This window comes from Undibacterium sp. Tian12W (assembly GCF_049339405.1).
Classification (GTDB): Bacteria; Pseudomonadota; Gammaproteobacteria; order Burkholderiales; family Burkholderiaceae_D; genus Undibacterium.
This window is the reverse complement of sequence record NZ_JBMPPK010000015.1, coordinates 115,344-173,014: the sequence shown is the minus strand read 5'-3', so window position 1 is coordinate 173,014 and position 57,671 is coordinate 115,344. Positions and strand designations below refer to the sequence as shown.

The following is a 57,671-nucleotide window of genomic DNA, read 5'->3' as shown; positions in this document are numbered from 1 at the left end:
AACAACAATCATCAATTCGATCAACGTAAAACCACGTTGCACGGTTTTCATATTTAATTTCATTTGTTGCCTCATTATAAAATTGAATCTTTAAAAAAAATTGTCCAGAGGTTCATAACAAAAAAAGCCCACAACAATGAAGTGGGCTTTTTTGACAATCAAACCAGCTATTATGGGCAGCCGCCTTGACCAGCTTTCAAACCACGGATTGGATCGCATACTGTGCCAGATGCTGTCCAGATCATGTTTGCTTGACCAGAAGAGATTGTTGGTGTCAATGTCAGTGTCAAAGGAACACCAGCAGTTGTAGTTGCACCAGTTTGTGTTGCAGTGATGATACCCAGACCAGCTGCAGTTGGGATTACTGGCAGGAATTTAGTTGTAACTGGGAAAGATGGGATACCGTTAGAACCTGTAGTTGCACAGTTAGTCCATGCACCTTCATTTTGGTAGCAAATTGCCATTGCAGATTTCAGACTATCCAGTTCCGAAACCGCGCCAGCTGCACGAGTACGGGATGTGTAATCAGAATACTGAGGGATAGCGATCGCTGCCAAGATACCGATAATTGCAACAACAATCATCAATTCGATCAGTGTAAAGCCGCGTTGCAGCTGTTTAGGGATAGCTTTCATTATGAACTCCAGGAAAAGTTGAAATCAGGGACTACGGTTCACATGTAGCAATCACCGTGCCAGTTTGTGTTTACTGCGCAACTTCGCATTTTCTTATGCATAAATCAGCGATTCCATAAGCCATTGATTAACTAGTGACGAAATGCGTCAACAATTGCAATTTAATCAATGCAAATATTTGTCAATGTTTGTGTAAGATCACAAAGACGACTGACAAGTCTGTCAGTCATGTAAAAAATTGTTTCAACACTTGATGAAAATATGAAAATTTTTTTACTTGGCAACTGCCTGACATATGTAGCGTAAGCGCAAGCACATGCGCAGTGGATGTGCAGCCAGGTCATCTGGCCCATCAAATGAAGCAAGGGAAGTTTTTCCAGGCAATTTCAAAGTCTGGCTTGTCCCTGCCCTGGTGGCTCAGGCAGGGACGAAATGAGTTCTAGTAGAAAATCACTGCCATTTTTGTCCCTGACAGCTCTATCATGTCAGCATGCTTGAGGGTATGAGGTTTGTCTTTGATGGACTGGGTATTGACGGTCGCAGCAGCATTACCCTCGACCTGTGCAATGACATATTCCTTGCCTTGCTGGGTAATCGCAATGACCTGGGTGCCAGGGCTGCCTATTGTAGTGACGGGCTTTACAAGATTGAGTTCCTTACCTGCATTAGGGCCAGTCATGACCTTGATCTTGGCTCTTGGCTTTTCAACTGCGGCCGGTTGCGCCTGGCCTGGCTCAGGCACAAAAGTCTGCTTGCCTGACTCTTCTACCTGGAAACGCAATTTGTATTTACCGATGTCGATGACATCATCGTGCTGCAACAAATGTTTTTTGACAGGCTGCGCATTGACCATGGTGCCATTGGTGCTACCAAGATCAAGTACAAAAGAGCCACTGGAAGAAGTATCAATTGCGGCATGCTGACCACTGACAGTCAGGTGATCAATGACGATATCATTACTGGGGCGCCGGCCTACGGTAAGGCGTGATTTGCTGATAGTGATTTCTTGCTGAACCAAACCATTAAAGGTGACGATAATTTTCGCCATAAATCTCTCATCAATTCATAATCCCCGACCTACCGGGTAAATGTTCTTTGTAACCAGGACTTGTTTTCTTCACTCACCAGCCTGAACAGGACTACGGAAATATTATCCAGCCCGCCCCTGTCCTTGGCAGCATCGATCAAGGCTTCGGCACAAGACTGAAGCTCAGACCCGTGCTGCCTGATCAAGGATTGGATTTCATCATGCCCGAGCATATCGGTCAATCCATCTGAACACATCAGATACAAATCTTCTTCTTCAGTATGGTGTGTATGCAACTCTGTATGCACTTCTTCCAGAGTCCCCACCGCCCTGGTGATCAGGTTCTTAATAGAAGAATAACGTGCTTCTTCTTCAGTCACCAGGCCTGCATTGATCTGTTCCTGCAATACCGAATGATCCTGCGTCAGACGTGTCAGCTCGCCCGCACGATAACGATAGGCGCGCGAATCACCGACGTGTGCTAGCAAAAGCTTGTCTTGCAAACAGCATGCCACCACCACGGTAGTGCCCATGCCTGCGCATTCTGGATTGGTCAGCGCTGTATACAAGACATTGCGATTGGCCTGCTCGATTGACTCTGTCATCCAGCGTGCCATCGCCAGCGGCCTTGGCCCCATGGACGGGAACCAGATGGCATCCATCTTGCTACATAAATATTCAGCAATGATTTGGGCGGTCATGGCGCTGGCGACTTCGCCCGCGTTATATCCCCCCATGCCATCGGCCAGGACCGCACAGCCATAGTCGGCACAAACGACGATGGCATCTTCGTTATGCGACCTGACCAAGCCCGTATCAGACAGGGCAGCAAATTCTAGTACACGCTGGTATGACATCAATAAATGTTGGGATACATCCTGAGGTGAATAAATTTATATGAAACAGATAATATTTTAGAATTATTTTTAAATTATTTTAATCAGGGCTTAAGCAAATATTCTCCTGACTTTGCCCGCACCGCCAGTAAACAGCTTACCTGGACACGACGCGTAACATATCATCATGTAGCGTCGATGGCATGACGCAGCCTGAAATTTTGCGTAAACCCTCTGTTTCTAGTGTGCAGAATTGCGTTCTTGCTCGCCCCTTCACTGATTATCGACGCAATACGCCGCATCATCAGGTAAGCAAATCAACTAAGCAAATCAGCTAAACAAAACATACCAAAACATACTGAATTCAATAGAGATTAACCACTGATGTTCAAGCTTAACATTAAGGAAATCTATTTGCACGGATATCCACCATAAACCCGGCCATAAATAAAAAAAGAGTCGCAAAATTTGCGACTCTTTTTCATCTACGACAGCTTTACAGCATTGAGCTTACAGCATGGCTTTCAACAAACGCGCCATCTCTGACGGGTTTTTAGTGGCCTTGATGCCGCATTCTTCCATGATGTCGAGCTTGGCTTGTGCAGTATCGGCACCACCAGAGATCAGCGCGCCAGCATGGCCCATGCGCTTGCCCGGAGGCGCAGTAACACCAGCGATGAAGCCAACAACCGGCTTCTTCATGTTGTCGCGTACCCAGTAAGAAGCATTCGCTTCATCAGGGCCGCCGATTTCACCGATCATGATGACAGCATCAGTATCTGGATCATCATTGAACATCTTCATGATGTCGATGTGTTTCAGACCATTGATAGGATCACCACCGATACCAACAGCAGAAGACTGACCCAGACCCAGTGCAGTCAATTGACCCACTGCTTCATAAGTCAGAGTACCGGAACGGGAAACCACGCCGATACGACCTTTACGGTGGATATGGCCTGGCATGATGCCGATTTTGATTTCGTCTGGAGTGATCAGACCTGGGCAGTTAGGGCCGAGCAATTTTGTTTTGCTGCCGGACTTAGCCATGCGGTCTTTCAACATCATCATGTCACGGACAGGGATGCCTTCAGTAATGCAAATTGCCAGATCCAGGTCAGCTTCAACGGCTTCCCAGATGGCAGCTGCTGCGCCTGCTGGTGGAACGTAGATGACGGATACTGTCGCGCCAGTTGCTGCTTTAGCTTCAGATACGTTAGCAAAAATCGGGATGCCTTCGAAATCTTCGCCAGCTTTTTTCGGGTTCACGCCAGCGACGAAACAGTTTTTACCGTTTGCGTAATCGCGGCACATGCGAGTATGGAACTGGCCAGTTTTGCCAGTGATACCTTGGGTGATGACTTTAGTGTCTTTATTGATCAGGATGGACATATCTGTTCCTTGCGATTATTAAGCTTGAGCTGCAGCAGCTGCAACAACCTTCTGTGCTGCTTCTTCCATCGTGTCAGCCGCGATGATAGGAAGGCCAGAGTCAGCCAGCATCTTCTTGCCGATGTCTTCGTTAGTACCCTTCATACGCACAACCAGTGGTACTTGCAGGGAAACTGCCTTGGATGCAGTGATCACGCCTTCAGCGATCACGTCACAACGCATGATGCCGCCGAAAATGTTGACCAGGATGGCTTTCAGGCCTGGATTTTTCAACATGATCTTGAAGGCTTCAGTGACTTTTTCTGCTGTTGCACCACCACCTACGTCGAGGAAGTTGGCTGGTTCGCCGCCGAACAGTTTGATAGTATCCATGGTTGCCATCGCCAAACCGGCACCATTCACCAGGCAGCCGATATTGCCGTCAAGGGAGATGTAAGCCAGGTCAAATTTAGACGCTTCGATTTCAGCTGGATCTTCTTCATCCAGATCGCGGTAAGCCACGATTTCTGGTTGACGGAACAATGCATTCGCGTCGAAGTTGAATTTTGCATCCAGTGCGATAACCTTGCCGGAGCCAGTCAGGATCAAAGGATTGATCTCAGCCAGGGAGCAGTCAGTTTCCATGAAGGCTTTGTACAAACCTTGCAACTGTACGCGTGCGTCAGCGATGGAGCCTTCTGGCACACCGATTTTGCGGGAGATGTCATCCGCTTCAGCATCTTGCAAGCCAGCAGTCGGGTCGATTGCCAGGTTGTGGATCAATTCTGGATGTTTTTCTGCCACTTCTTCAATATCCATACCGCCTTCGCTGGAGGCCATCAAGACCACGCGCTGGCTGATACGGTCAGTGACCATACTGACATACAGTTCTTTTTTGATATCTGCGCCTTCTTCGATCAACAGGCGACGAACCTTTTGACCTTCAGCACTGGTCTGATGCGTGACCAGTTGCATGCCCAGAATCGCGTCAGCGTATTCACGCACTTGTTCTAGGGATTTAGCGACTTTCACGCCACCACCCTTACCACGGCCACCGGCGTGTATCTGTGCTTTAACAACCCAGACTGGTCCGCCCAGCGTTTCAGCCGCTTTGACAGCTTCGTCAACAGACAGGCATGGAATACCGCGTGGTACTGTCACTCCGAATTTGCGGAGGATTTCTTTACCCTGATACTCATGAATTTTCATACGACTTCCCTTCAGACACTGAGGTATAAATAATTAAACAAACAAACTAGCTGGGTGATTTCACGTCAGGCGATACTTTTGCCCAACGTGGGTAATATTGAACAACCGCCGGCCCGTCAGTACGAAGGGCGTGACAGCGATCAAGTTGAAAAGGTTGCTGCGCCTGCTGGCCGTGATCAGTCGCCCCGTCGCGGGTATCGATCACATCGCCGGCAAAAGCCTGGACAGCAGCAGTGGGTAGAATTTGTGCCATTTCCGTCAGATGGGTGCAACCCTGCACACCAGCCATGCGCTCTTTCACGCCCTGGCGGAACTGCCTTAACAAATTCAAACCGATGAGTTTTTTATAATCTGGAGTAATGACTTCGCAATAACCCGGATAAGGTACGGCATCCGAAGACGCTTCCACATCAACGATGGTCAATTGCAAATCAATAGTTATGCGCAGGCTGAGGTCATGCAGCGCGCTGCCATTCGGGCGCACGCCTGATGCGAGGGTGATATCGCGAGGCTTATAGTCAGTGATACGGGCGTCAAGATCCCACAATCCGTCATCGCGCGCGAACGCTTCGATCTGGATAGTACGCGTATGCTTCAGGGCGCGTCTGTTGATTGACGAAGATAAGGGCATCATGCCTGCTGGCGGCTAAACCGGAATTACTGAATAAATAGCCACAATTGCGTGTCGTTACCGCAGCTTCTACGATAACAGCCGCTCCTGCGGCCCTGCAAAAAAACCAGCAGAGTGTAGCACAGACCAGCCGCGAACTCATCATACGACTACAATTTAAGCAGTTTTCTGAGTATGCTTATGCAGAAATCTAAGCAGAAAATTAAGTTTTTTGTGGTTTGGCAAAAGAAAACCGGGCGATTATCAGGTAAATGTCTGTTCTTGCAATACCTGAATCCCATTGAAAGGTGTGCTTATTTATGCCGCAACCCAATACCTGTTATTTCAAAGTTCAGGCCGAAGTTTTACTTTGCAGGTAAGGAACGGGTTCATCAGGATGCTTTTATCAGTTTCTTATCAGCCCTGTAGATTAATGCGGAGTCTCGCCAGATTAAGCCCCATCAACCCACCACTGGGCGTTTATAAACGTATACGTAGTTTCGGTGTCAAGTACCGGACTGATAAAAGCAAAGTTTTCGCAGATCGAATTGAACTCACCAAGTTGCGGCTTATCAACCCAATGTCTGTGCTTCAATCAATGCCAGGGCTTCAATTAATGTCCCGGCTTCAATAATAAGAATATTCTCCACTTCGTCATTCCTGCGCAGGCTCACTGCTGTCCGGAATAATGTCCTTGACAAACAATAACGAGTAAATTCCCTCCCTTTCAAGGGGAGGGTTAGGGTGGGGATGGGTTTCAGTCGATTGGCTGTAAATGATTTTGCTACAGAAACCCATCCCCATCCCAACCTTCCCCTTGAAGGGGAAGGAGCTTCAAGCATGATCGCTGACAAAAATTATTCAATTGCAGAATTAAGTCTTCGACGTAGAAGAATCGCCGAGACGCTGTTCGTACTTGACTCTCCGAATGAGTCAAGATAATTATTCCGGACAGCAGTGTGCGCAGGCAGGAATCCATCTTGTTACCACCCTTAGAGCTAAATCTGTCGGGGTCTTATTCAGGATTTTTAAGTTTATACAAATAATTGATCCGCAATCAAGATGAACAAACGCCGCTGGACCCCAGTCTAGGCTGGGGCGACATTATTGACATTGTGAGCATATTGAATTGTGAGTACTATTCATCATCCTCATCCCGCGGCGCTCGCATCGCCGCCTGCGTCGCCCTGCCGGAAAACCCCCTCTGCTGCAAAAACGCCGCCTGTTTCATCTTCTCCTGATGATCTTGCGGCGCATGTCGAAATTTCCTGTGCAAGACCTGAACAGCCCGCTCTACCTCAGACTCTTTTAAATCTTCTTTAACGTTTTCTATATCCTGCGCATCCAGGCCGTGGCTTTGCAGCTCCGCCAAAATGCGGTTATTGCCAAACCTCGCCTGCCGCCGGTTAACCAAAGATTCAGAAAACCGCTCGCCAGATAAATACTTGGCCGCCTCCAAAAAATCCAGCACGGCAGCCACGTCATCACCCTCTTCCGCATAGCGTGCCAGCTTGCGTTCCAGTTCCATGCGGCTATGTTCACGCATGGATAAATAACGCAGGGCACGGGCTTTCAGGCTAATGGTAGGTTTCTTCATACTTTAAAAGCGAAAATGCCGGTTGGTAGCTACCAACCGGCATGATACAAAACTATAGTGCTGACAGCGCTGCAGCTCAGTGTTACAACTTAGCGCTAAAACTTAGGCTTCAGCTTAGTGAATCAACTTACTCAGCCGTTGCCGCCGACGGCATCAACAAAGGCACGCCCAGATGCAAGCGCACTTTGTTTTCAATTTCAAATGACAGTTCAGGACGCTCTTTCAGATAAGTACGTGCATTGTCCTTACCCTGGCCGATACGCTCACCGTTATAGCTATACCAGGCACCGGCTTTTTCTATGATCTTGGCATCGGCTGCCAGATCCAGAATCTCACCTTCGCGTGAAGTACCTTCGCCATACATGATATCAAAGTGCGCTTCCTTAAATGGTGGCGCCACCTTGTTCTTGACTACCTTGACCTTGGTTTCATTACCCACCACTTCATCACCCGACTTGATGGAGCCAGTGCGGCGGATATCCAGACGTACGGAAGCATAAAACTTCAGCGCATTACCACCTGTTGTCGTTTCTGGGCTACCAAACATGACGCCAATTTTCATACGGATCTGATTAATAAAGATCACCAGCGTATTAGTACGTTTGATACTGCCAGTCAGCTTACGTAAAGCCTGGGACATCAGACGTGCTTGCAGACCAGGCAAAGAATCACCCATGTCGCCTTCAATCTCGGCACGTGGCGTCAAGGCTGCTACCGAGTCAATAACCACCAGATCAACACTACCTGAGCGCACCAGCGCATCGGTAATTTCCAGTGCTTGCTCACCTGTATCAGGCTGGGAAATCAGTAAATCAGACAGATTCACACCGAGTTTTTGAGCGTAGCCTACGTCCAAAGCATGTTCAGCATCGATAAATGCACAAGTACCGCCCAGCTTTTGCATTTCAGCAATTGCCTGCAGCGTCAATGTGGTTTTACCAGAGGATTCAGGGCCATAAATCTCAACTACGCGACCACGTGGCAAGCCACCGACGCCCAGCGCGATATCCAGGCCCAGGGAGCCAGTAGAAACAACCTGCACCTCTTCCACCACTTCACCATCGGCCATACGCATGACCGAACCTTTACCAAACTGCTTTTCTATCTGTGCCAGCGCTGCTGCAAGTGCCTTTGCTTTTTCTGAGGCATTTTCTGGTTTCTTATCGTCCATACATTCTTTCATTCAATAAGCGGCGGGTGGAAAAAGGAATACAGGCTTAATTTCCTGCGATTTGCAGTACTGTATAAAAAAACAGTGATTTATGCAAGCGACTTTTTGCATTGATTTCTGAATGGGGGATTTTACAGTCAAGCATTAGTAGCAAATTAACATTTGTTACTTGATTGTAATTTCGACAGAAGGAGAATTAGTACAAGAAAACTCATTGTCGATTTTCATTTAACTTTGAACTTTTCTCATTTAACTTTGAATTTTGCCTCATCTGGCACATTGTGCTGTATTAGGGGGATGGACAAAAATCGGGCAAAGTTAATCTCGGCTGGTTTCCTCTTTGTAGCTGGCCGCTGGTGCTGCCCTTCGAATCGGAAGCTAGTAAAGTGCGGCACGGCTAGTAAAGTGCGGCACGTTATACACTGACGTTACACAGAAAATCTAGAAAAGGTTTGCAATGTGTCACTGAAATGCCATATACAAGACCTTGCTCTTCATCCCCTTTGCACACCAACGCTACAATTCGTTTTTTCATGTCGACAATAGGCGCGCCGCTGCAGCCTTTAAATTCGCTATGTCCAGGATGTTCAACAGGCAATTTGAAGACATGCATTTCGTTTTCGGTGCGGAGGTATTTCAAACCGGGGAAAATAACCATGTCAGTGCAAAAAATATTTGAACCAAGATGTGCTGGATTTACTTCGCCCGCAAAAGCGTAAACATCTTCGACGTTCGGTAAGGTCGAAAGGTCTGATCGAAATACATGACGCAGACGCCTTTTACCTGAAGCGACTAGGGATCGATATTGATAAAACGACTTTAGACTCGATGGGAGTTCGGCATAACAGAAATCGAGTAAGCCAGTGACTTCAGTTCCGTGGTTTGCTTCGCCAGCGTATACAAAAGAACGCGGCCGCCAGGTTTCTTGGCCCGGGCCGATTTTCGGATCATGTCCAATATCCATGACCCAATCAGATTCGTCATTATTTACTACATGGGCTACTGAAAGTAAAAACCTTCGCCCAGCATATTCGACGATAGCAGCAGAGCCAAACCCTATCGGGAACGCGTTTGCGTCGTAGCGGCGAAGTGGTTGGCTTGTTATGACCACCCAGTTGAGCCAATTCGTGATTGCTGGAGTGATGATCATGGAGATTTACTCAGGATTATTGAGAGAATGAGAAATCACGCTATTTTAGGCCGGTTTGACCAGCGTGCGGGGTAGGCTGCCAGTGGCGTCTTCTTCAAACAGAGCTCCAGGCCTTGATTGTGTGACCAAGCACCAAGGAATCTTGAGCACAGACGCTGCTGACATAAATTTTGCAATTAGGGGGTCTGTGCATTCAAATGCGCGAATCTATTGTTGCGAGACCTTATTCTAGATTTATACGGCCACTCAAAAATGAATTGGTTCGCTTTCCACAAAATGACTTCATCAAGATCAGCTATACCGAAATTTCCAGAATTCACCGTTATGGATTTATGAATATATATAAATTCGGCGTTCACCCACGAAATCATTCTTTTTGCATCAATTAACTTGATCGACTTTGGTGTTGAAATTCGACTGTTAACATCAATGATTTTGCTTCCTCTCCCTAACCCAACGTACACCGCGCTTTGCTTCTTTCGCTCTAGTTGACCAGATTTTATGAATTTGACCAACTCCGGTGTAAATTCGAACAAATCATAGCTAATGAAAGCGAATTGTTTCTCGCTGTGTAGATATAACAGTTTCAACCAACTCTGTTCAAATTCAGCGTCAGGAAATCCATCATTGGTTACCGAGGAATAATAATAGTGATCAACCCATTTTGCTTTCGCGAATTCTTCCAGTGCCAATACAGAGATTTGATAAGCAGAAGGATATGAACCAGCTTCAAAAAGTAACACGGCATCCTTGTGTAAACGAAGTGCGTTGATAAGCGCCTCTTTGGCCAGTCGTTTCCATTTATAAACAGAAAGAGTGTTTTGTTTTATCGTCTTAACCTTTGCCATCGCCGTCCCTGAAAAAACTTCTACACTAGCTTGTACATTCATGACAGAATAATTTATTTTAGTTTCACTATCCAAAAATTGATTTAAGCTGCATCTTCCGAATCGTTAGTGCAATTCACTCGCCATTGAACGTCATCAGTAAAATCCAGCGACATATTGATCGGGGACTGTTGATTTGCACTGAAAATTGACCCACTTTGCTGGATAAATTGCATCTAAAATTGACCCACGTTTAGCACACAATCCTACTTATCTTGATGAGTAGGGAGCAGGAGTGATTGACGTGGCATTACTAGGTATTATTCGACGCTGGCACATTCGTGACCAGATTCCATTACGCGAGATCGCCAGACGACTGGGCATCTCGCGAAATACTGTCCGGCGCTATCTGCGCTCTGAAGTCACAGAGCCAGCCTATGCGGATCGACAAACAACAAGCGCCATCGATAAATATGCATTACAGCTTTCAAGCTGGCTTAAAACCGAAGCGGGTAAAAATCGTAAGCAGCGACGAAGCTTAAAACAACTTCATCTCGATCTGAAAGAACTGGGATTTGAAGGGTCGTATGACCGGGTGGCAGCCTTCGCCAGGAAGTGGAAGGTGGATCAAACTGACAGGGTCAATTCAGCTAGCAAACGCACAAGACTTAAATTGCATAGCGTTTTGTAAGTGCTTGATTTAGCTGTTTCGGAAGTTCAAAGTTAAATGAACATCGACACTCATTGATAAAAAATACACAATATTGTACCCTCGGATTTAGCTTTTCTTGTACGTTAGATGTCGATTTTCATTTACGGCCAAGCTCAACGGGGTCGATCCCGAAGCTTGGTTGCGCCACGTGCTAGCCCACATCGCCGATCATCCCGTCAATCGTGTTGACGAATTACTGCCCTGGCATTGCGCCGGGTAGTTGGCCCCTGCCTGAACAACACGCCGCTTCCCAGCGGTGTGATGCCATCATCTAGTAATTCGACGCAGCCATCAATACGGCCCTGGGCAGACGCTTACTTCCCAGCCGTGTCACTGCATCATTTAACAAATCCAGGTCCAGCTCAGACGGCGCTGGGCAGTCGCTTACAATAGACCTCCTACCGGCGTCCTAGCCTTTTCATTCATATGTTGCTTCCAAAAAACAAGAATCCGGCGTAATATAGATTTTTTCACAACAGGCTGACGGCCGGCGGCTCAATGATATGGTATATTTTATAACGCGCGCATTCCTCGGTGTTGCAGGTTGCCTAGTATTGACGGCCTGTGGGACCTCGAAAATGTACGAGGGCCCCAAGCTCGAGCGCAAGGACGCTGCCTTGCTGTTTCTGCATACCCGCCCCAACATGAAGTATCGCCAAGTCGACGGCGTTCCCGTAAATTTCGTCTATGACGGAGACATTAAGGAATTCAAGCCGGGCTTGCATCGCTTCACGGTCGAGGTGAGCACCTACCAGGCTCGAGGTGGGCCCTCATTGATGTACTTCACGACGGAATACGATATCGCCACGTTTGAGCTCGAGGTGAACATGCGCGTCGGCTACACCTATGTGCTGGACTACCGGGATGTCAATGTCCCAACGTTGCCCAAGATACTCTGCATGGAGGGAGAGGCCCACGATGCACCTGGCAGCAGGGTCAACGTAACAGGCGAGGTTAGGATTATGAGCCCGACGGTGCAGAAATTCGGCTGTCGCGAGGCGACGTCAATTCGTCACCACAAGAGCAGTTGACCGGCTCGCCATGTAGCAGTGGACTGTGTCACCCCGCCGGTGTTTGCGCGACGGATCCATCACTGCGCCCACGGCGCCGATTACTCCGCTAACCGAGTTGACGAGTACCTGCCCTGGCATTGCGCCGGGCAATTGGCCTCTGCCGGAAATCACTCCACTTCTTAGCGGTGTGATGCCATCATCGTCGAACTAGGCACCCCGTTCAAGACGTAGCTGAGTTGACGCTTACATAAATTCAAAGGCTAATCTTTTAATGATTTGGGGCGTGTGAGTTCATTTTTCCAATCCGTTTTTGCAAATTTCTTAAAGTTCAAACTTAGATGAAAAAAACCCCTAGGAATTCAGAGTTAAATGAAAACTTGGTTCAGACTTAAGTTGTTGGTGGTTTTGTAAGTGCTTGATTTAGCAGTTTTGGCTGTTCAAAGTTAAATGAACATCGACATTAGATGCGTCATGTTGGTCGGATATGTTCGCGTTTCTAAAAGCAATGGTAGCCAGACACTAATGCCTTAACGCGATGTGCTGATTTCCGCTGACATCGATCCAAGCCAGATTTACGAAGACCGTACCATTGTCCACAAGGACGACGGGCCTGGGTTGAATGCTTGCCTCAAAGCACTCGAGCCTGGCAATACGCTGGTGGTGTGGAAACCAGATCGACTTGGTCGCGACTTGAAGCACTTGGTAACGACAGTGGAGGAATTGCGCTCTAGAAACGTCGGCTTAAAAATATTGACCGGTGCTGGCGCGCAGATCGACACAACAACTGCGACTACCCCTAAAACCAATCCCGCCGAAGTGGCACGCCGTTTGGACATTACGACCACGACCCTTTATGCATGTGTGAATGGTGACGGTACGTTGAAGCAAATGGAACAGAAGATTTTGATTAAAACCTAGCTGGATCGGCAGGGGATGGCCAAAAGCGGACCGTCGGCGTAGCAATCAATGTACATTTTCATGTTAATCCCGCTGTTAAATTCTTTGGAGTGCCTATGTCAACTACCAACAAATTTTGGATGTCTTCCGGCTGCAAAAGTATTGCAGGCATATTAGTCGCATTCAAATTAATCATCGCAAGCACTCCTGCCTGGGCCCAGGCCACATCCCGTCATTGTGAAGATGTGAACGTCAACGAAGAAAAAGCTGGCCCCGCATGTCTGCTTTCACATGAGAGTTTGGGCAGCTTTAACGCAGATACCGTCTATTGGAACCTGGATAAATATTCCAGCGTCGAAGCAGCGCAGCGGGATGTAGTCCGCAGCACTTCGGTTATCAAAGCGTTTGGCAGCTTCTGGTTGTTCAATGTCGGACCGGTGGCATCGCGCCCGCTCAACGGAGAGCACGTAGCGCAAGTGGGACCTATTTCAATAGATAGAAATACTTCGTATGATGCGGAGTTTCTCAAATCTACCTTTAGCCCGGGTATGACAGCACCAATCCATATCCATTCTGGGCCCGAAGCTTTTTATGCCGTCAGCGGGGATTCTTGTCTGGAAACGCCAGAAGGCATACAAGTGGGGCGTGGACCAGGGAATAGCATGGTAATACGTGGCGGCCCGCCAATGCTGCTTATGGCATTAGGACGCGAACCGAGAAAAGGTTTCGCACTTATCCTCCATGCTCCCTCTCTTCCGCCAACGACATTAGTTCATGACTGGACGCCAAAGGGGCTATGCCAAGCGGAGATGCGTTGATTTTAGTTGCGCATTGTTCCGTATGAGCTGTCATAAGCAAATGATAAGCAATTTAGGGTTATTATCGGCCAAGAGCCGCCTCCGACGCTGCCGAACCATTAGACGTAGATTTACCTGCGTCAAAGTAGCAGCATACGGGCGCGCAGTTCACGAAACGAAAATAACTGTAGAGAAGACATCTCAAGAACGCTTAAGACGCTTAAAAGGGAGACTCAATGAAACTCGTTCATGTTCTTTGGCAGGCAATATTTGCCACTTTTTGTATGCTGACCGCCATTGATGGCTTCGCCGCGGACTATCCGGCGCCAAAGGAAGGTGACTGGATCGTGCGCGATTTTCGGTTTCACTCTGGAGAAATTTTGCCTGAGCTGAGGCTCCACTATACAACCGTTGGTGCTCCAACCGGCGAGCCTGTACTGATCCTTCACGGCACTACTCAATCAAGTTCCAGTATGCTTGCACCTGCATTCGCTGGCGAACTCTTCGGTCCGGGGCAGCCGTTAGATGCAGGACGTTACTTTGTGATTATTCCCGACGCAATCGGCCACGGCAAATCGAGCAAGCCCTCTGACGGGCTTCGCATGGAATTTCCGAAATATAACTATGAGGACATGGTCGAAGCCCAGTACAAACTTGTGTCAGAGCACCTCGGCATACCCCATCTGCGACTTGTTCTTGGATATTCCATGGGCGGGATGGAGGCATGGATTTTCGCTCAAAAACATCCGAAGTTAATGGACATCGTAGTTCCGATGGCATCGCTGCCAACCGCAATGTCAAGCCGAAACTGGATGCTCAGGCGGCTCATCATTGATTCAATTCGCAACGATCCAGAATGGATGAGCGGAAACTACTTGAAGCAACCGCGAAGCGCGAAATTCGCCTCCGTGTTTTTTGGCGTTGCCACGAACGGTGGCAATCAAGCAATGTCAAGAGCGACTCCGACACGCCAGAAAGCCGACGAAAATCTTGATCAACGGCTCAACGCGCCCTTCAGTGCTGATGCCAATGATGTCCTCTATCAGTGGAAATCTTCGCGTGATTACAACGCGTCATCTGGACTTGAGCGAATCCAGTCCGCGCTGCTGGCTATCAATTCCGCTGATGACGAACGCAATCCACCAGAGCTTGGAATTCTGGATCGTGAAATCAAGCGCGTGAAGAACGGACATGTTTTTCTCATACCGATGAGTGACCAGACGGCCGGGCACGGAACAGCATTTCAAGCGAGGTTTTGGAAGGCTGAAGTGGCCAACCTGCTGCAATCTGTGCCACCTTCTTTGAAGTAGAATCGCATACACTTGCCTACGCTACTCAACATCAGCGCTAAAGAATGGCCTGTACGACGCAAGCGTGTGTCTTTTATGGGTCGTTACCTGTCGTTCGGTGAGGCAAAAATACGTTGATTCCAAAGCTGTTTTCGCCTGTTACGCATTTACGTAGGAATACTCGCGGTCCACGCAGGCCGCTTGCAGGATGCTGCCTTCAAGCGCCCACTGTTTGATCTTCGCGAGCGAAATTAGCTTGGGCAGCTCGGCATGGCAATTCGGTTAGTTTCAATCGATGCGTGTCTCGATAATCATCTGTATGATTGCCACGTCGTTGCTCACGAGACATTAAAACCGTCGCCCGCGTTGCTACCCAATATGTTGAAGCGGTCGGCTGTTATATGCAGAGATGTTGGCGAATACTGAGACCAAAGCGCTAGCTGGCAACGAGATAATGGTCGGCGGCTCCAAAATAAGTTGGAGCCGAAGCGCGCGTCGAAAACGGCTTGCTACATGCAATGGCCGCAGAAGGTGCAATAGTTCAGCCTATGCGTCCCCGCAGCCGCCTTGCATTCTTGAGCCCGCACCCTACGCTGCTGCAGCCTGTAACGCAGGCACAGACTGTACTTCCTCATTGCTCACACTGACCACATTGACTACTGCTGCATCAAACTGATAAGTGCTCGCCTCATGCAACTTCCATGCGCCGTCGCCGAGCAAGTGCAGGACATGGGTGTGGTGCTTTAGCACGGCGGGGCGGTGGGCGATACTGATCAAGGTGACGCCGCTCTCACGCAGGCGTGCGTACAGGGCCGATTCATTGGCGCTGTCGAGTGCGCTGGTTGCTTCGTCGAGAATGACAATCTCAGGTGTATGGACCAGGATGCGGGCGAAGGCCATACGTTGCTGCTCGCCGACGGACAGTAGCTTCTCCCAGTCCTGCACCGCAGACAGTCCACCTACACGCTTGGCCAGTTGCGGCAGATATACCTGATCCAGAATTTCCAGCAACTGCTCGTCGCTTAGTTCTGAATCGGCACTAGGGTAGATCAGTTGGCTGCGCAGCGAACCTGTCTGCAGATAAGGTTGCTGCGGCAGAAAGAAGAAATTTTCCAGTGGTGGATGATGGATGAGGCCGCTGCCGGTGTGCCACAATCCGGCAATCGCACGCAGTAGCGAGCTTTTGCCGCAGCCGCTGTCGCCGGTAATGAGCAAGGCCTCGCCGGGTTGCAATGCAAGACTCAGTTCCTTGATCAGTACACGTTGCGATTGCGGGGGATGCAGGGTGACTGATTCCAGCGCGAACCGGGTACCTGGACGCAACTGTATGCGTACGGCCTCGGCTTCAGTTGCCGCTTCAGTTGCCGCTTCAGTGGCCGCTTCGGGTGCGGTCTTGGGCAATACCAGGTCTGACAATGCCTGCAGACGGCCTACGCCTGCCACGAAGCGGCTCAAACTCTCAAAATTTTCCACGATCACACCCACCGCGCCAAGCACGGCAGAAAATGCCCCAATGGCCTGCGTCGCACGCCCAACTTCCAGCTCGCCGGACAAGACTTGCTGGGCAAGTATCGCCACGGGCAACACCAAAGTGAGTTGACTGAATGTGCGCTGGTATAGATTAAGAGAACGTTGTTTCTTGATCAGCTTGTCGTAGTTTTGGATAGCGCGGTGCAGTTTGCTGTCGATGTGCGCGCGTTCCTGCGCTTCGCCGCGGTAGAAAGCGATGGATTCAGCATTTTCGCGTACACGCATCAGACTGTAACGGAAGTCCGCCTCGCGCCGCAGTTGCCAGAAATTCAGGTGTATCAATGGGTTGCCGAAAGCATACAACGCGGCACCGGTACCGATGAGGGCGTACACCACCAATACGCCGACCAGCAAATGGGAAATCTTCCAAAGTACAGCGCTGAACGCCACCAGCTGCATGGCAGATCCCAAGAAAATGAGCAAGAAGTTAATGGACCTGCCTGTAAAGGTATTAATGTCTTCGCTGATACGCTGATCAGGGTTGTCAAGGGTGCTATCGGCACCCAGTGCGTAGTATTTACGGTCTTTAAGGTAGCCGTCGAGAAAGCGCCCGCTGAGCCAGCGCCGCCACTGGTTGGCGAACAGGTCGCGCATGTAATAGTAGAAAGCATAAGTCGGCACCGCAAAGGCCAGCACCATCAGGCAGGTTTGCACGGATGTCCAAAAACGATCACCTTCCTTTGCTGCCAGTGCAGAAGTCATTTCTCCGGCCTGATCGTTCAGCATGACGGCGAACTTGGTTTCAAACAGCATTAATACGATCAGCAGTACCAGGAGTATCCAGGCTCTTTTCCATTCTTCACCCAACCAGTAGGGCTTGGCGACATCAATGAATTGCCGCCATGCAGAAAGTGAGAGGAACGCCGCGCGGCGCCTCTTAGGTGGTGGCGGTACACCATCGGTTTCCACATTGGAGTGTGCGTCGTTTAAGATAGTCATGGTCAGATTCAGTGAACAGGTTTTTATTCATTATGAAATCTGGCGCGATATTGTTCTGTGCGGGAACGGACATAGCCTTGCATAGCAGGATAAAAACCGGAAAATTTACGATTCCTTGCGTAGATGTGTACATGTCGCGCTACGTAGCAAGTGTGGTTGCAGTCAAATGACAATAGATGTAATAGAACGCATTTCATCAATAGGATGCGTGCGAACAAGATGATTGGGGTGGAGTACAAGGCGTGGTACGAAGCTAAATCTGCTACCTTAGCGAGGGCGCAACGCTGGAATGCGCCCAAATCGTCAGTTCCCGGAGGATTTGCTCATCAGCTGCGCTGGACTGTGCTGGACTTTTATCAATAGCGCCATATTGATTGCCTCGCCCGCCTTATCAGCCCACGTTATGAGACAACCGCATCACACCCTATTGATGAAATGAGTTTTATGCAATTTACAACCATAAAATCGGTTGGAGTGTTGAGGGGTGCGTCCCTGTCCATCAAGATCATTAGAGACGGGGGTATGTTGAACGTGGATCAGCATCGATGCAAATAATCAGGCAATGCGTGGAAATTTCACTAAAATCCAAGGTCAACATTCTTTTAGCAATGCGCTTTGTTCCACAAATGCGGCAATAGCGCTGCTACTGGAAGCAAGCTGTTTTGCTTTATACATGGCGATATCGGCTTCCTTCAGGAATTGCTCGGCATTCGCCAGGGAATCGTAAATACTGATGCCAATGCTGGTTGACATAACAATCGCAGAACCGGAGACAGGTGCATCCAATGTCGTGACAATTTTGCGGGCCAGGATTTGGGCATGCTCCAGTACCCGCACCCCCTCCGCGAGCACCACAAATTCATCGCCGCCAAGACGAGCCATGGTGTCGCTCTCTCGCAAACAGCCAGAAACTCTTTTTGCGAATTCTTTCAATACCAGGTCTCCCGTGTCATGGCCGTTGGTATCATTTATTTTTTTAAAACCATTCAAGTCCATGAACAATAAAGCAAGTCCATTGTTTTGTCGCAATTGCCTGACTATCGATTGATGCAATACTTCCATGAAGTGACGCCGGTTTGGAAGCCCGGTCAAGCCATCCGATAGCGCCATTGCGTTCAGCGCTTCTTCCCATTTTTTTCGTTCAGAGATGTCGTGTAAAAAAGCAGTGAATTCAAGCCGGTCTGCAATATTATTCACGTTTAAACTTACCTCGACAGAAATTTCTTTACCGTCGCGGTCAACGGCGAGGAATTCCCGTCGGGCGGTTGTTGGTGTTTTTCTTAGTTTATCCAAATGCGCCAGGATATTGACGAAGGAACTTCTGAAAGCCGGTGGCACGATCAGATCGACTATATTGCGCCCCATGGCTTCATGATTGTGCCAGCCAAACAGGGATTCGGAAGAACGGTTCCATTGTGTCACGATTCCAGCATTGTCTATCGATATCACGGCATCATTGGCATGTTCCAGAATGGTGCGTATGCGTTCTTCACTGGCGCGAAGCTGTGCCTGCACACGAAGCATCTCGTCAAAAGCGACCTGCTTGCCAAGCGCTGCCCCCAGTGCCGCGCCCATCAGTTCAAGCGTCTGTAAATCTTCTTCATCAAAACCGTATGCCTGCTCCGACATGACTTTAAGAACGCCAACGGGCAGGCCCCGTTCAAAAAGTGGTGTGCAAATCATGGAACGGACACCCACCTTTTGGCAGGCATTGGCATCGACGCGTGGATCGGTTTCTGCGTCGTCGCATTGAAGAATCTGTGCGCTACTGACGCATAAACCTGACAAGCTGTTTGCCCTCAACAAGCGCAAACCAACATGCTGGGATATCGCACCGCTGGCGGCGCGATAAACCATATAGTCGCCATCGACGAGTTCGACTACCGCGCCTTTGGCGTCTGTGAGTTCTTGTAATGTATTGACAACAAGCTGCATGAACACCGCAAGATCCAGATCCGCCTGGGCGAGAAGTGATTGGGTTTCAACGATGCGCTCTAATCGGTCAAGGTGGTTTTTATTTTTTTCCATTTTACGATTCCAGACAGTTTTAAGCGCACACAATTATTTTATGATATTTCTGATTGATTTTCCTTTCAATATGTGGCGGATTCACCATTTTTTTGTTAATTTTTGCGGCATGGCATTCAAGGAGTTTTCAAGGTCTTGTGTAGCCTGTAGTCCAGCATTTGTTTTTTGGATGATTCAATTGATTTTACAAAGACGGGTCAGCGTGATTAGTTAATTAATGGCTATTAAAAATGAAGATTCCAATGGCTAGGATAAGTAATTTCGGATTGTAGTATAAATAACGCCTGGCTCGGGTAGTGGTCAAATCTTCACTGATTTACACACACTTATTCTTTCAAAAAAACTCGTGTCTCATTTTGCTTGACTAAGCACTGTTGCGGACTTTAGTTTGAACCTGGTCGTGCTCCCTTCTCCCAGAACTGCAAATTCACTCGCCATTACTTTCTTATTTTGCAAAGCTGATTGCAAGTCTTTTACCGGTTGATCGATACCTTCATTGGTCAGCTGGAAAGTACCGAAATGCATGCCTATACTTTGTCTGGCTCCCAAGTCCAGGTGTGCTTGCACAGCTTCTGCCGGATCAATATGTACCTGCTTCATGAACCATCTTGGCTCAAAGGCACCAATGGGCAGCAAGGCAATATCGGGCGGGCCAAAGCGTTCTTGTATCGCCTTGAAATGGGGTGAATACGCGGTGTCGCCACCAAAGTAAAGGCTGTGGCCGTTAAAGGAAAGATGGTAACTGCCCCACAAGCTGCGGTCCCTGTCAAACAGGCCGCGGCCAGAAAAATGCGCAGCGGGTGTCAGGCTCAGTTTCACGCCCGAAGCAAGCGGGTGGCTTTGCCACCAGTCCAACTCAACGACCTGCGTCACGCCATTATCTTCTAATAACTTTTTATTACCGAGCGGGACAAAAAATAGCGGGTGAAAGCGCCCTTCTAATTGCTTGAGTGTGTCAAGATCCATGTGATCATAATGATTGTGGCTGATGATGACGACATCAATTTTTGGCAAATCAGCGAAAGCAATGCCTGGCTGACGGTGCCGTTTGGGGCCGATCCAGCTTAAGGGGCTGACGCGCTCCGACCAGACCGGGTCGGTCAGCAAATTCATGTGCTGTGTCTGGATAAGCACGCTGGCATGATTGACAAAGGTAATGGCAACTTCATCCCCAGCCAGTTTGTCATGCATATGCAGTGCCGGCGCATTGTCGACCTGGTCTGGCCAGTGCGCAAAATCAAATGCAAATAAGACTTTAAGCCCATCCCACAAGCTGTTACCTGCCGGATCAGCTGGATTAAAAAACCTGCTGCCATCATAGTGATCTGATTTGGGATAATGCTGCATGGGTGCGCATCCTGCCAACTGGAGCAAAAAGATGCCAAGAATAAAACGGGTAATGATGATCTGCATATTTTTACCTTACCAAAAACACTGTCCACAATTTCATGAACGCACTTGCAGTGCAGTGGCGCTTAAACGCCACCACGCAAGCACATAGCTTGTAGTGAGAACGATGAATACCACATAGCCTGCCTTTGCCGGAAAATAGGCAGGAAGCCAGGAGGCGATCAGCCCGAAGGCCGGTATGAATTGCTGTGCATGCACTCCAAGAAAATGCGCTGGCCGGACATCGCCCTGCACATGCCAGCCCACCAGTGGCAAGCCTTTACCGGGTGCGGGTTGACGCGCACCCAGCATGAAGCCGCTGACAGTTGCCAGTACAAAAGTCAACATCAAACCCGTGACGATGGCGATCAGCGTGAGCGACACTGCTGGCCCGCTACGGTGCGCCCAGATGACCCAGGCCAGCCAGACCTGGCTGGCCGTCAGGCACACCGCCATAATGCCCATCAGCGCCGCCATGGCCGCATGCAGAGCGTCTGAAGTATTGTAATGCGAAGCCTGCCCCAGGCTGGCCTGCAAGCTGATGTAAGCCACTTCAAAGGTCGATGTACTGACGATGAGCACAGCAATCCAGTAAAACCAAGGCAAGGCCGCTGGTGTCACCTCAGCCATCTGCATCAACCCTGCGCTGGTCATGGCAAACAGCGCCGTGGCCGACATGAATTTCAGCGGCTTGACCCAGACGCCAACGCCACGAAATGTACGCCTGTCAAAGTGCGACCAGCCCCAGGCCACCACCATGCCTACGCCCATCATCAGACCGTACATCAGCAACACCTGTTGCGCATCTTTGAGTGATGTCATACATGAACCTCATATCTGCGTTGATGATACCCACTTTACAGCGAAATCACGATCTTGCTGGCTGACACGCCTTTTCTTTGCATGTCCAAACCGGCCTGCACATACTCCAGCCCCTTCCCGATGACATGCGGCGAAGGCGCGGCAACAAAGATGCCCTGCGCTAGCGCTGCTGGCAAAAAATCCCTATAGATAAGTTGGCTGACTTCATTGGCGATCAGCGATGTGCCAAAAATGGCCTTGGTGCGTATACCGCGCAAGCGCGACTTGATTTGCATCGACAGCATGAACGCAACAAGCCTTGGCAATTGAAGCAGGAACTGTAGCTTGAGGTTGGTTCCCTTTGTCATCTTCTGGAAAGACACTGGAAACGTCGCCATCGCCACAAATTTATTGCCCTTGCAGGCATGCACAATATCAAGACAGGCTTCCATCGAACCCATGCCTATCGCCATTGCACCTGCCAGGATTTTGCCATTGCAAGCCTGGATGATATCCGTGACAACGCTGTCGCTGCGATAATCAAAGACCTGGCTGGCACCGAGTTTTCTGAGGTAATCAAAGTTCTTTGCCGAGGCAGTGGCAATCACCTCATAACCAGCAGCAACGGCCAGTTGTATGGCATTACAGCCCACGCTGGTTGAACCACCCCAGACCAGCACGGTTTGTCCGGTGGCTTTGGCTTGTTTGGCAGTGGCAGAAGGATGCAGGAGCGCCATCTGATCTTTTTCAAACAGACCGCAGGCGGCTGTGGACAAACCGAGCGGCAGAACCGCCGCGCTTTCATACGACATGCTGTCGGGAATGGCGTAGGCCATATGTTCAAGAACGACAGTGTAATTCTGGAAAGCGCCTTCGGCGGCGCGGTTGCGCTTGGGATCAGACCCCACGGCATGCGCCAGCACCCGCTGCCCAACCTTGAAACGGCTGACATTCTTGCCCACTTCCACTACCTCGCCCGCCAGGTCAGACCCCAGGATAAACGGATATCTGATCCATGAAAACACCAGCTCACCCGCATTTTGCAATATCCAGTCCAGCGGATTGATGGCGATGGCATGGTTTTTCACCACAATCTCGTTGTCGCCGGGCGGGATGTAACTGGCAGGCTGTACCGCCAGATCAGCGCGCTTCGATAATATCCATGCCGCAGTATTGGTCGTCATTCATGTCCCCTGAAATAAGTACTGATCGCCCATCACGGGCAAGAAAGGCCAGATGATAGGCGCTTGTGCAGGGATCATCCATGCTCTATAGTCCGGCTTATCTTTGCTATCGTCCGGGAACGTGATGGACCCACTTTCAGATGTCTTATCCCTGCTTAAGCCGCGCAGCTATATGTTTCGCGGGCTGGACGCGGGTGGTCAATGGTCACTGTATTTCAAAGCCATGCAAGGCATACGCTGCTATGCTCTGCTTGAGGGCGAATTCTGGCTCAGCGTGGAAGGCTATCCTGAACCCATCCATTTAAAAGAAGGCGATTGCGTACTGCTGCCTGGCGGGCAACCCGCCAGCCTGGGCAGCGACCCGGCTTTGCCCGCGGTTGATGCCAGCAAGGTATTCCCCACGGCAAAAGAAGGGGGCATCGTCACCTACAACGGCGGGGGCGATTGTTATGGGCTGGGCGGCTATTTTGAATTTGCCGGAAGACATGCCAGCGTGCTGCTGGGCATCTTGCCGGCGGTCGTACATATTCGTAAAGAATCCGATAAAAAAGCCTTGCGTGGTTCGCTGGAACAAATCATGCAAGAATTGCGCGAGCCCCAGCCTGGCGGTTCATTGATCGCCCGGCACCTGGCCCACCTCATGCTCATCCAGGCGCTCCGGCTGTTTCTGGCGAATGGTGCAGAAGGGGCTGCAGGGGCTGACGCAGCCGGCGGCGTAGGCTGGATTTATGCACTAAGCGACAAACAGCTCAGTGCCGCCATCCATGCCATGCATGAAGACCCTGCCCGCAAATGGACCTTGCAAAGCCTGGCAGAACGTTCTTGTATGTCGAGATCAACCTTCGCTTTGAAATTCAAAACACTGGTGGGCGAATCGCCGATGGATTACCTGACCCGCTGGCGCATGCTGCTAGCCGGGGACCGGCTGATGAATACCAGCGACTCCATATCCGTCATTGCCCCTTCACTGGGCTACGAATCTGAAAGCGCATTCAGCACAGCCTTCAAACGCGTCATGCAATGCTCACCACGGGAATACAGCATGAGTCAAACGGAGCTCAGTAGATCTTCGGGTCTCTGCTGAATTTTCTTAACATATCAAACTATTCGGACTGACGGAAAATCGCCCCAGCTACGTTGTAGCTCGCCTCCTGGGAGCCGCGTACTAAAGTACTGTCTTCATCGCTTAAGGCATAGTCTTAATGAACAGTCCACGCAAGTGACGCACTGGTTTTTCTATTGATGTTTCATCTACTTTATTCAAGCTTTATAGAAAGTCCCCGCGATAAGCACCTGTCCGGCACGGCATATCAATATCATGATTTTCTATTCACGCTGTTTTCGTCAGGCTCTCATTGCGGCAAACACGGTTACGCCCAGTTCTTTTTGCAACATATAGTGCCATATCGGCAGCCTCGATCAAAGCAACCGGTTTGTTTAATTCTCTCAACGGGATAATCGCCTCCACTCCAGCGCTGACCGTTACTACGCCCGTCGCATTGCCGGCGTGGGGCATGGCGAGCTTTTGAATTGCAAGACGAATATTTTCTGCAATCAGTAGAGCACCCTCGACGTCAGTCGCTGGAAGGATCACTGCGAATTCCTCACCACCATAACGGGCGATAAGATCACCTGCCCGACGCTGGCAGGATTTGGCGGCCTGGCTTATTTCTTTGAGACATTCATCTCCTGCTACGTGGCCATAAATATCGTTATACCTCTTGAAGTGGTCAACATCGAACATAATCAACGCCAGGGAACTCGAATTCCGGATTGCGCGATTAAACTCTTCTTCCAGGATGATGTCGAAATTGCGCCGGTTGGCCAATTCAGTTAATGCATCCTGCAGTGAAAGCCGTTCAAGAGCCAGGTTCAGGCGCTGCATGGCATCTTTTGCAGCAGCGCTCTCTGCTTCTGCATCAACACGCAGCTTGATTTGTCCTACAAGATAAAATCCGACTGAACTCAAAACCAGCACAAGTATCCCCACCCCAGTTGAATGCAAATAAGTATCCGCCAGCCATTCTGCAAGAATTTCTTGTTCTGATAAGGCTGCAGAGGCAAACAAGGGATATTTATCAAGGTGACGGAAACTGTTCAATCGTTTTACGCCATCCTGCGCAGAATTTACGGTGAATATCCCAAGCGCTTTAGAGCGGCTCTCTTTAAAAACGGTGGTATTCACCATGCTCTTGCCGACGGAGTCAGCCAACAAAGGCCGACGCGTTACCAAAACAGCACGTTCCATGACTAAAACGATTGCCCCATTTTTTCCGAGATTGAAGCTGTCGTAAAATTTATTGAAATAATCAATATCGATGGACGCCAGGGCGACACCTGCAAAGCTGCCATCTGCATGATTGATACGGCGAGACACTGTCATGATCCATGCGCCGCTGGAACGACTTTGTATAGGCAATCCTATATATGGCTTGTCTTCCTGATGGGTGCGGTGATAAATAAAATAGTCGCGGTCCGCATTGTTGACGTTCTCAGGCATCGCTGGCAATGAATTCACTAGCCATCGCCCGTTTTCGTTATAAACAAACAAGCCTTTGAGCTGTGTTAGTTGTGAAGTTCTGCGCACGAGCAATTTGTGCAGGCGCTCCAACGCAGGTGCAGAGGTGCCATCCGTCTGAATACGCTCAACAATGCCTAGCAGGGCAGTATCGGCTGCCTTGATCGTATCGTCGGCATGTTGCGCTATCGCGCGCGCCATATTGGCTGTGGAAACCTCGGCTTCTTGCAACTGATTTTTCCTGGCTGTCCAGCTTCGCCATCCGTCCATGAAGATAAGCGACAGACAAACCAGCATGACGAACCCCAACACTAATCCAGTAAGTGAAGCTTTCTTCACCCTTATTCCGATGATCTTGGTGGATTGTGAGGGATCAATCATGCATATCCAGGAGAAATATCCGTACTACTGTCATTTTTAACTCGCCAAACAGTCAGCTTTGCTTTTTTATTCTAGCTTCATGAATATACCAGAGCTGGAAAATACAATTGTTGATAACCGTCATATATTCACGAAGGCAAGATGCACATACGTGCGATAGATCTTAAATAGATCACAATAGCTCACTACTGCAAATAAGAACGATTCAACTTTTTTCTTTATGCCCTATCCATCTCGGCAACGGGCATGATCAACGACGGCATGGTTACCCAGCATGCCTCAGTTTCTGGAGATCGTCGTCGGCATTCAAGCTAAAGCTATGTCATTCCCTTGGCATGGCGAACTACCATCAAGGCAGTTGACCACGTATTTGCCAGTCTTGATATTGATTTGTGCAAGCTCGACCAAACTGGCATGGTCAAATCAGCAAACAAATGTGTGAAGACATTTCAACGTGCTGGCCGACATCCAGCGCAAGCAACAGAAAAATCGACATTGTCATTTCACCCCGCGGTTTTCGTCTGACTCTTCATTCTCCACTATCCAGTTTCCATCAATCCTGTGGTTACCAATTGTAGATTTTGGTAACAAAAAATCATTACGATTGTGAATAAATGCTAAATCTGCCAGCATTTGCTTTTGTTGTTGACCATGACAACGCCCAGCCTGTTTTGCCAGGAAGCGCTCTTTCAAAAGGTACAGTGATGTATAAAATTCGCAAGTCGGGATGGATGTCATGGATGCTACAAGCCAGCGTAGTTGCCCTGCTCAGTGCGTGTGGGGGCAGTAACAATAGTGCGGTTTCAACTGCGTCGCAAACACAGACATCGAACCCGCCACCGGCGACTGCCGACGGTTCTTTCCCGCAGAATGTATTGGCACCAACGACAAAGACCGCTTCATCCTTGAGCGCGAATACTGCGAAGGGACTCGCATCCAGCAGCCCCGCACCGCAAATCTTGTTTACCGATACCTTAAGCGCGCCGACCACTGGTGGGGAAAACAACCAGGGTGGCTATCTTTCCATCTTCGGCAAGAACTTTGGCTCTGCCAGCGACCTCGGTACGAATACCAGGGTGTATATCAACGATAAAGAAGTGGCCAACTACCGTTATCTCGGCAATGCAAAATCAAGCGCAAAAACTGGATTGCAGCAAATCACAGTGCAGGTAGGCTCGCTTGAGGGTGCGCCGGCAGGCGGCGCACTGCCTGTCAAGGTTGTATATAACGGCGCCTCTTCAAATACCGACAATAACTTTACCCCCACTTCTGGCCGGGTACTTTTTGTTTCCCTCTCAGGTTCCGACACCACTGCGGTAGCAAACAATATTGCCAAGCCCTGGCGCTCACTGCAAAACATGAGCACGCTCAAAGGTGCCTACTTTGCCATGCAGGCGGGCGACCAGCTTGTGGTACGAGGCGGTGCCTGGCATGACACCAACGGCCAGGATAAAACATGGATGCGTTTTGGTGGCGGCATCTATGCCAGAAACGGCAGCCCCGCTGCATGGATACATATCACGGCCTACCCTGGCCCGGTCAATGGCAACGCGATAGAAGATGTGCATTACACGACACCAGTTGGCGCATCAGGCGGTATCTCTGGCCCTTGGTCAGCCATCGCAGGTTCTACCGGTGAATACATCTCGGTATCGAACCTGAGGATGGATGTGGCAGGCGGCGCCAGCCGTGATGCTGCACCTGTCAACTTTCAATACACTGCGGGCCCATGGCGCGTGGTCAACAATGAGCTGGGCCCCTGGATCGCCGGTAATTCTGCCACGCTCAATGCAGCAGGCGTATCTGGCCACGGCAAGGGCAACCGGGTACTCGGCAATAACATCCACGACATCGCCGGCACATCCGAGCTGCAAAACCATGGTATCTATGCAGACACCACGGCACAAGACTGGGAAGTTGCCTATAACTGGATACACAATATCACCGGCGGCTCAGCCGTGCAGTTCAACGACAACGAAGGTGGTGCAGGCTCTTACACACTGCCGCACGGCGGCATCTGGCAAGGCTTTACCGGCATACGCATACATCATAACTGGCTGGAAAACGCCGCGAAATACGGCATCAACTTCAATGACCAGGGAAGCACGCACAAGGGTACATATGAAGCCCAGAGCTGGAATAATGTCATCACCGGCACCAAGCTCTACCCGATACGTATCAACTCAACAGCCACGATACAAAACATGTGGTTTGCCTACAATACGGTGTATAACGCCATGACTGGCGCATCAGGAAACAAAGCCTACGTCATGGACGAAGGCTTTGGCAGCGGCGCGGGCATACGCAACAAGTTCTACAATAATATTTTTGCCTTTGGCCCTGACACCCAGCCTGGTACGACCTGGCTGATTGACTACAGCACACCATCCACAACCACCAGCTACGACTTCAAACAAAACCTGTACTTCAGCAATGGCCAGACTGCGCCAACGCCAGGCACACTGGGCGATAACCTGGCCATCTCTGGCAACCCGCAGTTCAAGAATGCAGCATCGGCAAACTACACTTTGCTGGCGACCAGCCCGGCAGTAGATGCCGCGACACAGCCCGGTATTTTTGCAGTCAATGACGACATCAGCAATACCGCTCGTCCGCAAGGCAACAGCAAGGACATCGGTGCATTTGAACTCAGCGGTGCTGTAGTACCTATTCCTACTCCAGTAAATGGCATGTGTGGTACTGCCAACGGCCAGTCGTTCAGTGCAGCACCAAGCAGCCAGCTTTGTTCATCAGGCATTGCCTCGCTGGTTTCAACGACCAACACCGGCTGGGCCTGGAGCTGCTCTGGCAGCAATGGGGGCACAACGGCAAGCTGCAGTGCAAACCTGGCGAGCAACCCTGATCCATCAACTCCACCAAGTGTGCGTCAACAATACTCTGGCGTGATCACAGCGGGAACGAGCAGGCATCAATTGCCCAGTACGGTATCGGCAGGCAACTGGATACTGGTGACCGTGGGTATAAACAATAATGCACTTGGGGTGTCAGGCACATTGTCCGACAATCAGGGGCATGCCGATATCGGCTCTTTCACATCGTTGGGACGTATTTATGTAGATGGAATGGGTACCGACCTGTATGCGGTAAAGGCCACGACATCAGGGACATACACATTGTCCGTAGGCATCCCCAACCAGGGCAGCATACACGTGGTGGAAATTCAGAATGCAGACACTGTGAATTTGCTGGATGCTCCTTTGACAACCAGCGCAGGCCCACGCTTTGCATCTACCGCGTTGTCTTCTCCAACACAGACCAGCACAAGAGCGAATGATCTCGTGCTTGCGCTGATTGATCTGGGCATAGGCAATGCCATTCCCTTCAGCCCGAACGGATCATGGCAATTGGTGAGCCCTGAAGCAGGCACTTATATTACTTCGCGTATCTATGAACAGCGCCCGGCCGCTATTGGTGCATTTGGCATTTCTGGCACGGTCGGTGGCAGTGGCGCCGGTTACCCTGGCTGGGAAGCAGCGCTTATTGTGATCAAGGGACAGTAGCTATTTACACCCTGGCGACGAGCGAGCATGGTATGTTTTCAATCATTGTGCAAAGCAATTTCCCTGATAGGGGTTTGAATCTTTCTATGCCAGCAGCGCTATGTGCAAAATACTCCAGCACATCCTGGCAGATGGGCACTGCCAATGCCTTCCGCTGCGAAATGCGCGAAAGCAAGGGACAATCAACAGCCACGGCTCCAGTCGTATAGTTGATCATGCGCAGCGATACCCACGCCGGCATGGTAAAGGCATCACCGTCCATCCGAACGCAGCCATCCAGCTTGTGGCTGACCTTAACTTCTGTTGAATGCGATATGTCTTCCAGGTTATGCGCCACGATCTGATGCCGGGATGTTTTAAGAAGCCTGTGTGTCAACTCCAGCCAATAATGTTACTGAATATGAAAACCCTCCTTCATGTTGACACGCATAAGACTTATGGGTAATTTGATGTTAGCCGCGCCTGCCGTCTTTGCTTATCACAATAGATACGCTACCCTTAATTCCAAGAAGCATGTACGCCTTAAGTATTTACGAAGCACTCTTTAATATTTGTAATCTTTAATATTTATTTGGTTTTGCTTAAGTATTGCTCTTATCTGCACTGGCAAATAAGCCTGGGACTACCCTCTATCTATGGAATTCACTAGCGAAAAACTTTGTCGGCATAGCTTGAAGTCGCAGCTTGCAAAGACCATTCAATATGTCTTTGGCATCATTGCTTTTTGGGTGTTTTTGCTCAACGCAAACGCATCATTGCCGTTGCCAAAGGCAAACCTTGATGCGTCTTCCCTGGTATCGCGGTGGTCGTCACTGTCGGATACGGTGTTCCGCAACTTTAGTGTTGGCTATGGGCTGCCTCACCCAATTGTCACCGCCATTGCGGAAGATGGCGATGGTTTCATCTGGGCAGGCACACAAGATGGCCTGGCCCGATGGGACGGCTACCGTTTTCGTGTTTTCGGACCAAACCCTCTTGACCCCAACACTTTGCCAGACAACTTTATTTCAGCGTTGCACACTGATCGCCAGGGACTGCTCTGGGTAGGTACTGGCAGCGGTGGACTTGCGCGCTATGACCGTGACAATGATCGCTTCATCCGTTACCCATCAGGCGGTGCCAATGGATTGAGCGATGTCGCGATCAGCAATATCACCGATGACGACGCAAAAGGTATGTGGATTACAACTAACGGCGGGTTGGATCATCTCGACCAGAACACAGGTGCAATCAAGCATATTCCTCTCGGTCCGACGGATGCCAGTCCGCTGGAACGTGTAAAGGCAGGTGCTGCCCTGCACGACAGCCGCGGCAACTTGTGGGTCGGAACTAATAAAAATTTGCTGCGCCGTGAGCGTGGCGGCAAGCACTTTGTACCTGTCACTCTGACAGCGGATGCAAATGCGCCACAGCCAGCAGTAAGGCATCTCTACCAAGGCAGTGACGGCCATATTTGGGTCGGGACTAAAAACAGTGGTGCATTTGTCCTGGACCCGGTGACCGCAAAAGTGGTCGTGGTAACAGAGTCGGGCCCTACAGTGTCGCTATTGTCCTCCCAGGCGATTGATGCCATCGTCGAAGTACATCCCGGAGAAATCTGGCTAGGCACCCACGGACATGGCATTGTGGTGGTTGACACGGCAACCATGCATACCCGCAGGCTGGGTCATGACCCAAAGCTCGAAGCAAGCTTGAGTCACGACAATGTATGGGCAATGCTACATGATCGCGCTGGGCAGGTCTGGGTGGGCACTAATCACGGCCTCGGCCGGCACGACCCTACTCAGACTGCCATTCTCACGCTTTACGGTGATTCCAGCCGTCCGAATGGGATTTTCGATTCTGATATTGAATCTCTTTTGGTTGCCAGTGACAGGCGAATCTGGCTCGGTTTTGGCATTACGGGAATGGATGCTATCGATCCTGAACTAGGGCGTGTTACCGCCTTGCGCCCCGATCCAACCAAACCAAAAACAGCCTTACCACATAGCATCATCACTTCTATGGTCGCGGTGCCTGAAGGCGATATCTACGTTGCCACACTGTACGGTCTATATCGCCTTGATCGTGACGAAAAAAACCTGACCCGCGTTGACTTGCTGCAAAATAAAGCCATACTCAGCATACGAACACTCAGGGTGGATGGCAAGCGCTTATGGATCGGCACCCAATCAGACGGTTTGCTGACCCTGGATTTTGCCGACAAGGCAGCCCTTGGCGTTCGCGCAGAATATACCAGGAATTTGACGGATCAACGAATACTTGTCATAGAGGGCGGCAAACCTGGTTCATGGTGGATCTGCACACGAAATGGTCTGAATCTCCTTGACTCGCTTCATCAGACAATCGAACGCATTTTACCTGATGCCACTGATCCAAAGTCGCTGTCAAACGGCTATGTATCAACGGCATTGACCGATTTGCAAGGACGGTTATGGCTTGGCACCCAGGGCGGCGGAATCAACGTTCTCGAATCCCGCAATGCAGAAGGACGCCCACTTTTTAAAAGACTGGGTATCAAAGAAGGATTACCGAACGCAAATATCAACAAATTGCTGCTTGATGGCTCCGGTAATATCTGGGCCAGCACCGATAAAGGCCTGGCCGTTGTCGATGCACGGACTTTTGCCATCCGGGCACTCCAGAGCGCGGATGGCGTTGCCATCCCTACCTACTGGAACGATTCAGGGGCGGTGACCACTCATGGGGAATTGCTATTCGGGGGTTTAGGTGGCTTGACCGTGGTGCGCCCAGAATTGGTGAAAGCGTGGACTTACCGGCCACCTGTCGTCGCTACCGATGTCCGGCTCGGCGGCAAGCTTGTGCCGTCGGGGCGATTCAATGGGCAACTGGCAACGCAAGATAGTGAGCCACTCATTATTACTCCCGAAGCCAATAGCGTTGCGGTCGAATTTGCCGCCCTCGACTACACAGATCCCGAACGCAATCGCTATGCCTACCGGCTTGAGGGATTCGAAGAAGACTGGGTTGATACCGACCCCTCGCGGCGAATTGCCAGCTACACAAACCTGCCACCGGGCAAATATACGCTACATGTGCGCGGCGCCAATCGTGCAGGCATGTGGACCGAAAAAACGCTCGATATTCCGATTCGTGTGCTGCCTGCGTGGTATCAGACATGGCTATTTCGAATAGCAATTCTGCTTTTAGCTATCCTGTTTGTCTGGCAGTTAGTCAAGTCCCGCACTGCTCAGTTGAACAAAGCTAAACACCATTTGGAAAGTCTGGTCAACCAGCGCACTGAAGAACTGTTCAGGAGCAACGAGAAACTGACTCAACAGGCCTTGCAACTGGAGTTACTGGCATTTCAGGATACATTGACTGGCATTGCAAATCGCAGGCGTTTTACAGAGCGCTTCGACTTTTTTAGCGAACTGGCCAATCGCAATAAAACTGGCTTTACACTGCTGCTGATTGATCTTGATAAATTTAAAGCCATTAATGATACTTACGGGCACGACGCCGGTGACGCTGTCCTGGTTGCCACGGCAAGACAATTAACGCTCGCCACACGCGCTGTCGATGTGGTGGCCAGGCTGGGCGGTGATGAGTTTGCAGTGCTTCTGGAGTCTTGCACAACAGAAGAAGCAATAAGAATGGCATGTGAACGAATTATGCAGATGTGCCGTGTACCTATCGCTTTTTCTGACATGCAATTCACCGTGTCGATGAGTATCGGAGCCTCAGTTTTCGGTATTGATGGGAGTAAGCAGGCAGAACTCTATGCGGCTGCCGATCTTGCGCTATACGCAGCTAAAAGGGATGGCCGCAATACCTGGCGTATGGCAGGAAAAGCGGGGCAGCAGGAATGAGGGTTCTGTTACATGGGCAAGCGCCTTTGCAACAGCTGTGACTTACTGCAGATGACCAAGTGCGTCGTGGTTTCATGCAAAGCGGTATTTCAACAAGTCCGCCAGCGCGAACAGCGATGCTTGACAGATTGCAATGAACAAGTGCTGCGGCAAAGCCGCCGCACTTGTGATTGCGCATCATGAAGCCAGCTATTTCGTGTCAACCGTTCCATCGCCATACTCTTCTATCGCAGGGTCGAGATTTTCCGGTGCATGAAGTATAGCCGGTCCTCTGGAACATGCCTGCCGGATAAGGTATTCCGTCAAACCTTCTGCCCGCACTGCGGGTGGAATTGTCGCCCGCATTTCGCTTAACAATTCTTCAGTCGCTCTGACTATCCATTCCACGCTGCGATACTTGGGCGAGACAATCTGTATGTTTTGCGAATCAGTCTGGTCAAAGAAGCCGTGCTGCAGTTTATGTCTGACGTAAGAGAGCGCTGTGATGCCGGGTATGGTGCGTTGCTCCAGATAAGCCTGTTTGCCTTCTTCATCATAACGGACGACGATGTCGGGGAATTCATAACCCTCATCTTCCAGCAGTGCTTCGCTGACGATTGCTGGCAATAGTGGTCTGGCATCTTCATGCCCGACTTCAAACAACAGAATTTTCTTGAGCTTTTTCATTTCCTTTTGCTCTTCTGTATCTGTCTTTTGAATGGCAATCGTCGGAAAATATTCACGGATAAAAGCATTGGATTTACTGATCAACTCATCCCTGCTGACTTCAGGTTTATGTTTGAAAAATCTGTCATCCATATCCATCATCTTCCAGGCATGGTTCAGGTCATGGATCAGGAATTCGAGTGGAGATTGCCAGAATTCATCGACATACACAGGCTCGGTTGATACGCCAATAAAATACACCGGCGTACCGCGTATTTTCATGAGATCAGTCGCAGAGATATTATCGAAACTGGGGATGATGATGACCTCTGGCAAGCGCCGCATCAGTTCTTCATAGCGGTACCAGTATTTCTTTTGGAAATGCGTACTCAAATTCTTTTCAGTGCGGCAGGCTACATCAAAAAATCCTACGGCCTCAAACAAGATGCGCAAGGTCGGTTCATACGGGCACATCGCGCCATTCTGTATCGTGACGTGGTGCAGCTTGTGCAGTAACTGATCGCGCATGAAAGCCAGTGCTGCGTCGTTGCGGCATTTTTCCTCCATCGCCGGGAGTGTCATCTGGCTGCGGAAATATTCGACAACGGGCAATAATTCCAGCACAGGTGTATTCAGGCTATTGTGGTTCTGTTCAAAGCGCTGGCGCAATTCTCGGTATAAATCTACCGGTTTTTTCACCCATTCGCGTATCCACTCATGATGTGAAACACCCTGCGTCCTGCTGAAATTTTTCGCGACCAGCGCTGCGGCTATCTGCTTGTGGTGGCCAAAGGCGAACGAGCCTTCTTTTGCATACGGCGTTGTCATCACACTCTCGGGCAACCACCTGCCGTGTACACCTTTGGTATCGGCAATTTCAACGAGAAACCCCAGCGTATCGACAATATGACGCGGGTCAGAGGGAACGGCAATTTCTTTCAGATGGTCGCGATAACTGTGCGTCACCGTCCTGTCCATGTAGATACGGGCTTCATTGCTGGTTGCACTCTTCACTTCATCGCGGACAAAATAGTATTTGCGCCCATCTTCTTCTGCAATGCCGTATTCTGGTGCCAGGGATGCAAACACCTTGCTGCCAGTGACCCGCAATGCGGCGAAAATATTGGCGGGAATGCCGCTCGCATTTTGCTCATCTTCATCCTGCAACAGCCCACCGGGCAGCGCAATGCCTTCAGGAAAAATCGTGCGGTCCAGGACCAGAAATTCGCGGCCATGTTGCCCTTCCCGCATAACCAGCACATCAACCGTCTTGCGCACCATGATGCCCTGATCTATGCGCTGCCTGGCCCCGGTTTTAAGCTGCTGATCCGACACCAGGGCTTGCACCACTGCTGATTGAGGGTCCAGATCCAGGTATTTGCCTATGCACTCTTGCATGTAGTTCTTGCGGGCCGGGTCACGCAGGCGATGGAACCAGTAAATCATGTACAACAGCGATTCGGCATACAGACTGGCGGGAAAGCTTTGCGTATTGAGATGCACGGCGTGCTTGTCAAGCAGGTCGATAACGGTATCCACGACCTTGTCTGCCTGCACATCCGGGAGCGGGGTGGAAGTTTGTGCGCTCGTCTCAGGCGCAGGCGCAGATGTATTCAATGTCATATTGTTTTCCCTAAGGAGTTCTCAGATGTAGCGTGTTCGCATGAAACATGTCTGTATTGACCTCTGACACTAGCAGAATTGATGCATGTTCTCATATTGCCATTAAATCATAATGGAAACCGACTATCATACTGCTTGAACTATGCGGCAAGGCAAATCTCGCCGCATCCGGGATTTGAAAAATACTAAACACACCGAGAAAGCCAGGTATGGTCCACTGCGCCGGGAAATACTATAAAAAATCAAGCAGCCTCATCCTCAGCATATTCATGCTTGTGTTCACAACGTCATGCTGGGCAGAATCACTCACTCTCGCTGGCAAAATAGGTACATCGCCTGTTGTTATGGAACTCAATTTGAATAAGGGACATGTGCAGGGCCGTTATTTTTATCGCAGGCATTATCTAGACCTCGCTCTTGAAGGTCAGTTGCGTGACGACGGTAGTCTTGCCTTGACAGAAGTCTCTGCAAACTCCACTGCAGCGAATGCTGAAATGGTATTGCGACCAGGCCCCAATGGCAAATGGCAGGGGAGCTGGAAAGCCCATGCGCGCCCTGCTACCCTATTTGTGCAGTTGTCGCCCTTAAAGACACTTGCCAGCTCTGTAACTGGACCAGGCGCCTATGAACATGAACGGCTGCAAGGCCTGCCGCTGCGTCGTGACCATGCTGAAATGGTAGCAGATAAAAAATTGCAATGGTGGGTAGAGCCCGTATCCGGAGTCAGGACGTTTCGTTTTGACAGTGGCTATGATGCCATCGTCCTGACGAAACTTAATGCACGGTTAGCACAAGAACAGTCCACTGCCATTACCGCTTTTTTCGCTTGCCAGCTCGATTATTCGCGCCGTTATGGCCCTGAGCAAGCCGCTGATTTCAGCTTCAGTGCTGAGCCACGTTTATTAACGACAACGCTGGTAAGTCTGCGCTTTAGCACGGTAAGCACTTGCAACAGCGGCGGATTGCTTATCCATGGATCAAGCATGAATGTCCAGATTCCTGGCCTGAGTGAACTTGAGCTTGCACAACTGATTTGGGGTGGGGATAAACCAGCCGCAGTGGACCAGTCTGCACTTTCCAGCTGGATCGCAAATGCCATGCAAAATCTCCACGGCAGCGACATGGCCGACCTCAGAGAGCGATGTGCCGCCAAGGATCAAGATATCTGGCGCCAGCCTGCATGGTCACTAACAGCAGCAGGAGTCATGCTGGAGCCTGTCTTTTCACAAAACAAGCAAGGGCCATGCGGTGGAGAATGGCTTTTGCCATGGACCATGTTCAAGTTTAAGCCAGGGCGTTAACGGGCGACGGTGGCTGGCCCCGTAAAGTCTGCGTTGAAACTAGCCGAGACATCAGGTACGCTGGCGTACAATGTCAAAAAAGCCTCTCCTGAGCCTGGCTGTGGCAACAATCAGGGGGCGCATAAAATATAAAATGGAGGCGTTACGTGGCTGCTTTCGCATTGATGAGCATCAAAGGCACACGCTGCTTTATTCTGTGCATGGCGTCGCTGTTATTTTTTGCCTGCCCCGTCAATGCGCAAAGCCTGATCAGGATTGCTGCGCAAGAGGCATCTGCCCCCAAATTCATCCCCATACTGCAAGATGGCAAACCCGCGGTTGGCGGTGTATGTGTCGATATCATGCGGGCCATAGAAGCGGTGGAGCCTGGCATCAAATTTGTCGGTGACCAGAACTGGTTGCCGCTGGTCAGGATACTGGGCGGGCCTGTCGATGCGATTTGCGGGATACTGCATACCAAAGAACGTGCCCAGCTCTACGACTATATTGATACGCCGGTTATTTCAGTCAATTACCTGCTGGCCGTGCGCGCCGACGACGACATACAGGTATCAGGCTGGGATGACATACGCAAGCTCGGCAAGGATGGCATTATCCTGTCCATGCACAACTATGCCATCAATGAGCGTTTGAAGAGTCTCGGTGGCCTGCAGGTTGATTCCAGCGCCGTCTCATCCAAGTCCAACCTGAACAAATTGCTTGCGCGCAGGGGTCGCTTTTATTGTCACCGCTCGCCCGGCATCGTTGCAGAAATAAGGCAGGCAGGGCTGGAAGGCCAGATCAGACTGCTACCCAAGGTGATGCTGAAAGATGAGCTTTACATGGTACTGTCAAAAACCCTGGCAGTGGAAGATGCGAGGAAAATCAGGGCGGCAATCATCTTGCTTGAGCGTCAGGGTACATTGGCGAAATTATTTGAAAAGTATCAAGAGTGAGCCCGTGCCTGTGCCTTTTTCTGCGCCTTTTCCTGCACCTTTACTGGCCTGAATAAGCAGGCTTGCTCTGCCCCATCGCATACAGTTTTGCATCTGCATGCGACATCTCCTGACCCAAGACCACTCCTGCAAATTAAATACACTAATACCACTATCGTAAATCGCCATGGCTGGTCTGATCATTGCCTGGCAAAAGCAGGGCATGCCGTATTTACCTGATTCTTATTTCCATTGCATCTTGTTGCCTTCCAGCTAAGTGGTATTTAAGTGGCAAGATAAAAACAAAACCAGTTGACGTCCAAATTCAAGGCCTACATGCTTGAATCCTGAGCGCTTGTCTGCAGCAAGGGCAAGCGTATCAAGAATGTATCTGGGGGAATAAACACATTTTCTGAATTCACAAAATCACGGGGGAGACGGCAGTGGAAAATACAACTTTAAGAAACCTGATTCAAAACATGCTGGTGTGTGCGACGAGCGGTAGTTTGCTGGTTGCATGCGGTGGTGGCAGTGGTAGTGCGGCAGGCAACGGGCAGACAAACACGCCGCCACAGGCCCCGCCGGCAGTGGCTTCAACAGCCTGCTATGCGGCATGGGATGCAGCAACAGCCTACAACGGCGGTGCCCTGGTCAGCACCGGTGGTAATAATTATGTGGCGAACTGGTGGACGCAAAATGAAAACCCCGCGACCAATAGCGGTGCGTCTGGAAGCGGCAAACCCTGGACAGGCAAAGGCGCTTGTGATGCCACGCCAACGCCTACCCCAACACCAACACCAACACCAACACCAACACCCACTCCAACGCCCACACCCACGCCTACGCCAACCCCAACGCCCACGCCAACACCGACGCCTACTCCCACACCAACCCCGACGCCGAGCTGTTCTGCCTATGTCGCCGGTGCCCAATACACCGCTGGAAAAGTGGTCAGCAATGCGGGTGGCTTTTATCGTTGCGATGTAGCAGGCTGGTGTTCTACCGGTGCATCGGCTTATGAGCCTGGTGTAGGCTGGGCCTGGACTAGCGCCTGGACATCAGTCACATCAAGTGCCTGCCCTACGCCGACACCTACCCCAACGCCTACTCCGACACCAACACCGACGCCTACGCCTACGCCTACCCCCACACCAACTCCAACACCGACTCCCACGCCAGTCCCTGGTCTGGCCAAGCATGCGCTGGTCGGTTACTGGCACAACTTTACGAACCCTAGCGGTAACACTTACCCTATCGCACAGGTCAGCAATGACTGGGATGTGATTGTCGTTTCGTTTGGTGACAATGCAGGCGGTGGCAATGTGAGCTTTACGCTGGACCCAGGTGCCGGTAGCGAGGCGCAGTTTATTGCAGACATCAAGACCAAGCAGGCGCAAGGCAAAAAAGTAGTACTGTCACTCGGTGGCCAGAATGGTTCAGTCTCGGTGGGCTCTGATGCAGAGGCGACCAACTTTGCCAATAGCCTGTACGGCATCATCAGCAAATATGGCTTTGATGGTATCGATCTTGACCTTGAAAACGGTGTGGCGCAGGGTGCAGCTATCCAGACTTATCTGCCAGTCGCCGTCAAGAAACTGAAGGCCAAAGTCGGGGCGAATTTCTACCTGTCGATGGCACCGGAATGGGTCTATGTGGAAGGTGGCTTTACTTCTTACGGTTCGATCTGGGGTGCCTACATCCCCATCATCAATGCGCTGCGCGATGAGCTGACTATCCTGCATCCGCAGTATTACAACAATGGCGATATCTATACACCTTACCAGGCTGCACCACTCAGGGCAGGGTCGGCAGACCAGCTGGTGGGCACGGCAAAAATGCTGATTGAGGGCTTTACCTATGGCGGCAATACCTTTGCCGGCTTGCGCCCTGACCAGGTTGCTTTTGGTGTGCCGTCTGGCCGTAGTTCAGCCAATTCCGGCTTTACCACTTCGGCAGACGTCAGCAATGCGCTGAACTGTTTAACCAAGTTGCTGAACTGTGGCACCATCGTCCCCAAACAGGCTTACCCTGGTTTCAGAGGGGTCATGACCTGGTCTATCAACTGGGATAAACATGACGGCTACAACTTCTCCGCGCCGACCAAGGCTGTCTTGAAAACCTTGCCTTGATGTAGAAATGCCTTGCCTGTCAGATGACAGGCAAGGTATGGATAGCTGATACAAAAAAACTGCGCTCCGGCATTTGCCGGAAGCGCAGTTTTCTTCTTATGAAAGACTGTTGATCAGAAGTCGTGATTGGCCGGGTAATTACTGAAGAAGTCATTATCCCAGCGAAAATTTGTCGCAGCGATAGTGACAGAAATATCCAGTGATTCTACAAAATGCCACCATCCCACAGGCAGGAATAATATCTCGCCCGGTTCCAGCACGCATTCAAGCACGGGCACATCCCGCATCTGGGGGAAGCGCGTCAGGTCGATGTTGCGGCCATCAACTGGCGTAAAGCAATGGCGTTCATTTTGCAGTCTGGCGAGGTGGCATGGCGCGATGAGTTTGATGCGCTTGCGACCCATGATCTGCATCATGAAATTATTGGTCAGATCATGGTGGAAAGGCGTAATCGTGCCCGCCGGGCCAAACCAGAAAAAGCCCTGCTTGCCCTGATCGGTCTTCAGATACCCTGGCAAGGAAGGCACGTCTTCCCACAGTTCATTGAGTGCCTTGCGGTTGCTGGAATCATTATTCGCGGTCATGTACATGTCATTGCTATGGCCGTTTTTTTCCACCAGATCGACATACTCACCAAAGCGCATCTGGCGTTTGTGGGCGATGCTGTTCATTTCATAATTGGCGTCGCTATTGCGGCCAAATTGCACTTCTACCTGACGCTCGGAAAAATGTTCACGGAACCAGGCCAGGTTCCAGCGGCTACGCGCCGGGCAATCATCGAGCATGCCGGTAATGATGACGGGACGATTTTTCTGATAATAATCACGCAAAAACTGTTCACCAGATAATTGATGTTGACGTTGCAGTGCCAGCGGCGCTATCTGATCGAGTTTGGCAGTGATGGCCAACACCCAGTCACGCTTGTCGAGCCGGTTCTTGAGTCTTTGCACGCCCTGGAAATAAGGGCTGGACAAAGCCGCGCTGATTTCCAGCCTGGCAATATGCAGGCTGAAGGAATTTTGTTGCAAGACATTTTCCAGTGTTGCCGGATGCGCACCGAGCAGCAGATTTTCTGCGATCCAGCGGCGCCATTCATCGCTCATGGACTGAGTTGCATGATTTGACTGAGTTGCCTGCTTTGTCTGCGCATGCAAACCGAGTTGTGCATTCATTTGCTATCCTCTCGCTGAAAAAACTGCGGATGTGATTGATATACACATCACATCCGCAACCCTACATTGTGACAGTCCACCTGAGATGAACTATAACATTTCACTCCTCAGATTTACCGCCCTTTCCAGACTTCGCTACCCAGAGTACCGCTGGCATCACCATCCAGTTCCCAAGTAAATGCGCCACGCAGGTTCTGGTCGCGCACATACTTCATTTTAATGGCAATGACAGCCGGATCATCATAACTCCACCATTCGCCATTATTGGTCAACAGCATCAACTGCTTTGTCACCGGGTGCAGGGTGCGCGTACCGGTCTTGTTCTTCAAGACCTTGTAGTCTTCTATCCCTGCCTCATAAGTGGCCGGTGCAGCTCCACCGGTTGCCTGATACAGCCCATTGCCATTTGGCCCGGCACTGACGCCTTTCCAGCCACGCCCGTAGAATGGAATGCCCAGCAAGATTTTATTGCGTGGCATTCCAGCCGTGACCAGCGCCTGGATCGCATCATCACTATTGTACTTGGCAAGCACACCCGTGGATGGGTCTGCACTGTCATGGTACAGCGGTGAATGGAAGTTGGTGGTGTTTTCCCAACCGCCATGGAAGTCATAGGTCATGACATTCACCCAATCCATGTACTGGCTATACAAGGCAGGTTCGGTCTGGGCGATCTTTTCAGTGCCTGCACCTATTGCTGCTGTCAATGCATAACGCTTGCTGTCGAGAGCCCCTTGCGCATCGAGTTGCGCGCGGAATTCTGCCATCAACAAAGTGAAGTTATGTTTGTCATTGGCAGCATCAAAAGTGTTGTATGGCTGCCCGCCACCGCCTGGATATTCCCAGTCGATGTCGATACCATCAAACACACCTTTGGCTGCACCGGGGCCGCCACGGCCATCCTGCACCGGCAAATCACCTGCAATGAATTGCTTGACGCAAGACTTCGCCAACTGCTTGCGCAGGGCATCGGTTTTCGCTGCGGCAGAGAAGAACTTCGACCATGTCCAGCCACCGAGTGAGATGAAGACTTTCAGGTTCGGATGTGCGGCCTTCAGCAATTTCAGCTGGGCAAAATTGCCGGTCAGTTTGGCGTCCCAGGGGATGGTTTTGCCATCGACGGTGCGGGCCGGCTGACGCTGGTAATCGGCAAAGGCATCACCACCGGTACCCGCGTCTGCTGGTGCCGGCACGTTATTGCCAGTCTCTGCCTTGGTCACCATGTCGCATTCATAGCCGCCATTTTTTGCATACACATTGCCGAAGGCGTAGTTAATGAAGGTCAGTTGATCAGCGATGCTGGTCTGCACGCCATTGACGGGTGTCTGCGTGGTGTGGATATCTGCCACTTCATAGCCACGGCCATACACACCCCATTGTGCAAAGTAAGAACCAACTTCGCGACCACCGACTGGCGTCGGAGTAGGTGTGGGCGTCGGCGTCGGTGTCGGCGTTGGAGTAGGTGTCGGTGTTGGTGTTGGTGTCGGCGTTGGAGTTGGAGTTGGTGTCGGAGTTGGCGTTGGGCAGGAACTGACAGTCACCGCAGTCCAGGCACTGGTCCAGGCCCAGCCTACACCGGGCTCATAAGCAGAAGCACCGGTAGAACACCAGCCCGCGACATCACAGCGATAATAGCCACCGGCATTGCTGACGACACTGCCTGCCAGATAACTGGTTCCCGCCACATAAGGCGCGCATCCTGATGTAGGCGTAGGAGTGGGCGTTGGTGTCGGAGTGGGCGTAGGTGTTGGAGTTGGAGTTGGAGTTGGAGTCGGCGTGGGCGTTGGAGTCGGTGTTGGCGTGACCGCACTGACTTCCCATGGTCCCCATTGTTCTGTGCCCGGCACATTCCCCTGCGTCCACCATTTGGCTTTATAGGTAACGCCCTGATAAGTTACGCAATTACCCTGGGTATAAACCTGGGTATTGCTCCAGACTGCGCAACTGCTGGGCACTTCTGCTGGCGGCATTGCCATGTGCGCACCGGCCTTGGGTGTATCTGTCAAACTATTGGTGTTGCTTCCTCCACCGCAGGCTGCCAGCATACCGCCGACCAGACTGAGCATGAGGTGATTAATGCGAATTCCAGTTCTATGTCTCATCCTATTCCCCCTGAACTGTTGATAGATAAATGCCCCGGTTTTGTGGGGTCATTTTCGTCGTTCCTGTTTCATTTTGAGCAGAAACTGAGGCAACGATGTTGCTTAAATATCAGGCGGTCAAGTGGTTTTTTTGGAAACAAAATATTGTTACAAAGTAAGAGTCCAATTCAGCGCATCGGGCTTTGGAAATTAAAAACTGTGGGGCGTAAGGATAAAAAAAGGTAAAGCATTTGAGATACCATAACAATACCAATAATTACAATTAATCAAAGTGGTATTACGACCAAATACTAGGTATTGGTTAAAAAATTTACCATGATGCTGGAGTCAGCTATCAGATAGCTGCCAGCCTCCCTCCGGCAAAGACCAGGCCTGACCACATCGTCAGCACCAGCAGGATTTCTGGCATGTAGCTGCGCACAGGCACGCGTCGCACCAGTATCACCATGGCCACCAGCATGGGCAAAAGTAGGCACGCTTCCATGATCAGGTTGCGCCAGAACGCATAACTGACCAGCCCGGTATGTGAGGCCCCTGGCAACAACACCAAGGGCAGGGAAAACTCAGTTGGCACAAACGGCCACAACAAAGGAAGAGCCCGCCCTACCAGCATATCAAGCAAGAGATGCGAGCATGCTGCCAGCAGCAATATCCAGAACCCCGGCATGGCGGGCGATTGCCGCCAGATGCGGCGAACAAGGTAACAAGCAACTGCACCTGTCATCAGGCAGAACAGCAGCGAATGCGTGAAACGCTGTTCATAGCGCAGATGAAAAAACCAGATGCCAAAATAATCAAAGTCAGGTGCAATCGCCAGCAAAACCGGCAGAGCCATACTGACATGCAACCGTGGCCGCTGATCGCTGCGGCAAAAATACAGCGTCAGGCCGGCGGCGACATGGGCCAGCAAAGAAGACATCGGTGAAGGTGGCCAAATGGCAGAGAATAAAGATGCGCCAGCTTAGCCTTGCAGTGTGAAGCCTGTGTGCAGGGAATATGAAGTAGCTGAAAAATTTACAAGCAGAATGTGTTATGACATTCACATGATAAAGTCGCTATATTATTGCAATAAACAATAAACTTATTAATTACCTTATTAATTACCTTATTAATTACCCTATTAACCAACTTCTCTGAATAAAATGATGCCCGTTCCCTTCATTAACGCAGCAAGCAGACTGACACACATCGCATTCATGGCAGGAGCATTTCTGCTACCGGCCACCAATATCCTGGCATCAGAAAACACCGGGGCTGTCGTTCAATGGGGAATAAGTGCAGCAGAAAACGAACAATTGGGTATTCGCGCGCTTCAGGAAACCCGCTACCAGATTGCATTACAGTACTTTCAAAAAGCTTACGAAATAGACCCATCGATGGGCAGTGCCGCATACGGCGCTGCTGCGTCAGCAAGCAGATTGAAGCAGACTGATCTGGCTTTTACCTGGCTGCAAAATGCATACAGGGTCAAATATTTCAACATTAGGCAACTCAAGAATAATAAGGATTTCGATGTTTTGCACCAGGATCCGCGCTGGGATAAGCTGATGACCCAATTCGAAACAGCCTCCAAAAAAGAGGCTGAATTTTGGAACGGTAGCGCCTGGAAAACACCCTATAAAGAATCATTGACCGAAGATGAACGCGTCGCTGGTTTATCCAGGGTATGGTCAGAAATAAAATATAACTTTGTCTTTGTCGAAAAACTTCAAGACATCAATTGGGATGGTTTGTATTTACAGTATTTACCAAAAATTCGGGCAGCAAAAACAAATCTTGAATATTACCAATTACTGTCGGAAATGGTCGCTTTATTGCAGGATGGGCATACCAATGTTTATCCTTCTCAACAAGAGTATGACAAATACCAAACCAAACCGCTTATTTACATCGAACTAATGGAAGGCAAGGTCATGGTAAAGTGGGTAGGTGATTCTGAACTGCAACAGGCAGGATTAAAGCGTGGACATGAGATAGTCAGTGTAAATGGCATGCCGGTGCAGGAATACTCAGAAAAAGTCCTGGCTCCTTATATTTCTTCAGGCACCAGACAGGATAAAGATGTTCGTATATATCAATATCAATTCCTGCAGGGACCAATCAGCGAAAAAATAGCCTTTTCAGCACGGGATGAAAACGGTGTAGTGAAACACTATTCGGCAAAGCGAGTCAGTAATGAAGAAAGAAGCAACGCGATTGGAGGATCATCGTACACATTCAAGATGCTGGAAGGCGGCATTGCACATGTATGGATGACCACATTTGAGAGCACCAAAGTCACAGAGTTTTTTCTAGAAGATTTTCCAGAAATTTCAAAAGCAAAAGCCCTCATTCTGGATGTGCGCCGCAATGGTGGCGGCAATGCCCATGTCGGCTACGATATATTGAAAACGCTGGGCATGGATGTATTTCCAGCTTCAAAAGCGACCATACGCAATTACCGTTCCATTGACAGATCTCAACACAATAGCAATCCAGAATACACCTACCCGGTATACAAGGTCACGCCAGATGCGAACCATCAATTCAAGGGCCCGGTCGTGGTGTTAACTTCAGGACAAACGTTCTCTGCCGCTGAGGATTTTGTCGTTGCATTCAGAAACATGAAACGTGGGCTGATCATCGGTGGAGCGACTGCTGGCAGCACAGGGTCGCCAATCAGTTTTAACCTTCCAGGAGGCGGCTCTGGCAGGGTCTGCGTCAAAAATGACACCTTCCCTGACGGCACAGAATTTGTCGGCAAAGGTATTGTGCCAGATATTAAAGTTGCACAAACCGTGGCAGATTTCAGAAATCGGGTTGATACGATTTTGAATGCTGCAATCTCTTCACTGAATCAGCAATTGAAATAAACCAGCAAACTATGCCTTATTTCTGGCAGCGAACTCATGCTCGACGTTCGCTGCCAACGACTACCATTTAAAAAACCTGGCGTCACCATGACTAATCTGCATCACGCGGCCCTGGGGTATTGCGGCCATTCTGATGCAGTACCAGGCCGCTGATCTTGCCATCGGCCTGACGCTGAAAACTCAGTTGCGCATCGACGATTTTTAAAAAATTTGTCTTCTGCCTCGGCAAAGCCAGCATTGCTGACCTGATCCGGCATGTTTGCTGACTTGCTGGTTAATCGCTCACCCCTTCACCGCCTCCGCCAGAGCCGCTACATCATAGGGTTTGATGAGCGTGACAGCACCCGGCAAACTGATTTGCTGGTGGCGCCCTGATGCAAACACGACGTGCAATGTGGGCAGGATGTTGCGGGCCTGGGTGGCAAGGGTTTCGCCAGACATGCCGGGGAGCTGGATGTCGGTCATGAGGACATCGAATGCTGTTGCTGGCAGCAAGCTCAGGGCCTGTTCGGCGTTACTGGCTTCAAGCACGGTATGACCTAACAGGGAAAGTAACTCCGTCGTATTGGCACGGATGACCTCATCGTCTTCCACCAGCAGGATGCGTTTGCCGCGTAGTGGTGTGGATGACATAGTGGGTGTATTGTTAATCGCAGGCGTGGTCGTAGCAACTTGTTTGCGCTGCTTCTGATTAGCCAGCACGTGGCGGATTTTTTGCGCCAGCGCTGCGCGGGTATATGGTTTGCCCAGCAACTCTACGCCAGCATCAAGGCGGCCACCGTGGACGATGGCGTTTTCAGTATAGCCAGAGGTGAACAGCACGGCCAGATTGGGCAGACAGCCGCGTGCTTCGCGCGCCAGGTCGGGGCTGCGCAACGGGCCGGGCATGACCACGTCGGTAAACAGCAAGTCGATGGCGAGGCCGCTTTGTACAATGGCCAACGCACCTTCAGCTTCACCGGCCTGCAAGACGCGGTAACCGAGGCCGCCCAGCATTTCAACGACGGTCTTGCGCACGCCGACATCATCTTCCACCACCAATATGGTTTCTTCACCCCCGACGATTTCGCGGCTGTCGATGATAGTGGGCATTTCTTCTGCCGCCATTGAGCGGGGCAGATACAGTTTGACCGTGGTGCCATCGCCCACTTCGCTGTAAATTTTGACGTGGCCACCAGACTGTTTGACGAAACCATAGACCATGGACAAGCCCAGCCCGGTGCCCTTGCCCTCTGGCTTGGTCGAAAAGAAGGGTTCGAAAGCCTGCGCCATGACTTCAGGTGTCATGCCGCTGCCGGTATCGCTGACGGCGATCATGATGTACTGGCCGCGCTCTACTTCAAGGTGGTTGGCGGCATAGTCGTCATCAAGGGCAACATTGCCCATTTCTATGGTCAGCTTGCCGTTGGATTCCATCGCATCACGGGCGTTGATACACAGATTCAGGATGGCGTTTTCCAGTTGCGGCACATCGACGAGGCAATTCCATAAACCACCGGAGGCGATCATTTCTATATCGATGGCTTCACCAAGGCTGCGGCGCAGCATGTCTTCCATCGCGCCTATGTAGCGGCTGACCTTGACGACCTTGGGTTCAAGCGCCTGGCGGCGGCCAAAGGCCAGCAGATAGCTGGCCAGCTTGGCTCCGCGTGAGACGCCATCGAGCGCATTGTCGATCTTGCGTTGCGCACGCGGGTTGTCTTTGACTTCGGCAGCCAGCAATTGCAGGTTGCCAGAGATGACTTGCAGCAGGTTGTTGAAGTCATGGGCCACGCCACCGGTCAGTTTGCCTATGGTGTCCATTTTTTGTGATTGTATGAGCGCCTGCTCGGTACGCTTCATGGCAGCAGCGGCGGCGCGCTCTGCGGTGACATCACGGCCTACGGCGTGGAACAGGCCCGCATCACGTGAACCCGTCCACGACACCAGGTTGTAAGTACCATCAGCGCGGCGCACATGCTTTTCAAACTTGAAGGTATTGTTACCGTCAGAGGATGCAAATAATTTGCCGCCTGCCCGTTGCTGTTCGTCAGGATGTATCAGGCTGATAAAGGGCATACCTGTGACATCAGCTTCTGCCCAGCCCAGGAGCGCGGTAAAGGCCGGGTTGACCGAGGTGATATTGCCATCCACATCAGCCACCAGCATCAGGTCTGTTGCCAGCCGCCACATGCGGTCGCGTTCTTCTGTGCGCTTGCCTATTTGCTGGGTCAGGTTCAGGTTTTCATGGGTCAGGAACTGGGACGCACTCTTCTGGTCGTGGATATCGGTATTGGTGCCTATCCAGCGCAAGATTTCGCCCTGTTCGTCACGGATGGGCAATGCCCTGACCAGATGCCAGTGGTAATTGCCGTCATGCTGGCGGATGCGGAATTCTGTCTGATAGACTTCACCAGAAGTAACCGCGGCTATCCATGTCGCAGCCACTTCTGCCACTTCATCAGGATGAAGAATGCTCGCCCATTTTTCGCCATCAAGCTCACCCGGCCTGGCACCGCTATAGCTGTACACCCGGTCGTTGAACCAGTACAACAAACCGTCTGGCGATGCAGCCCACACCTGGTTGGGCACGGCTTGCGCCAGTGTGCGGAACAGGGCTTCGCTTTCCAGCCGTGATTTTTCTGCCAGCACGCGGTCGGTGACATCAAAGCCCTGCACGAAAATACCAAATATCTCGCCCGCATCATTTTTCAGTGGCTGATACACAAAATCGAGAAAGCGCTCTTTGCTGCCGCCGTCACTATCATCAGCCAGAGAAAACGGTATTGCATGGCCTTCAAAGATTTCGCCACTCACATACAGCTTGTCGAGCAAATCAACAAAGCCCTGCTCTGCAGCCTCTGGCAAAGCTTGCGCCACGCTTTTACCCAATACCTGGCGATTATTCACCAGCGATGAATAGGCGCGGTTGGTCAGTGTAAAAATATGCTGTGGCCCGGTCAGCATGGCAGTAAAACCAGGCGTCTGTTCGAACATGGCTTGCAGGCGCTGATGCTCACCCTTGACCCAGCGGTCTGCCCTTACTTTATCTGTCGTCTCCACTACGGTTGCCAGCACTGCTACAGTGACGCCATTCTCATCAGAGACGGCGGAGTAATCAAGACTGAGGAAAACTTCTTCCAGCATGCCTTTTCTGTTGAGAGCAAACTCCTGGTCGGTGTAGGTGATCCTTTCACCGGCAAACACGCGGCTGATAATCATGGCATTGAATTCTGCCACTTCTGGCCAACCTTCTTTGGCCGTCATACCGAGCAAGTAGGGATGACGAGGGCTAGCGAATTTTGCATAACCCTCGTTATAGATCATGACACCTTCCACCCCCATCAACATCACCATGGGCATGGGCGAGCGCAACATCATTGCCACCACGGCCTTGACACCGGCAGACCAGGTATCGATATCACCTAAAGCAGTAGCTGCCCAGTCAAATTGACTGACCAGCTCACCAATGTCGCCGGTATCGTTCAAAAAAGGCTGATGCGCGCGTTTGCTAGGGATGGAATTGATCATTGGCTTAGTAAATGGTATCTGGGTACCCGTCGCCAAGTCCATCAAAGGGCAATAACGCGGGGTTCATGCGAGCCTGCCATTATAAAACACAATATCAAACGGATTAGCGCATTTTACAATCACGCCTTTCGAGAAAAGTCTTTTTAAAACAAAGACTTAAAATCACAGGATGTGGGTATAAAGCGACACCTGTGCTGCCATGGACCTGCTTCCATATTCCATGTCATCGCCGCATTGTTGTGTCATCATCACCGCATCATTGCTTGATTATTGTCGGATCAGGCTGCCATCAGCTTGCCGTCGACACACCGCTGACGACCAACAAGCCCGCCAATGCCATCCCCGGATACGCCGGGTTTGCCTGGTCGTCGCGCTTGCAAAAATACAGGGTAAGGCCAGCAGCAACATGGGCCCGCAATGAAGACATAGTCAAACCAGATAAGACGGCGGTAGTAAGCAAACACTTAGCTTAACCAGACCATGTGAAGCCAGTATGTGCTGGATGTGGAGTGAATTTTGGCCATGAATTTCAACTACGCATTCAGCCCGCAAATACTGTGATGGAAGATGCAGTGCCATAATTACCCAGCCCACATATTCCAACAACATCTGATTCACTTGCTGCTCGCAATGCATGACAGCCTGAGTGTCGTTTTTTTTTGCTGGATTCTGGCAAAAATAATACTAAAACATACGCTTCCTGCAAAATCCTACGCGAGCTGGTTGCGTCTTCCTACATCCATTTTGACTTGGAAAATTCATCATACGCCTCATGGACAGATAATTTCACTTGCTTATCACAATATCCCGGGGGAAACAAAAATGAACTCATATACAGACAACAATGCAGGCAACAATGCCAGCAACAAAAAAATAAACAGGCGCAGGCCTAAAAAACTTTCCCCTCCCAGTATAGGCCTGGCTTTGCTCATGCTGGCATCAACGGTACATGCTTTGATCAAGCTTGCATGAATTGTGGAAGCTGCTAATCCGCATCACGCGGTCCCGGCATATTGCGGCCATTCTGGTGCAAGACCAGGCCGCTGATCTTGCCATCTGCCTGGCGTTGGAAACTCAGTTGGGCATCAACCACTTTCAAAAAGAATTTGTCTTTTGCCTCGGCAAAGATAGCATTGCTGCCCTGGCCGGTAGCCTGGGCATACAATTGCCCGGCCTGCTCGCTGATGATGAGCTTGAAGCCCGGTGCCAGAGTGTAGCTACCGGTATATTGTTTGAGCTGTTCAGCGGGTAAATTTATTTCTGTGCGCTTAGTTGCGTTTAAAGCGGCTTCTGGTGCAGCGTCGCCTATGCGCGGCGCGGGCGATGCATGGCCGTTCTGATGCAGGGTCACTGACTGTATCTTGCCATTGGCATCACGTTCAAATTGCAGGCTGGCTTCCACTACTTTATAAAAGAATTCATCTTTCTTGCGCGGGAACACTGGCGCCTGTGGCTGGCCGCTCAGTTGCGCCAGCAAGCCATCTGGCCCGGCGCTGATGTTAAGGATGGCACCAGGGGCAAGCTGATAGCGCCCTGAGTATTCTGCCAGTTGTTTTGCGCTGAGCTTCTCGGTTGTGACAGTTGCGGCAGTGCTGGCTGTATTGCTGACTTCGGCAGCAGGAGCAGCAGGCAACAAGGCTGCCATGCCTATGTCATCAACATTGACACTCGCATTGGCCAGCACCACGACACCGCGCTGGCCATCTGCGGTAAAACCGATGAAGGATGCATAACCACCGGTCATGCCGTTATGCCAGACCACAGTCTGACCGCGCGCATTTTGCACATGCCAGGCCAAGCCTATCTGCAAACCCGGCATGCCGGTAGTACGTTGTGGCTGTTGCACCAGTTGCAAACCTGCCGGTTCTTTGACATTGGCGCCGTGCATATGCGCCTGCAGGTAACGCAGCATGTCTTGCGCGCTGGAACGCAAGGCACCAGCACCTGCCAGTGTGGGCATGTCCCAGTTAGCAACAGCCTGGCCTTGCGCATCATGGCCCGTCGCCAGATTTCTTTGCATGTTGGCAGTCAGGGCGATGCCGGTATCTGCCATGCCCAGCGGCTTGGTAATGCGCTCTTGCACCAGCTCTGCATAAGACTTGCCTGCGCGTGCAGACAGGGCCTGGCCCAGCAAGCCAAAGCCGAGGTTGGAATATTCATACTTAGCGCCCGGCGCGCGTGTCAGTTGATAGCTACGCAAAAAGTCGCGCAGATTATTCTTTGAGTAATCAGCATAGGGGTTATCCGCCTGTCTGGGCAAGAGATTGGCAGGCAACCGTGGCAAGCCCGAAGTCTGGGTAGCCAGATCCAACAAGGTGATGGCCCGACCCTGATATTGCGGTATGGTGTAGGCAGGCAGCAAGGCTGCTACAGCATCGTCAAGCTTGAGCTGGCCACGCACCTGCATATCTGCCAGCAACAAGGCCGTGAAGGTTTTGCTGACCGAGCCGATTTCAAAAACGGTATTGGCATCTGGTAAGTGAGGCTGGCTTTTACTATCTGTGCTATTTGTGACAAGACCAAAGCCCTGTATTTTTTGCTCCTGACCATTCACGGTCACGACTATCAGACCAGGTATCGCAGCACTGCTGACGCGGGCGCTGGCAATTTTTTGCACGGCTGCGGCAAGGTCTTCTGCTGCAACGACTGGCCCCAGGATAATAAGGCCGCATACTGCAAGCAGGGCTGAAGATATCTTCATGAACATTCCTATACAGATCAAGCACTACAATCAAATACCGCAATCAAGCACAAAGAAATATGTCAACTGCCACGCACGACTCAGTTGAACCATGCAGTATGATGAATTTTTAAAAGATGATCATAGTACAACAATAAATTCAGAAAACAAGCGCCTTCTGAACTTGCTGCTCGCTAGCGTCCCGGAAGATTTTGCGTAACACCTTGATTCATGCATTTTGAAAAACTGACCAGGTAATGGCATACTCATATAGAAAATACAATTACTCCAAATTACCTGAGTCCATAAAAATACTGCCCCAATACCATATGCGTAAATTAAAAATCAGCCTGATCATATCCCTGCTCATCGGCATCAACGCGAGTAGCCATGCGCAGTTACTGGCCTATGATAATAAGGATCAAATTTATGGCGCAGCCGCTGTCTCACCAGACGCTGGTGGGAAATTACTGGGAAAACTGCTGGCCCATTGCTCTCAATATGGCGAGCCTGTCCGGCGTGCTGGCGAAAATTCATTGAATAGCTGGAAGAAAAAACACCAGCCTTACCTTGATGAAAACAAGGTGATACAAAGAGAAGTCATGGCGTTTATCAACGATCCGGCAACACCAGAAGCGCAAAGAAAAGTATTTAAAAATACTTTCGAAACTGGTGTGGCGAATATGATCGATTCCCAGTACAAAACACTGGAGACTTCCATTACCATGCTGAGTGACGACAAGCAAAAGGCATCAATGTGCATGTCTTACTTCGGTTCGGTCGATGCAGGGAAATGGGACTTGCGCAATAACGACCCTGTGGTCACAAAGTTTCTTGAAGAACGCATCGCCGCGCGAAAAAAGAAGATCGATAATTAACTCCCCCAGTAAGCATCTCCTGCAAATTGCTCTGCAACATAGTCAATGAATTGTCGTACTTTAGATGGCACGTAACGCGCAGTCGGATAGACTGCATGCACCGTCAACTCCGTAGTCTGGTAATCAGGTAGCAAGCGCCTCTGCAGATACCTTCCCTGTCACATATAAATCGCCTGCCAGCCAGTTGCCGGCATGATGAGGTTACCCTTTTCCTTGGCAACATCCTTGGCTGCAAAACGGGCGCAATGGACTTTGTTTTTGAGAGGGTCGGTCGCATCACTGTTGGCGGGCAGTTGCTGTTCTTCATTGCCCTTGACCAGCACGGTCTGGTTTTGTCCGGCATAGCAAATGCCTATGCTATTGACCGACGGCATGAACACGCGAAAATACCAGGGTACCAGTTCCTTGATGGCCATTTGGGCGGCTTCTATGCTGTCACTGATGTCGGCATATTTGAAGACATCTTGCGGTAGTTTAGGCAGCAGCAGGATGTTGACTTCCATCGAGCCTTTTTTCTGGTTGGTGACAAACTCGGCACCATCGGCATAAGCAGCCTGATCCAGCGGCACGTTGACAAAACCGGTTGCTGAAATTTCCAGTTGCTGACGGGTGTTCTTGCCGTCGAGGTAGATACTCAGGTTGGGTACGGGTGCATGAGTTTTTGCCGAGGTGATGCGTATCTGTATCTGCACCTTGTCTTTGCTTGCCGCACGTACTTTGGACATCAGCTCATACGCCACCTTATACGGCATGATGGCGGGATCCCTGACGGCTTTGACTTCTACACTTTGTAATTCTTCTGCTGCAGTTTCAGCCGCGCTTGCGGATGAGCTTGCCGACGAACTGGCGGGCGAACTTGCAGGCGTATTTGCAGGCGTATTTGCAGGCGTATTTGCAGGCGAACTTGCCTGCGTTTGTGCCTGGCTACTATGTGCGGACATCATGAGCAGCGTGAGCATCAGCGTGGCCACATGTCTGGCGGGAGTGAAAACAGAAACTGAGGGCATGTAACATTTCCTTGAATGATTATGCTGCCGGGGCTGGATAATACATAGCCGCCCGGCAGCCTGTGCCTGCACCCCATACAGCCAAAAATTGGGGAGAAACCGGCACAACAATTTTCAAAGTGTCCTCACTTTTGATACATGGTGCTATATTTTTGGACAAAGTACTGCATTTTCATCCTCAAGGCACCATCTGGCAGAACTAATTTGCAAATTTATTACTCATTATCAATTCATCTCAGGCTTATTTCACCTCAATCGCCTCTACCCTGATCAATTCGCAGGCACCTGCGCCGGTATCATCGCGGGTCAGGGATGAACGCCAGCGCCAGCCATCGGCAGCTTTGGCCTCAACCAGTTGTCCGCGTATCTTGACGACCTGGCCAACGCGCACGTCTTTCATGATTTTTTCCAGCGCGGGCGTGGTGGGTATCAAATGCATGTTCGCGCTGTGAGTGGCGATTTCTGCCGGTGGCCTTGGTGCTTCCTTTTCCCAGCGATAGAAATAAAAACGGTTGCTCTGACCTATCGACAACTGATCAAGCACCGCCGTATCTGACATCGAACCCCAGCCCAGCGCCAGATCTACCGGGGCCAGCTCGGCTTCGCGGTCAGATGAATAAGTCTGCTTCGACAAGACGCGTGCCTCTACCGTAAAGTCTGCCAGCGCTGTCAGCTTGTAATTATTCTGATCGTAAATCTTGCCAGAGCCTGAGGTCTGCACAGGATCATTCGGCGCGATACTGCCTGGTGGCACTGGCAAAGGACGGTTACGCCAGTGTTGTACGGCAAAGAACAGGATGACTGCGGCGATGATCCATTTCCATGGTGACATAATTGATTTACTGAATAAGAACGTGAAGAATGTGAAATTTCAAAATATATTTGTTACCTGCATCTTATTTGAATTTGTTTCTCAGGTATATTCTTTGCATCTGAACTCTTGCGGCGCTGTCTTTGGTGCGCCACTATTTTAAATGCAATGTTATGCAAGCCATTTATTTTTGCGGTGACACCCACGGCAATTTCCAGCATGTGATTGATGCGGTACTGGACAAGCGCCCCGCCGCCATCATTTTTCTCGGAGATTTGCAAGCCCGCCAGCCGCTGGAAATGGAGCTGGCAGCTATCGTTGATCTGACTGAAGTCTGGTACATCCACGGCAACCATGACACGGATACCGATGCCGACTACGACCACCTGTTTGGTTCAGCCCTGGCTGGCCGCAACCTGCATGGGCGGATAGTTGATGTTGCCGGTTATCGCATCGCCGGTCTTGGTGGTGTGTTCAGGGGTCATATCTGGATGCCGCCGGGGCCAAAGAAATTCCAGACGCAAAGAGAATATACGCAGAAGGCCGGCAAAGAAAACCGCTGGCGCGATGGCTTGCCGCGCAAACATTACAGTTCCATCTTCCCTACCGACTACAACTACCTTGCCAGCCAGCGCGCCGACATCCTGGTCACGCATGAAGCTCCGAGCGCCCACCCACACGGCTTTGCCGCCATCGATGAACTGGCCCGCAGCATGCGCGTGAGCCGCAGCTTCCACGGTCATCATCACGACCGCATCGACTACAGCGAACACCAGGAACGCCTGGGTTTCAAAGCACAGGGAGTGGGTTTGTGTGGAGTGACAGATATAGACGGTAACGTCATTGTGGCAGGCAAGCATGATCATGAAGTGCCCTGGGCGACTCTGCATAGACGTAGATAAGTAGACATAAATAAACGTAGATGAGCAGGTGAATTGATCAAACCCTGAGTGTCACAAAGCTGCCAGCTTTTGCCTGACTGCATACCACGACCAGTTCAAGTTGACACCCAGGCTGGCCAGCACGATCAATATCAGTCCTGCCAATTGCAGCAGCCTGATGTGTTGCCCATACACCAGATAATCCATACCTAGTGCCGTCGCCGGATAGATGAAGGTCAGCACCGCAATTGCCGTCGTAGGCATTTTGGGCAATGCGCCATAGATCAAGACATAGGCCAGCGCAGTAGGCATCAGGCCCAGTCCAGCCAGCCATGCCCATTGCTGCATCCTGATGCCATCAACCGGGATGGTGACCAAACCGGCCAGCAAGACCAAACCCACCAGGCAGTGTATCAGTGCAATCAGATGTGCTGGCATATTGCGCATGGCGCGGGTGGTCAGGGTGACGCCGGCATAGGCGCAGGCACCTGTCAGTGTCAGCAGCAAACCCAGCAGATATTGCTCACTCATTTGCCCACTCAGCTGCATACCTCCAATCTGCAAGCCACAAGCCAACACCAGTCCGGCAAAGCCCAGGCATATCCAGGCCAGTTTATTGGCGGCGATTTTTTCGCGGAACAGCACTGCCCCCAGCAGCAAAACGATAAACGGCTGCACATGAAAAACAATCGTGGTGACCGAGATACCTATACGCTGTATCGCTGCAAAAAAGGTCACCCAGTTCACCACCATAAGCACACCGCCAAATACTGCCAGCCCCAGGTTCTTGCGTGAGAAATTGGCAACAACAAACATGCCTTTGTAAGTGCAATACAGTGCCAGCGCGATGGAGGCAAACAGGCAGCGGAAGAATACCGTCGTCACCGCATCCAGACCAGCTTCATGAATAAAGATGCCCAGCGTTGCCAGCATCAGCATGGCGGCGATGTAAGCCAGTGTGGCATTGCGGTTGTATGGGATGACGGCTGATGGCGCAGACATGTTTTGCTCTCTGATTGATTATTGCGCTATCATGAATTTTGTCCATGCATCAGACAAGCTGATTAAATTGAAGTCATACTTTCGAATAACTGAATCATGAATTTATCTGAACTCAACCTCAGCCAGTTGCGCACCTTTGTGCTGGCAGCCGAACGCCTGAGCTTTGTCAGCGCGGCAGAAGCAGTGCACAGATCACAAGCTGCGGTCAGCATGCAGATCAGCAAGCTTGAAACCAGCCTGGGCCAGCCCCTGTTTGAACGGCATACCCGGCGCATTGCCCTGACGCTGGCAGGTGAAACCTTGCTGCCCTATGCCCGCCAGTTATTGCAGACTGAACAGGCGGCACTGAATGCATTACGCACGCAACAAGTGGTGGGCAAGGTGGTGCTGGGTTCACCGGATGATTATGTGTCCTCGCTACTGCCTGCTGTGCTGGAGCGGTTTTCAAAAAGATTTACTGGCGTGGAAATAGAACTGGTGTGCCTGCAAAGCCTGTTACTCAGACCCTTGCTGAAGAAAGGTGCGATCGACCTGGCCTTCGTCACCCGCGATGAAGGCCTCGACGGTGCCTTCATACGCCGTGAACCCATGGTCTGGGTAGGTTCAGAAAAACATGCCGTCTGGAAGAAAAGCCCGCTGCCAGTCGCCCTGTACGACAAAGGCTGCGTCGCCCGCGCCCATACTCTGGCCGCACTGGAAAAAAGCGGCTTACCGTATTACTCCACCTACAGCAGCCCCAGCCTGCTGGGCATACTGGCGATGGTGGAAGCAGGCCTGGCGATAGCAGCACTGGCAGAATGCAGCGCACCTGCACATCTTGTGCGACTGGGGAAAGCGGAAGGCTTGAAACCGATAGCGCCGCTAGATATTGTGCTCATCAAGGGCCGGAAAAATAATTC

At 50.7% G+C, this 57,671-nt stretch carries 46 protein-coding genes and 2 pseudogenes (2 of these 48 cut by a window edge); 17 read left to right on the top strand and 31 right to left on the bottom strand.

Annotated elements, in window-relative coordinates:
* The 12 genes from ACO0LI_RS19795 to ACO0LI_RS19740 form a co-directional block, all read right to left on the bottom strand.
* A protein-coding gene (locus ACO0LI_RS19795; RefSeq protein WP_422952296.1) for a pilin crosses the window boundary here: on the bottom strand, positions 1–51 show its 5' end (the start). It extends 402 nt beyond the left edge of the window; the window shows 51 of its 453 coding nt (coding positions 1–51); it begins with the start codon at positions 49–51; its stop codon lies off the left edge, out of view.
* Positions 52–170: 119 nt separating this feature from the next.
* A complete protein-coding gene (locus ACO0LI_RS19790; protein ID WP_422952278.1) occupies positions 171–635 on the bottom strand; it encodes a pilin in 465 nt (154 codons plus the stop codon).
* Positions 636–1,074: 439 nt separating this feature from the next.
* Positions 1,075–1,683: an FHA domain-containing protein gene (locus ACO0LI_RS19785; protein WP_422952277.1), complete on the bottom strand. Its 609-nt coding sequence runs from the start codon at positions 1,681–1,683 to the stop codon at positions 1,075–1,077.
* Between the two features lie 29 nt (positions 1,684–1,712).
* Positions 1,713–2,519, bottom strand: a complete 807-nt coding sequence (locus ACO0LI_RS19780; RefSeq protein ID WP_422952276.1) for a Stp1/IreP family PP2C-type Ser/Thr phosphatase — start codon at positions 2,517–2,519, stop codon at positions 1,713–1,715.
* 489 nt (positions 2,520–3,008) lie between these two features.
* Positions 3,009–3,890, bottom strand: a complete 882-nt coding sequence (gene sucD, locus ACO0LI_RS19775) for a succinate--CoA ligase subunit alpha (protein ID WP_186947208.1) — start codon at positions 3,888–3,890, stop codon at positions 3,009–3,011.
* Positions 3,891–3,908: 18 nt separating this feature from the next.
* Complete coding sequence (sucC, locus tag ACO0LI_RS19770) at positions 3,909–5,093, bottom strand: ADP-forming succinate--CoA ligase subunit beta (protein ID WP_268978095.1); 1,185 nt, start codon at positions 5,091–5,093, stop codon at positions 3,909–3,911.
* A gap of 31 nt (positions 5,094–5,124) precedes the next feature.
* Positions 5,125–5,709, bottom strand: a complete 585-nt coding sequence (locus ACO0LI_RS19765) for a DUF2889 domain-containing protein (RefSeq protein WP_422952275.1) — start codon at positions 5,707–5,709, stop codon at positions 5,125–5,127.
* 551 nt (positions 5,710–6,260) lie between these two features.
* Positions 6,261–6,530, bottom strand: coding sequence for a hypothetical protein (locus tag ACO0LI_RS19760; protein ID WP_423034716.1), 270 nt, complete (start codon positions 6,528–6,530; stop codon positions 6,261–6,263).
* A 296-nt stretch (positions 6,531–6,826) separates the two neighbouring features.
* Positions 6,827–7,285: a recombination regulator RecX gene (gene recX, locus ACO0LI_RS19755; protein ID WP_423034714.1), complete on the bottom strand. Its 459-nt coding sequence runs from the start codon at positions 7,283–7,285 to the stop codon at positions 6,827–6,829.
* 127 nt (positions 7,286–7,412) lie between these two features.
* Positions 7,413–8,456, bottom strand: a complete 1,044-nt coding sequence (recA, locus tag ACO0LI_RS19750; protein ID WP_422952273.1) for a recombinase RecA — start codon at positions 8,454–8,456, stop codon at positions 7,413–7,415.
* 415 nt (positions 8,457–8,871) lie between these two features.
* Positions 8,872–9,606, bottom strand: coding sequence for a hypothetical protein (locus ACO0LI_RS19745; protein WP_422952272.1), 735 nt, complete (start codon positions 9,604–9,606; stop codon positions 8,872–8,874).
* A 176-nt stretch (positions 9,607–9,782) separates the two neighbouring features.
* Positions 9,783–10,496 carry an AbiV family abortive infection protein gene (locus tag ACO0LI_RS19740; protein WP_422952271.1) on the bottom strand — a complete coding sequence of 238 codons (714 nt, stop codon included), beginning with the start codon at positions 10,494–10,496 and terminating at the stop codon, positions 9,783–9,785.
* 232 nt (positions 10,497–10,728) lie between these two features.
* Here ACO0LI_RS19740 and ACO0LI_RS19735 point away from each other — a divergent pair.
* From ACO0LI_RS19735 to ACO0LI_RS19710, 6 genes and pseudogenes are all read left to right on the top strand, one after another.
* A pseudogene (locus ACO0LI_RS19735) lies at positions 10,729–11,067 on the top strand (helix-turn-helix domain-containing protein); the annotation flags it as partial.
* A gap of 181 nt (positions 11,068–11,248) precedes the next feature.
* A pseudogene (locus tag ACO0LI_RS19730) lies at positions 11,249–11,365 on the top strand (transposase domain-containing protein); the annotation flags it as partial.
* A 358-nt stretch (positions 11,366–11,723) separates the two neighbouring features.
* Positions 11,724–12,176, top strand: coding sequence for a hypothetical protein (locus ACO0LI_RS19725; protein ID WP_422952270.1), 453 nt, complete (start codon positions 11,724–11,726; stop codon positions 12,174–12,176).
* A gap of 519 nt (positions 12,177–12,695) precedes the next feature.
* Positions 12,696–13,076 (top strand): recombinase family protein, encoded by a 381-nt coding sequence (locus tag ACO0LI_RS19720; RefSeq protein ID WP_422952269.1) that lies wholly within the window; start codon positions 12,696–12,698, stop codon positions 13,074–13,076.
* A gap of 95 nt (positions 13,077–13,171) precedes the next feature.
* On the top strand, positions 13,172–13,873 hold the full coding sequence (locus tag ACO0LI_RS19715; RefSeq protein ID WP_423034712.1) for a hypothetical protein: 702 nt from the start codon (positions 13,172–13,174) through the stop codon (positions 13,871–13,873).
* 215 nt (positions 13,874–14,088) lie between these two features.
* Positions 14,089–15,162 (top strand): alpha/beta fold hydrolase, encoded by a 1,074-nt coding sequence (locus ACO0LI_RS19710; protein ID WP_423034710.1) that lies wholly within the window; start codon positions 14,089–14,091, stop codon positions 15,160–15,162.
* Positions 15,163–15,729: 567 nt separating this feature from the next.
* Here the strand turns inward: ACO0LI_RS19710 and ACO0LI_RS19705 are convergent.
* From ACO0LI_RS19705 to ACO0LI_RS19685, 5 genes are all read right to left on the bottom strand, one after another.
* Positions 15,730–17,610, bottom strand: a complete 1,881-nt coding sequence (locus tag ACO0LI_RS19705) for an ABC transporter ATP-binding protein/permease (protein ID WP_423034708.1) — start codon at positions 17,608–17,610, stop codon at positions 15,730–15,732.
* A 591-nt stretch (positions 17,611–18,201) separates the two neighbouring features.
* Entirely contained in the window at positions 18,202–19,638 is a 1,437-nt protein-coding gene (locus tag ACO0LI_RS19700) for a diguanylate cyclase domain-containing protein (RefSeq protein ID WP_423034706.1), read from the bottom strand.
* Between the two features lie 351 nt (positions 19,639–19,989).
* Entirely contained in the window at positions 19,990–21,051 is a 1,062-nt protein-coding gene (locus ACO0LI_RS19695) for an MBL fold metallo-hydrolase (protein ID WP_423034704.1), read from the bottom strand.
* Between the two features lie 33 nt (positions 21,052–21,084).
* On the bottom strand, positions 21,085–21,849 hold the full coding sequence (locus tag ACO0LI_RS19690) for a hypothetical protein (protein ID WP_423034702.1): 765 nt from the start codon (positions 21,847–21,849) through the stop codon (positions 21,085–21,087).
* A gap of 35 nt (positions 21,850–21,884) precedes the next feature.
* Positions 21,885–23,012: a zinc-binding alcohol dehydrogenase family protein gene (locus tag ACO0LI_RS19685; RefSeq protein WP_423034700.1), complete on the bottom strand. Its 1,128-nt coding sequence runs from the start codon at positions 23,010–23,012 to the stop codon at positions 21,885–21,887.
* A 124-nt stretch (positions 23,013–23,136) separates the two neighbouring features.
* Between ACO0LI_RS19685 and ACO0LI_RS19680 the strand changes: the two genes are divergently transcribed.
* On the top strand, positions 23,137–24,096 hold the full coding sequence (locus ACO0LI_RS19680) for an AraC family transcriptional regulator (RefSeq protein WP_423034698.1): 960 nt from the start codon (positions 23,137–23,139) through the stop codon (positions 24,094–24,096).
* A 246-nt stretch (positions 24,097–24,342) separates the two neighbouring features.
* On the opposite strand, the gene ACO0LI_RS19675 is transcribed toward ACO0LI_RS19680, so the two are convergent.
* Both ACO0LI_RS19675 and ACO0LI_RS19670 read right to left on the bottom strand, forming a co-directional pair.
* Positions 24,343–25,911: a sensor domain-containing diguanylate cyclase gene (locus ACO0LI_RS19675; protein ID WP_423034696.1), complete on the bottom strand. Its 1,569-nt coding sequence runs from the start codon at positions 25,909–25,911 to the stop codon at positions 24,343–24,345.
* A gap of 498 nt (positions 25,912–26,409) precedes the next feature.
* Positions 26,410–26,604 carry a hypothetical protein gene (locus ACO0LI_RS19670; protein WP_423034694.1) on the bottom strand — a complete coding sequence of 65 codons (195 nt, stop codon included), beginning with the start codon at positions 26,602–26,604 and terminating at the stop codon, positions 26,410–26,412.
* An 11-nt stretch (positions 26,605–26,615) separates the two neighbouring features.
* On the opposite strand from ACO0LI_RS19670, the gene ACO0LI_RS19665 reads away from it, so the two are divergent.
* On the top strand, positions 26,616–29,432 hold the full coding sequence (locus ACO0LI_RS19665; protein WP_423034692.1) for a choice-of-anchor Q domain-containing protein: 2,817 nt from the start codon (positions 26,616–26,618) through the stop codon (positions 29,430–29,432).
* Between the two features lie 4 nt (positions 29,433–29,436).
* Here the strand turns inward: ACO0LI_RS19665 and ACO0LI_RS19660 are convergent, their stop codons facing one another.
* Positions 29,437–29,769 (bottom strand): hypothetical protein, encoded by a 333-nt coding sequence (locus ACO0LI_RS19660; RefSeq protein ID WP_423034690.1) that lies wholly within the window; start codon positions 29,767–29,769, stop codon positions 29,437–29,439.
* Positions 29,770–30,067: 298 nt separating this feature from the next.
* Between ACO0LI_RS19660 and ACO0LI_RS19655 the strand changes: the two genes are divergently transcribed.
* Complete coding sequence (locus ACO0LI_RS19655; protein WP_423034688.1) at positions 30,068–33,265, top strand: diguanylate cyclase; 3,198 nt, start codon at positions 30,068–30,070, stop codon at positions 33,263–33,265.
* A gap of 189 nt (positions 33,266–33,454) precedes the next feature.
* Here ACO0LI_RS19655 and ACO0LI_RS19650 read toward each other — a convergent pair whose 3' ends face one another.
* A complete protein-coding gene (locus ACO0LI_RS19650; RefSeq protein ID WP_423034686.1) occupies positions 33,455–35,533 on the bottom strand; it encodes a hypothetical protein in 2,079 nt (692 codons plus the stop codon).
* A 269-nt stretch (positions 35,534–35,802) separates the two neighbouring features.
* Here ACO0LI_RS19650 and ACO0LI_RS19645 point away from each other — a divergent pair, with 269 nt between their 5' ends.
* The 3 genes from ACO0LI_RS19645 to ACO0LI_RS19635 all read left to right on the top strand — a co-directional run bounded on the left by ACO0LI_RS19645 (position 35,803) and on the right by ACO0LI_RS19635 (position 39,877).
* Entirely contained in the window at positions 35,803–36,834 is a 1,032-nt protein-coding gene (locus ACO0LI_RS19645) for a hypothetical protein (protein WP_423034684.1), read from the top strand.
* A 146-nt stretch (positions 36,835–36,980) separates the two neighbouring features.
* Complete coding sequence (locus tag ACO0LI_RS19640; RefSeq protein ID WP_423034682.1) at positions 36,981–37,769, top strand: substrate-binding periplasmic protein; 789 nt, start codon at positions 36,981–36,983, stop codon at positions 37,767–37,769.
* A gap of 422 nt (positions 37,770–38,191) precedes the next feature.
* Positions 38,192–39,877, top strand: a complete 1,686-nt coding sequence (locus ACO0LI_RS19635; protein WP_423034680.1) for a chitinase — start codon at positions 38,192–38,194, stop codon at positions 39,875–39,877.
* Positions 39,878–39,990: 113 nt separating this feature from the next.
* Here ACO0LI_RS19635 and ACO0LI_RS19630 read toward each other — a convergent pair whose 3' ends face one another.
* From ACO0LI_RS19630 to ACO0LI_RS19620, 3 genes are all read right to left on the bottom strand, one after another.
* Positions 39,991–41,049: a cupin-like domain-containing protein gene (locus ACO0LI_RS19630; protein WP_423034678.1), complete on the bottom strand. Its 1,059-nt coding sequence runs from the start codon at positions 41,047–41,049 to the stop codon at positions 39,991–39,993.
* A 113-nt stretch (positions 41,050–41,162) separates the two neighbouring features.
* Positions 41,163–43,151: a glycosyl hydrolase family 18 protein gene (locus ACO0LI_RS19625; RefSeq protein WP_423034676.1), complete on the bottom strand. Its 1,989-nt coding sequence runs from the start codon at positions 43,149–43,151 to the stop codon at positions 41,163–41,165.
* A gap of 334 nt (positions 43,152–43,485) precedes the next feature.
* Complete coding sequence (locus tag ACO0LI_RS19620) at positions 43,486–44,070, bottom strand: metal-dependent hydrolase (protein WP_423034674.1); 585 nt, start codon at positions 44,068–44,070, stop codon at positions 43,486–43,488.
* 277 nt (positions 44,071–44,347) lie between these two features.
* Between ACO0LI_RS19620 and ACO0LI_RS19615 the strand changes: the two genes are divergently transcribed.
* Entirely contained in the window at positions 44,348–46,003 is a 1,656-nt protein-coding gene (locus ACO0LI_RS19615) for a S41 family peptidase (protein WP_423034672.1), read from the top strand.
* A gap of 91 nt (positions 46,004–46,094) precedes the next feature.
* On the opposite strand, the gene ACO0LI_RS19610 is transcribed toward ACO0LI_RS19615, so the two are convergent.
* The 3 genes from ACO0LI_RS19610 to ACO0LI_RS19600 form a co-directional block, all read right to left on the bottom strand.
* The gene (locus tag ACO0LI_RS19610; protein ID WP_423034670.1) at positions 46,095–46,241 is read right to left on the bottom strand and encodes a hypothetical protein; all 147 of its coding nucleotides are present in this window, start codon (positions 46,239–46,241) and stop codon (positions 46,095–46,097) included.
* A 44-nt stretch (positions 46,242–46,285) separates the two neighbouring features.
* Positions 46,286–49,513, bottom strand: coding sequence for a PAS domain S-box protein (locus tag ACO0LI_RS19605; RefSeq protein ID WP_423034668.1), 3,228 nt, complete (start codon positions 49,511–49,513; stop codon positions 46,286–46,288).
* A 289-nt stretch (positions 49,514–49,802) separates the two neighbouring features.
* Complete coding sequence (locus ACO0LI_RS19600; RefSeq protein ID WP_423034666.1) at positions 49,803–49,940, bottom strand: hypothetical protein; 138 nt, start codon at positions 49,938–49,940, stop codon at positions 49,803–49,805.
* A 203-nt stretch (positions 49,941–50,143) separates the two neighbouring features.
* Between ACO0LI_RS19600 and ACO0LI_RS19595 the strand changes: the two genes are divergently transcribed.
* Positions 50,144–50,485, top strand: coding sequence for a hypothetical protein (locus ACO0LI_RS19595; RefSeq protein ID WP_423034665.1), 342 nt, complete (start codon positions 50,144–50,146; stop codon positions 50,483–50,485).
* A gap of 13 nt (positions 50,486–50,498) precedes the next feature.
* On the opposite strand, the gene ACO0LI_RS19590 is transcribed toward ACO0LI_RS19595, so the two are convergent.
* Positions 50,499–52,214, bottom strand: a complete 1,716-nt coding sequence (locus ACO0LI_RS19590; RefSeq protein WP_423034664.1) for a serine hydrolase — start codon at positions 52,212–52,214, stop codon at positions 50,499–50,501.
* Positions 52,215–52,522: 308 nt separating this feature from the next.
* Between ACO0LI_RS19590 and ACO0LI_RS19585 the strand changes: the two genes are divergently transcribed.
* Complete coding sequence (locus ACO0LI_RS19585; RefSeq protein WP_423034662.1) at positions 52,523–53,071, top strand: hypothetical protein; 549 nt, start codon at positions 52,523–52,525, stop codon at positions 53,069–53,071.
* A 158-nt stretch (positions 53,072–53,229) separates the two neighbouring features.
* On the opposite strand, the gene ACO0LI_RS19580 is transcribed toward ACO0LI_RS19585, so the two are convergent.
* Complete coding sequence (locus tag ACO0LI_RS19580; protein WP_423034660.1) at positions 53,230–54,078, bottom strand: hypothetical protein; 849 nt, start codon at positions 54,076–54,078, stop codon at positions 53,230–53,232.
* Positions 54,079–54,319: 241 nt separating this feature from the next.
* The gene (locus ACO0LI_RS19575; RefSeq protein WP_423034658.1) at positions 54,320–54,910 is read right to left on the bottom strand and encodes a hypothetical protein; all 591 of its coding nucleotides are present in this window, start codon (positions 54,908–54,910) and stop codon (positions 54,320–54,322) included.
* A gap of 152 nt (positions 54,911–55,062) precedes the next feature.
* Here ACO0LI_RS19575 and ACO0LI_RS19570 point away from each other — a divergent pair, with 152 nt between their 5' ends.
* The gene (locus ACO0LI_RS19570) at positions 55,063–55,791 is read left to right on the top strand and encodes a metallophosphoesterase family protein (RefSeq protein WP_423034656.1); all 729 of its coding nucleotides are present in this window, start codon (positions 55,063–55,065) and stop codon (positions 55,789–55,791) included.
* A gap of 51 nt (positions 55,792–55,842) precedes the next feature.
* On the opposite strand, the gene ACO0LI_RS19565 is transcribed toward ACO0LI_RS19570, so the two are convergent.
* A complete protein-coding gene (locus ACO0LI_RS19565; RefSeq protein WP_423034654.1) occupies positions 55,843–56,772 on the bottom strand; it encodes a DMT family transporter in 930 nt (309 codons plus the stop codon).
* 96 nt (positions 56,773–56,868) lie between these two features.
* Here ACO0LI_RS19565 and ACO0LI_RS19560 point away from each other — a divergent pair, with 96 nt between their 5' ends.
* On the top strand, positions 56,869–57,671 hold the 5' portion of the coding sequence (locus ACO0LI_RS19560; RefSeq protein WP_423034652.1) for a LysR family transcriptional regulator. The gene runs 64 nt beyond the window's last position; 803 of the gene's 867 nt are visible here — the first part of the coding sequence; its start codon is at positions 56,869–56,871; its stop codon lies beyond the right edge, outside the window.

What these genes read in the sequence shown, in the direction of transcription:
- ACO0LI_RS19695 (WP_423034704.1), bottom strand. Translation starts at nt 21,051, where the DNA reads ATGCAGATCATCATTACCCGTTTTATTCTTGGCATCTTTTTGCTCCAG.
- ACO0LI_RS19725 (WP_422952270.1), top strand. Translation starts at nt 11,724, where the DNA reads ATGTACGAGGGCCCCAAGCTCGAGCGCAAGGACGCTGCCTTGCTGTTT.
- ACO0LI_RS19715 (WP_423034712.1), top strand. Translation starts at nt 13,172, where the DNA reads ATGTCAACTACCAACAAATTTTGGATGTCTTCCGGCTGCAAAAGTATT.
- recX (WP_423034714.1), bottom strand. Translation starts at nt 7,285, where the DNA reads ATGAAGAAACCTACCATTAGCCTGAAAGCCCGTGCCCTGCGTTATTTA.
- ACO0LI_RS19760 (WP_423034716.1), bottom strand. Translation starts at nt 6,530, where the DNA reads ATGCTTGAAGCTCCTTCCCCTTCAAGGGGAAGGTTGGGATGGGGATGG.
- ACO0LI_RS19645 (WP_423034684.1), top strand. Translation starts at nt 35,803, where the DNA reads ATGCTTGTGTTCACAACGTCATGCTGGGCAGAATCACTCACTCTCGCT.
- ACO0LI_RS19700 (WP_423034706.1), bottom strand. Translation starts at nt 19,638, where the DNA reads ATGGAAAAAAATAAAAACCACCTTGACCGATTAGAGCGCATCGTTGAA.
- ACO0LI_RS19690 (WP_423034702.1), bottom strand. Translation starts at nt 21,849, where the DNA reads ATGACATCACTCAAAGATGCGCAACAGGTGTTGCTGATGTACGGTCTG.
- sucD (WP_186947208.1), bottom strand. Translation starts at nt 3,890, where the DNA reads ATGTCCATCCTGATCAATAAAGACACTAAAGTCATCACCCAAGGTATC.
- ACO0LI_RS19780 (WP_422952276.1), bottom strand. Translation starts at nt 2,519, where the DNA reads ATGTCATACCAGCGTGTACTAGAATTTGCTGCCCTGTCTGATACGGGC.
- ACO0LI_RS19710 (WP_423034710.1), top strand. Translation starts at nt 14,089, where the DNA reads ATGAAACTCGTTCATGTTCTTTGGCAGGCAATATTTGCCACTTTTTGT.
- ACO0LI_RS19620 (WP_423034674.1), bottom strand. Translation starts at nt 44,070, where the DNA reads ATGTCTTCTTTGCTGGCCCATGTCGCCGCCGGCCTGACGCTGTATTTT.
- ACO0LI_RS19565 (WP_423034654.1), bottom strand. Translation starts at nt 56,772, where the DNA reads ATGTCTGCGCCATCAGCCGTCATCCCATACAACCGCAATGCCACACTG.
- ACO0LI_RS19605 (WP_423034668.1), bottom strand. Translation starts at nt 49,513, where the DNA reads ATGATCAATTCCATCCCTAGCAAACGCGCGCATCAGCCTTTTTTGAAC.
- ACO0LI_RS19680 (WP_423034698.1), top strand. Translation starts at nt 23,137, where the DNA reads ATGGACCCACTTTCAGATGTCTTATCCCTGCTTAAGCCGCGCAGCTAT.
- recA (WP_422952273.1), bottom strand. Translation starts at nt 8,456, where the DNA reads ATGGACGATAAGAAACCAGAAAATGCCTCAGAAAAAGCAAAGGCACTT.
- ACO0LI_RS19600 (WP_423034666.1), bottom strand. Translation starts at nt 49,940, where the DNA reads ATGTCTTCATTGCGGGCCCATGTTGCTGCTGGCCTTACCCTGTATTTT.
- ACO0LI_RS19650 (WP_423034686.1), bottom strand. Translation starts at nt 35,533, where the DNA reads ATGACATTGAATACATCTGCGCCTGCGCCTGAGACGAGCGCACAAACT.
- ACO0LI_RS19625 (WP_423034676.1), bottom strand. Translation starts at nt 43,151, where the DNA reads ATGAGACATAGAACTGGAATTCGCATTAATCACCTCATGCTCAGTCTG.
- ACO0LI_RS19785 (WP_422952277.1), bottom strand. Translation starts at nt 1,683, where the DNA reads ATGGCGAAAATTATCGTCACCTTTAATGGTTTGGTTCAGCAAGAAATC.
- ACO0LI_RS19675 (WP_423034696.1), bottom strand. Translation starts at nt 25,911, where the DNA reads ATGATTGATCCCTCACAATCCACCAAGATCATCGGAATAAGGGTGAAG.
- ACO0LI_RS19790 (WP_422952278.1), bottom strand. Translation starts at nt 635, where the DNA reads ATGAAAGCTATCCCTAAACAGCTGCAACGCGGCTTTACACTGATCGAA.
- ACO0LI_RS19580 (WP_423034660.1), bottom strand. Translation starts at nt 54,078, where the DNA reads ATGCCCTCAGTTTCTGTTTTCACTCCCGCCAGACATGTGGCCACGCTG.
- ACO0LI_RS19610 (WP_423034670.1), bottom strand. Translation starts at nt 46,241, where the DNA reads ATGCTGGCTTTGCCGAGGCAGAAGACAAATTTTTTAAAAATCGTCGAT.
- ACO0LI_RS19765 (WP_422952275.1), bottom strand. Translation starts at nt 5,709, where the DNA reads ATGCCCTTATCTTCGTCAATCAACAGACGCGCCCTGAAGCATACGCGT.
- ACO0LI_RS19585 (WP_423034662.1), top strand. Translation starts at nt 52,523, where the DNA reads ATGCGTAAATTAAAAATCAGCCTGATCATATCCCTGCTCATCGGCATC.
- ACO0LI_RS19685 (WP_423034700.1), bottom strand. Translation starts at nt 23,012, where the DNA reads ATGACGACCAATACTGCGGCATGGATATTATCGAAGCGCGCTGATCTG.
- ACO0LI_RS19655 (WP_423034688.1), top strand. Translation starts at nt 30,068, where the DNA reads ATGGAATTCACTAGCGAAAAACTTTGTCGGCATAGCTTGAAGTCGCAG.
- ACO0LI_RS19630 (WP_423034678.1), bottom strand. Translation starts at nt 41,049, where the DNA reads ATGAATGCACAACTCGGTTTGCATGCGCAGACAAAGCAGGCAACTCAG.
- ACO0LI_RS19740 (WP_422952271.1), bottom strand. Translation starts at nt 10,496, where the DNA reads ATGAATGTACAAGCTAGTGTAGAAGTTTTTTCAGGGACGGCGATGGCA.
- ACO0LI_RS19665 (WP_423034692.1), top strand. Translation starts at nt 26,616, where the DNA reads ATGTATAAAATTCGCAAGTCGGGATGGATGTCATGGATGCTACAAGCC.
- ACO0LI_RS19590 (WP_423034664.1), bottom strand. Translation starts at nt 52,214, where the DNA reads ATGAAGATATCTTCAGCCCTGCTTGCAGTATGCGGCCTTATTATCCTG.
- ACO0LI_RS19615 (WP_423034672.1), top strand. Translation starts at nt 44,348, where the DNA reads ATGGCAGGAGCATTTCTGCTACCGGCCACCAATATCCTGGCATCAGAA.
- ACO0LI_RS19705 (WP_423034708.1), bottom strand. Translation starts at nt 17,610, where the DNA reads ATGACTATCTTAAACGACGCACACTCCAATGTGGAAACCGATGGTGTA.
- ACO0LI_RS19595 (WP_423034665.1), top strand. Translation starts at nt 50,144, where the DNA reads ATGCATGACAGCCTGAGTGTCGTTTTTTTTTGCTGGATTCTGGCAAAA.
- ACO0LI_RS19570 (WP_423034656.1), top strand. Translation starts at nt 55,063, where the DNA reads ATGCAAGCCATTTATTTTTGCGGTGACACCCACGGCAATTTCCAGCAT.
- ACO0LI_RS19745 (WP_422952272.1), bottom strand. Translation starts at nt 9,606, where the DNA reads ATGATCATCACTCCAGCAATCACGAATTGGCTCAACTGGGTGGTCATA.
- ACO0LI_RS19575 (WP_423034658.1), bottom strand. Translation starts at nt 54,910, where the DNA reads ATGTCACCATGGAAATGGATCATCGCCGCAGTCATCCTGTTCTTTGCC.